We start from the raw sequence: 56,407 nt of genomic DNA, 5'->3' as shown, positions 1-56,407 counted from the left end.
CTGGTGAATGTGCTCAATCCGAAGTTGACCATCTTCTTCTTCGCGTTCCTGCCGCAGTTCGTCAGCACCACCGAGCCGAACGCCATGGCGCGCATGCTGGAACTGAGCGGGGTCTTCATGGCCGTCACCTTCGTGGTGTTCGCCGCCTACGGCGCGTTCGCGGCGGCGGTCCGCACCCACGTCATCGACCGTCCGGCCATCACCATCTGGACGCGCCGCGTATTCGGCGCGTCCTTCCTCGCCCTGGCCGGTCGGCTGGCCGTCACCGATCAGTAGCGATCAGAATTCGACCGGTTGCCAGTCCTGTGCGTCGAAGCGGGCGCGATCGCCGGTGGCCCAGTCCCAGATCAGCTCGGCCACCACGTTCGCGTCCGCGGTATACGTGCCGAAGTGGCGGTCGGGGGAGCCGTCGCGGTATTCGACGGTGTAGCGGCCCGCGTCGTCGCGGTAGGTCTGGATGTAGTGGTGCGGTTCGCGTTCGGCGATCAGATAGGGATTCGGCGCGTCGAGGGCCGGAATCCACAGGTCGAGCAGGGGGCGGGTGAGATACGGGAATTCCCCCGCCCCGCCGTGGGTGACCGCGAGCGGGATGTGCCCGGCCGGATCGATCAGCCAGGCCAGCTGCGGATCGTAGACGGCGTAGCCGCGCGGGGTGGCGAGTTCGAACAGCAGGGCGCGCAGATGTCCGATGGCGTCGTAATCGCTCGAAACATGCAGCACCGCACCGGTATCCATACCGCCCACCGGCGCGTCGGCCAGGAAGGCGTCCTGTTCGGGTAGGGCGTCGTTGCGGCGGTTGAGCTCGGCCGCGACGGCCGCCACCGGCTCCGCCTCGGGCAGGCCCAGCTGGCCGGTCAGATACGCGTCCACCTCGGCGGGTGTCGACGCGACGCCGGAGGGCAGCAGAACCTGGTCGTAACTCACCCGGCCAGGCTACGCGGCCCCGTAACCGTCTCGGTGACCGCGCACCCGCAGCCACCGGCCACGTCGAAGCAGTCGATGACGAAGGTGTGCCGGGCACGGTCGGAATCGAGGCAGTCCGGTTCGGTGCATTCCACCGACCGATCGGTGTGCACGATCAGGGTGCCGTGGCATTGATCGATGAGCATGAGACCTCCTGTGCGAACGTCCCCTTCGGTCATACCACCGCGGGCCGACAGGCTCGAGATCTCCGCCGCGTGTCGCGGTCGTGAAACTTTCCGCGTTCCAGAATGGAATCACACCTGCCGGTTCGCCGAAATCGGTCTGGAGCCGTTGTCCGCTGTCCGGCCGCGATCGTAAGGTCGGGCCGAGGGGTGATCGCGTTGTCCCGTCGGGGCCGAACAGCTTTGGAGGACAGGATGACTGGCGAGTTCTACAGCTGGATTGTCATGCGGACCGACCCGGCCGGATCGGAACGCGTTCTGGAGACGGGCGAGGGGCGATTCGATACCCCCGAACCCCTCACCGGGCGCGTCTGCCAGGACTTCATCCAGGTGGGCACGGCCGTCTTCGACCGGGTGTGCGGGGAGCTGGTCGAGGAACAGCACGCGGCGGTACTGGATGCGCGGATCGAGGGAACCGCGGATCCGGAACCCGAGGCGCTGCGGGCCACGATCGTGGTGCGCGACGAGGCGGGCGTCGAGCGGATGAGTTCGGCGGCCGAACTGCGCTATCGCGAGATCGACCACAAGGAGGTCGAGGAGTATCGAAAAGAGCTGGCGCTCTGGGAGAAACGCGAGAAACAGCGGCGCGAACGCTGTCTGCGCGCCATCGCCGCCGCCGGCCGGGCGATGCCGAAGGAGGGTGAGGAACCGCGACTCGAGGTGGCCGATCCCCGATTGCGCGGGCTGGTGCTCAATCTGCGGGTCGAGGCCGATACCGTCCGCGAGGAGGTCCCCGATCTCGACCACTGCCGCGAACAGCTGATGGTCGCCGAGAACACCGTGGCCGCAGCGCTTTCCGCGGAACGGTCGGCGCGGGCGAAGGGCGACCTGGCCGAGGCCGTACACGCCCGCGCCTACGTCGAACGCTGGACCCCGCGAATCGCCCGCTGGGCCAGCTACATCGAGTTGACCACCGAGGCCTACGCCGATGCCGCCTCGGTCGACGCCCTCGCCGACCGGCTCAGCCTCGTACATCTGTCGGCGGGGGAGAACTAATCGGCCAACTCCACGGCCAGCCGCTCCTTGACGATCGTGAGCACGCGGGCGGCCACCGCGCGGTCCTCGGCGGAGACGGCCTCGTAGGCGCGGGTGACGATTGCCCCGGTTTCGGTGCGGATCCGGCCGACCAGCGTCGCACCCGCCTCGGTGGCCTCGAGACGATCGCCGGGCAGTTCGCGCAGCAGTCCGGCGGTGAGCAGGGCTGTCACGGCGGCGGCGACCGCGGTGGGATCCCACTGCGTCATGGTCGCGACGCGGGCGATGTGGGCCGAGCGTTCGATGGGTCCGGTCAGGGCTTGGTTGAGGGTGATCCACTGCTTCTCGTCGAGTGTGGTGCCGGACAAAGCCCTGGCCAGGACCGCGGTGTGATGCTTTTCGACCTGGCCGATGATCGCGGGGTTGAGGGTGGGGGTGGACATCTGCCGACTCCTTCTGGGTGCGTGGCTTGCCGTTGAATTCTGACACTGAGTTCCATTTGTGCGCAAGTGTCAATTGAGTCTGAGTGTGGATAGGTATCGAGGATCGGATACGATGTCGGTATGCCGATGGATGAGCGCGCGCTGCCCCTGCGAGAGCGCAAGCGGCTGCGCACCCGCCGCGCCCTAGCCGACGCGGCGCTGCGGCTGTTCTCGGAGAAGGGTTACGACGCAACGACATTGGACGAACTGGTGGATGAGGCTGAGGTCTCGCGCAGTACGTTCTTCCGCGCCTTCGCCACCAAGGAGGCCGTGGCGATCGAGGCCGAGACCGAGCTGTGGTCGAAATACCTTGTGGCACTGGGAGATCGGCAGCTGTCCGGATCGGTGCTCGGCGAACTGCGCGATGCCCTCGCCGAAACCGTCGCCGCCTTGGACGCCGACTGGGACCGGCGCTATCTCGCCACTCGGCGGTTGGTGCTGACCGCCCCCGCCCTGCTGGCCCAGGTGGAGTACCACCGCTCCGGCGTTCAGAAGGACATTGTCGCGGCGCTCTCGGACAAGCTCGCACTCGAGGCCGATGATCTGCGGCTGCACATCCTCGCCGAATTGGCGATCACCGCATGGAGTGTCGCGGGTCGCGCGTGGGTGCACGCCGACGGGAAGGGCGGGCGCAAAAATCTGACCACCCGGTTGCGCGCCGCCTTCGCCGCGATCGAACCGAGTCTGTCCCTCGCGGCGGGCTAGGGCTCGGAACGCTTACGGGCGTCATAGGTTTCGCGAGCCGCGGCCACCTCGGTCAGATGCGGGGACCAATCGGCCAGCGCGGCGAACAGCGGTGCGAGACTGCGGCCCAGTTCGCTGATCTCGTAGACGACCCGCGGCGGCACCTCGGCGTAATAGGTGCGGGTGAGCAGGCCGTCACGTTCGAGCTGGCGCAGTCGCTCGGTGAGGACCTTCGGGGTGATCGTCGCGATCCGGCGCTGCAACTCGACGAAGCGCTGCGGGCCGTATTCGTGCAGGGACCACATGATCGGCGTGGTCCAGCGACTGAACACCACATCGACCACGGGCGCGATCGGGCAGGCGGTTTCGGGAGTGGCGTCGGCGGCCGCCCGCCAGTTCGATGTGTCGCTCCTCACAATCCCGATACTTTCCTGTAGGTACCTACTATCTCACCGATAGTAGCGTCTTCCTCATTCGAAATGTCAACTCGGAGAAGGAGAACGACCATGATTGTGGTGACCGGAGCGACGGGCAACGTCGGGCGGGCGCTGGTGCGGGAGCTGGTCGACGCGGGGGAACGGGTGACGGCCGTATCCCGCTCGCTGGGCGCGGGTGATGTTCCGGACGGGGTGACGCGTCACCGAGCCGATCTCGCCCGTCCGGCCGAACTCGCCGCCGCGCTGACGGGGGCGACGGCGCTGTTCCTGCTGACCTCGGGTGAATATCTCGGTGCGGGTGGCGATCTCGCCAAGGTGCTGAAAATGGCTCGGGACAAGGGGATTCGTCGCGTCGTTCTGCTGTCCTCGCAGGGTGTCGGCACGGGGCGGCACCCCGCGGATCTGGAGGAGGCCGTCGCGGCTTCGGGACTGCCCTGGACGCTGTTGCGCCCGGCCGGATTCGCCTCGAACGCACTGCAGTGGGCCGAATCCGTTCGCGCGCAACGATTCATCGCCGCGCCGTTCGCGGATGTCGCGCTGCCCGTTGTCGACCCGGCCGATATCGCCGCCGTCGCGGCGAGGGTGCTGCGCGAGGCGGGACACGCGGGCCGCACCTATGTGCTGACCGGCCCCGAACCGATCTCGCCGCGCGCACAGGCCGAGGCCATCGGGGCCGCGATCGGTGAGCCGGTGCGTTTCGCCGAACTGTCCCGTGCCGAGGCCCGGGCGGCCATGGTTCGCTTCATGCCCGCGCCCGTCGTCGAGCACACCCTCGGCATCCTCGGTGAACCCACGCCCGCCGAACTGCGGGTCGAGCCCGCGGTGGCCGAGGTGCTCGGTCGTCCCGCGCGGAGTTTCGCGGAATGGGCCGAGCGCAATGCGGCGGCGTTCAAGTAACCACCCGGTCGCGGGTGGTATCAACTGGTTGTGTAATCTCTCAAACGTCAGTTGAAATCAGTCGTGAAAGGCGTCATGACCGGGCAGATCGGCGAGACCGACCCGCGAATAACCCTCGGGGTGCTCGCGCAGCTGGTCGAACCGCTCGCGCGGGCCCTGCGCGCCGAGGTCGTGGTCCACGATCTGACGCATCTGCCGGATTCGGTGTATGCCATCGCGGGCGGGCTGACCGGGCGCGGTGTGGGCGCACCCGCGACCGATCTGCTGCTGCGCCATATGAGCGAGGGAGCGAGCGGGAATCTGCTCGACTATCCGACCGAACTGCCGCACAACCGCCGCGGCCGATCCAGCACCATCATCGTCCGATCACCGGACGGGACGCCGGTGGCCGCCCTGTGCCTGAATATCGATGTCACCGATCTCGTCGAGGCGCATCGACTGCTCGGCACGCTGCTGGGCGGCGCGGAGCCGATCGCGAGCCCGCGCGAGACGTTCCCGCGCAGCGTGGGCGAGCTGACCGAACGCATGATCGCCGAGGCCGTCGCCGATACCGGGGTGCCGGTGGATCTGATGAAGAAACAGCACAAGATCCAGGTCGTGGCGCGGCTGCGCGAGCAGGGCGTCTTCGCGGTCAAGGACGCGATCGAGACCGTGGCCGAGGCGATCGGCGTCACCCGATTCACCATCTACAACTACCTCAACGAGCTCGAGGGCGAGGAGAGCGCATGACCGCCGCCGACGCGATCGACACCATGGTCGACATCAATCGGTACGACCCGGACTATCGGCAGTGGCTGGCCCAGGCCATCGCCAAGGTGCGCGCCGACGCGCGGCGCTCCTCGGATACCCATCTGCTGCGCGTGCCGGTGCCGTCGGTCGCGGGGGTGGATCTGTATCTGAAGGACGAATCCACCCATCCCACCGGCTCGTTGAAGCATCGGCTGGCCCGCTCGCTGTTCCTGCACGCGCTGTGCAGCGGCTGGATACGGCCCGATCGCCCGGTGATCGAGGCGTCCAGCGGTTCGACCGCGGTGTCGGAGGCGTACTTCGCGCGGCTGATCGGGGTGCCGTTCATCGCGGTGATGGCCCGCAGCACCAGCCGGGAGAAGGTGCGCCTGATCGAATTCCAGGGCGGCCGATGTCATTTCGTCGACAACGCCATCGAGGTGTACGACGTGGCCGCCCATCTGGCGCGCGAGACCGGCGGGCACTACATGGACCAGTTCACCTTCGCCGAGCGCGCGACGGACTGGCGCGGCAACAACAATATCGCCGAGTCGATCTTCGACCAGCTCGCCGAGGAACCGCATCCGGATCCGGCGTGGATCGTGGCGACCGCGGGCACCGGCGGCACCTCGGCGACCATCGCGCGCTATATCCGCTACACCGGCCGCGCGACCGGCATCTGCGTTGCAGACCCGGACAATTCGGCGTTCTTCCCGAGCTGGCGCGACGGCGATGCCGAGGTCACCACCGAAATCTGTTCGCGTATCGAGGGAATCGGCCGCCAGCGCGTCGAGCCGAGCTTCGTATCCTCGGCCATCGACCGGATGATCCACGTTCCCGACGCGGCGGCCATCGCGGCGGTCCATGTCCTCGAGCGGCTGATCGGCCGAAAAGCGGGCGCCTCCACCGGAACCGGGCTGTGGGCGGCCTTCCACATCATGTCCGAAATGGCGGCCGCGGGCCGCGACGGCAGCGTGGTCGGACTGCTGTGCGATCCGGGTGATCGCTATACCGACAAATACTACTCGGCGGAATGGCTCGCGGCACAGCGCATCGATATCGAGCCCTATGCCGCGCGCCTGCGTGGATTCCTCGAATCGGGGCGGCTCAGCTAGTCAGCAGTCGCACCACCGCGATCGTGCCGACGATCACGATGACGCCGCGTAATGCGTTGGGAGGCAGGCGTCGTCCCACGGTCGCGCCGAGCTGGCCGCCGATGATCGAGCCGACCGCGATCAGTCCGGCCGCCTGCCACGACACATGGGCGACGCAGATGAAGATCGCCGCCGAGACCGTATTGGCCAGCAGCGCAAGGTAATTCTTCACGCCGTTGAGCCGCTGCAGATCCTCGTGCACGAACACCCCGAGCAGGCCCATCAGCAGAACGCCCTGCGCCGCACCGAAATACCCGCCGTAGACGCCGGTGCCGAGGACGGCCAGCCACAGCAGCAGACCGCCGTGTGCGGGTGCGTCGCCGCCGTTCTGTTCGCGCCGCTGCCTGACCCAGCGCGACAACCGCGGCTGTACGACCACGAGTACCAGCGCCGCGATGATCAGCACCGGCACGATCGCCTTGAACGCACCGGGCGGCAGCGTCAGCAGCAGGATCGCGCCCGTGACGGCGCCGATGAGGGTGGCACTGCCCAGTCGCAGCAGTCGGGCCCGCTGGCCCGCGAGTTCGCGCCGATATCCCCACACGCCGCTCACACCGCCGGGTACCAATCCGATCGTGTTCGAGACATTGGCGGTCACGGGCGGATAACCGAGTGCCAGTAGTACCGGGAAGGTGATCAGCGTTCCCGAGCCGACGATCGTGTTGATGGCGCCGGCGGCAATGCCCGCACCGAAGACCGCCAGCTGTTCTATCCAGGTCACGACCAGACCGTATAGGTGGGACGAATGGGTGTCGTGTCCACCTGTCTTTCCAGGCTCGGTCTCGGGGCTGTAAACTCTGATCATCATGCAGCGGGCACTCCTCCTCGGCCGCCGCGACGGGGTCTGATACGGACCGGCTCCCGTCGCGGGGTTCAGCTGTGCCGGTCGATCCACCTTCGGGAAATCCACCCCAGCCCACATCACGGAGAACATCGCATGTCACCCGCTGACGCCTTCGTATCCGCCGCGCGCACGATCACCGCGCCCTCCAAGCCGGCGCCCGCCGACCAGCCCGCGTGGAACCAGCAGAAGAACTCGTCGATGCCGACCTTCCGGTACCGGCCGTTCGCGGAAGAGGTCGAGCCGATCGACCTGCCCGACCGCACCTGGCCGAACAAGGTCATCGACCGGGCCCCGGCGTGGTGCGCGGTCGACCTGCGCGACGGCAATCAGGCCCTGATCGATCCGATGAGCCCCGCCCGCAAGCGCCGCATGTTCGATCTGCTGGTGCGGATGGGCTACAAGGAGATCGAGGTCGGCTTCCCCTCGGCCAGCCAGACCGATTTCGACTTCGTCCGCGAGATCATCGAGGACGGCGCGATTCCGGACGATGTCACCATCCAGGTGCTGACCCAGTGCCGTCCCGAGCTGATCGAGCGCACCTTCCTGGCCTGTCAGGGCGCGCCGAATGTGATCGTCCACTTCTACAATTCGACCTCGATCCTGCAGCGGCGCGTGGTCTTCCGCGCCGACCGCGACGCGGTGAAGAAGATCGCCACCGATGCCGCGCGGCTGTGCCTGGAGGTCGAGCAGCGCTATCCCGACACCCACTGGCGCTACGAGTACAGCCCGGAGTCCTATACCGGCACCGAGCTGGACTACGCCCGTGAGGTGTGCGACGCGGTCAGCGAGATCATCGCGCCGACCCCGGACCGGCCGCTGATCATCAATCTGCCCGCCACGGTCGAGATGGCCACGCCCAATGTCTACGCCGATTCGATCGAATGGATGAGTCGCAATCTGGCGCGGCGCGATTCGATCGTGCTGTCGCTGCATCCGCACAACGACCGCGGCACCGCGGTGGCCGCCGCGGAGCTGGGCTATCAGGCCGGGGCCGATCGCATCGAGGGCTGCCTGTTCGGCAACGGCGAGCGCACCGGCAATGTCTGCCTGGTGACGCTGGGGATGAATCTGTTCTCCCGCGGCGTCGATCCGCAGATCGACTTCTCCGATATCGACGAGATCCGCCGGACCGTGGAGTACTGCAACCAGCTGCCGGTGCACGAGCGGCATCCCTACGGCGGCGATCTGGTCTACACCGCGTTCTCGGGCAGCCATCAGGACGCCATCAACAAGGGTCTGGACGCGATGAAAGCCGCTGCGGACGCCACGGATTCGGATGTCGACGACATCACCTGGGAGGTGCCGTACCTGCCGATCGATCCGAAGGATGTGGGCCGCACCTACGAGGCGGTCATCCGGGTGAATTCGCAGTCGGGCAAGGGCGGCGTCGCCTACATCATGAAGACCGATCACGGGCTGGCGCTGCCGCGGCGGCTGCAGATCGAGTTCTCCCAGGCGGTGCAGCGCATCACCGACGGCGAGGGCGGCGAGGTCACGCCGAAGGCGATGTGGGACGTATTCGCCGAGGAGTACCTGAATCCGATCGACCCGCTGGAGCGCATTCGCCAGAAGGTCACCGCGGCCGAAACCGACGGCGGCACCGACCATATCGACGTGGTGGTGAAAGTCGACGGAATCGAGCAGGAGATCTCCGGCGAGGGCAACGGCCCGCTCGCGGCCTTCGTGGACGCGCTGTCGACCATCGGCACCGACGTCCGCGTCCTGGACTACTCCGAGCACGCCATGTCCTCCGGCGACGACGCCCAGGCCGCGGCCTACGTCGAATGCGCCATCGGCGACAAGGTGACCTGGGGCGTCGGCATAGCGACCTCCATCACCACCGCTTCTCTGCGCGCGGTCGTCTCGGCGGTGAACCGAGCCCACCGCGCCCGCTGACCGCCCAGCCGGGCTCCCGGCCCCCGCTGTCGAGCCCGGCCCACGCCCAACCCTCGAGCCGGGCTCCGTATCTCTGCTGCGGAGCCCGTTTCTCCCCTCGGCAGTGGAGCCCAGCTCCTCGGTCTTTGCTGTCGGGCGCAGCTCCTCGGTCGCCGTTGGCGGGTCGGGCTTCTCGGTCCCCTGCTGTCGGGTCGGGCTTCTCGGTTCCTGCTGTCGGGTCGGGCTTCTCGGTTCCTGCTGTCGAGTCGGGCCCTCGGTCCCCGCTTCCGAGCGCTGTTCCTCGTATGTCCTCGCCGTCGAGCGCGGCTGCTCATATTTCCCTGTCGTCGGCCGCCGGGCCGGCGGCAGGGCACGGGGAGATCACTTGTGGATCACATGTGGATAAGTGTGTGGTGCAAGGGGGATGGACCTCGTCGGCGAGGACACGGGTAATCGGACAGCGTGCTAGCTTGGAGCTGCATTAGCGCCGAGCTCTCTGCTCGAACCTCGAGCAGATGGGGGAAACGTGACGACTGACGACAACTCGACCCAACCACCCTGGTTGCAGAACAACCACGGGGTGGACGTGGCCGCCGAGAAGGACGACTCGACCTCGAAGCCGGCGCATGACGATTCGGCCGACGACGCCGCGGCGAAGGCCGCCGACGACGCCGCCGATCGGGAGGCTCCCGAGGAGGGTGAACCGGCCGCGTCCGGAATCTTCCCGCCCGTGCCGGATTCCTTCGAGCAGACGAACTTCCAGCCGGGGCCGCAGTTCGGGCAGGAACAGTTCGACCCGTTCGCGCCGCCGCAGCCAGGCTTCGCGCCCGGTCCGTTCGCCGGACCCGGGGGCCCGAATCCGGGCTTCCCGCCGACCGGCAACTTCCCGACTCCGGACCAGCCGGGACCGTACGGTCCGCCCGGCGGCCCGATGGGTTTCGCCGGTCCCGGCGACCCGAACGGTTTCGCGCCCGGGCCGGGTGACCCCAACGCCTACGCGCCCGGTGGTCCGGGCGATCCGCGCGGTTACGGCCAGGGTGACCCCGGCTTCGCGCCCGGTGGCCCGGGTGACCCGAACGGTTTCGCGCCCGGTGGCCCCGGTGACCCGAACGCGTTCCCCGGTGATCCCAACGGTTTCGCGCCCGGCCCAGGCGATCCCAATGCCTTCCCCCCGCCGGGCTACGGCGAGATGCGGCAGGAGACGCCCTACGGCGAGATCCGGCAGGAGATCGGTCCGGACGGCATGGTCCGCAGGGTCTTTCCCGAGGACGGTGGCCAGCCCGCGCCGCCGCCCGGTCCGGAGCAGCAGTCCGGCGGCGAGCAGTACAGCTGGGCCCCGCCGCCGCTGCCGCCCACGCCGCAGCCGCAGCAGATGTACTCCCAGCCCCCGCTGCCGCCGGGCCCGAACGGTCCGACCGGCCCGAGCTGGCATCAGCCCGGACCGCAGGGCGCGCCGAATCAGCCTCCGCCGCCGCAGTATTCGGGCTTCCAGCCGCAGCATGTCGCACAGCCGGGCCAGCCCGCGCATTCGGTCAACGATCTGAACCTGCTCAAGCGGGCCCGCAAGGCGCCGCGCAGCGGATGGCGTCGGGCCGTGCACAAGGTGACCGGCGGTGCGATCAATCCCGGCGAATCGTCCGCGGATGTCGTCCACCGCGAACTGGTCGAGCGGGTGAATCAGCCCGTGCGCGGCGACTACCGGATCGCGATCCTGTCGCTCAAGGGCGGCGTCGGAAAGACCACGACCACAGTCGGTCTGGGCTCGACGTTCGCCTCGCTGCGCGGCGACCGCGTGATCGCCATCGACGCCAACCCCGACCTCGGGACGCTGGCGCACCGGGTGCCGCGCCAGACCCGATCGACGGTGCGAAATCTGCTGGAGGATCAGCACATCAGCCGCTACTCGGACGTGCGGGCGCATACCTCGCAGTCGCCGAGCCGACTGGAAGTGCTTGCCAGCGAACAGGATCCGGCCGTATCGGAGGCGTTCAGCGAGGAGGACTACCGCCGCGCGATCGCCATCCTGCAGCAGTTCTACAACATCATCCTGACCGACTGCGGTACCGGACTGATGCATTCGGCCATGAAGGGCGTGCTGGATATGGCCAGCTCGCTCATCCTGGTGACCTCACCGGCCATCGATGGCGCGCGCAGCGCCTCGGCCACGCTGGACTGGCTCGAGCATCACAACTACAGCAAGCTCGTCGAGCGAACCGTGGTGGTGGTCAACGCCTCTCGGCGCGGCGCGTCCACGGTCGACCTGGATCAGCTGCGCAAGCTGTTCCTCGACCGCACCCGCGCCGTCCAGGTCGTCCCCTTCGACGACCACCTCGCCGAGGGCGCGGAGATCGATCTGGACCTGGTGGGCAAGCCCACCCGCAACGCCCTGTTGGAACTGGCCGCGATGGTCGCCGACGATTTCGGCTACCACGTCCCGCAGCCCCCGTTCCCCAGCCCGCAGAACCGTTATCCGGGCGGCCATCAAGGTGGCCAGTACCCGGGTAATCCGTACTGAGGTCCGGCGAAAAGCACGCCGGGACAACGCAGAACGAGCATGTGACGTTCTTCTGGTCCCGGCGTGCCATGTCCCTTTCCCTGCACGCCCCTTGTCCCGGCACGGCTTTCTTCCTTGTCCGGGCATGCTTTCGCCCTCGGTCCGGTATGGCTTTCCTCCTTATCCCGGCATGCTTTTTGCCGGGACCTTCCCGGCCGCCGACTCGAACGCGCGTAGTACCGCCGAGATGGCCGGGCGGGTCGCTGCGTGGGGGCGGGAGGCCAGTTCGTAGAGGCGGGCCGCGCGCACGCCCGCCAGGCGCAGGACGACCAGGTCGGGGTGGCGGACCGAGTAGCGGGGCATGAGGGCCACGCCGTAGCCCGAGGCGACCAGCTCCTCGATGACATTGAAATCGTTGAGGCGCTGGGCTATTCGGGGCTGGACCCCGGTGACCGTGGCGATCGAGCGCAGCACGTCGTCGACGGGGAAGCCGCCGCGGACGCTGAGCCAGGTCTCGTCGGCGAGTTCGCCGGGGACGACCGCGCCCTGGCGGGCCAGCCGGTGGTCGGGGGAGACCACGACGTCGATCGGTTCGCGCATGAGGATGCGCGAGGTCACCCGCGGGCCGGTCAGCGCGGGCGCCCGCTCGTCGCGATGGGTCAGTACGACGTCGTAGTCGGCGAGCAGCCGCGGCACCTCGGTCGGTGGCACATCCTCGTCGCGGGCCACCATCTCCACACCGCTGCCCGCCAATTCGGCCAGTACGTGCGCCAGCAGCAGCGCGGCCCCGGACGGGAACAGCGCCACCCGCACCTGCCCGCGCGGCGAACCGCGATACAGCGCCATCTCCCCGACCGCCCGATCCATCGCGGCCAGCACCTCGTCGGCCCGCACCACCAGCGCGCGCCCGGCATCGGTGAGCCGCACCCGCCGCCCGTCGGGTTCGAGCAGCGCCACCCCGGCCTCGCGGGCCAGCACCTTGAGTTGCTGGGAAACCGCCGAGGGGGTCATCGACAGCGCCTCGGCCACCGCCGCGACGGTCTTGCGATCGGCCAGTTCGCGCAGCACCCGCAGACGTTCCACGGCCATGAACCCGCCACCGCCGCTTTGCGTTTCGTGCCCGTCCTCGCGCATGCTCGTATCGACTCCCCTGCTCCGCTGTCCGTCCGGTCCGATGATTCGCGGCGTCGTTGCAGCAGATCTCTTCAGTTCTACTACATTATTGATCCATATTTATTCAATAGTGCTAATTAGTTGCGGACATCATCATTGGTCTCGTGAGTTACCGTGATCGTCTGCTCGGACTGGCCGTCGTCGTGCTGTGGGGACTGAACTTCCTCGCGCTGCACGTGGGCTTGGAGCACTTCCCGCCCTTCTTCTTCGCGGGGCTGCGGTTCGCGGTGCTCGCGATTCCGGTGGTCCTGCTGGTGCCGCGGCCGCAGGTGCCGCTGCGCTGGCTGCTGCTGTACGGCGCGGGCTTCGGGATCGCGCAGTTCGCCTTCCTGTTCACCGCCATGCGGGCGGGTATGCCGACCGGGCTGGCCTCGCTGGTGCTGCAGAGTTCGGCGCCGTTCACGGTGGTCCTGGGTGCGGTGCTGCTGCGCGAAAGGTTGCGTCCGACACAGTTTCTGGGGCTGGGCGTCGCGGTGCTCGGCATGGTGGTGATCGGCTGGGATCGGGCCCAGCACGCCACCGTGGTGCCGGTGCTGCTGACGCTGGCGGCCGGATTCGGCTGGGCCTTCGGCAATATCGGCTCGCGGCTGGCCGCGGCGGGCACTGCCGGACAGCGGGTGGATCCGCTGCATTTGACGCTGTGGATGGCCGTGGTGCCGCCGGTACCGATGTTCGCGCTGTCGGCGCTCGTGGAGGGGCCGGACACCGGCTGGCGCGCGTTGATCGAGTCGTTCACGCCCGGTGGCTGGCCCGCCCTGGCCGCCCTCGGCTACACCGCGGTGCTGGCCACGCTGGTGGGCTCGGGTTTGTGGACCTATCTGATGAGCCGCTATCCGGCCGGTGCGGTCGCGCCGCTGTCGCTGCTGGTTCCGATCGTGGGCATCGGCGCGGCCTGGGCCTTCCTGCACGAGCGGCCGACCCCGCTGTCGCTGGTGGGCGCGGCCGTCGTAATCGCCGGTGCGTTCGCGGCGACCTCCGCGCGGCGACCGAGTCCGGTGGTCGACGCGAATGCTGTCGTGGTGAGCGCGGCGGAGCCTGCACTCAGCAAATAGCCGCGACAACGAGCGCGCGGGCCGGATTTTCACACCCGACCCGCGCGCGTCCGGGATTCACCGCCTACAGTTAGCCGCGGCGTGGAGGTCCCGAAAGATGGCAGATCAGCAATCGGTCGTTTCGCGGAGAACGGTACTTCGCGGAGCGGTGGCGGCAGGCGTGATGACCGCGGGTGCGTGGACGCTGCGCCCGGTGCGCGCGGCGGCCGATCCGCCTCGGCGCGTGGCGATCTTCGGCGGCGGGGTGGCGGGCCTCACAGCCGCCCATGAGCTGGCCGAACGCGGTTTCGACATCACCGTCTACGAGCGGCGCGCGCTCGGCGGCAAGGCCCGCAGCATTCCGGTCCCGGGATCGGGTCGCGACGGGCGCCCGGACCTACCGGGTGAGCACGGTTTCCGCTTCTTTCCGGGTTTCTACAAACACCTCCCGGATACCATGCGGCGAATTCCCTTCCAGGGCAATGCGAACGGCGTCTGGGACAATCTCGTACCGGCGGTTGAGGCGCGTTTCTCACGGGCCGGAAACGACGACATTCTGTTGCCCATGGGCCGCGCGGGCAAGCAGTGGTCGAATCCGGACGATTTCCGCCAGACCGTGGGTTCGGTGATCGCCACCTCGGCCAAGATGCCGATGAACGAGGCCCTGTACTTCGCCAATCGACTGCTGGTGTTCAACACCAGTTGTGACGCACGGCGTTTCGGCGAATGGGAGAATCTGGCCTGGCGCGATTTCGTCGGGGCCCGGGGCCGGTCGGGGGAGTTCCGGATCCTGATGTCGCGCACGCTGACCACATTGCTGGTCGCGGCCAAGGACGATCACGCCAGCACCCGCACCATCGGCAATATGGGCGAGCAGTTCCTCGGCAATCCACTGGAGATCGATAACGACGGCCCGCTGGACCGGCTGCTGAACGGGCCGACCACCGAGGCGTGGCTGGATCCGTGGGTGAATCGGTTGCGGCAGTTGGGCGTTCGTTTCGAGAACGCCGAATTGCAGGGACTGGATGTGAGCGGGCGTCGGATCTCCGGCGCGCGGATCTCGGGCGGTGACGGCGGCGCCCGAGCGGTGGACGCGGACTACTTCCTGCTGGCCGTGCCGATGGAGGTCGCGCGCGGCCTGTGGACGCCGGAAATCCTCGACGCGCGGCCGGAACTGGCGGCAATGGATCGGCTGGTGACCAACTGGATGACCGGAATCCAGTTCTACCTGCGCAGACCGAGCGCCATCGCGCGCGGCCACACCGCCTACGTCGATGCGCCGTGGTCGCTGACCTCCATCGCGCAGAACCAGTTCTGGTCGCGCACAAAGCTTTCCGGCTTCGGCGACGGTTCGGTGCAGGACTGCCTGTCGGTGGACGTCTCGGATTGGAACACCCCGGGCATCCTGTACGGCAAACCCGCCAAGGAGTGCACCCACGACGAGATCGCGCGGGAGGTGTGGGCGCAGCTGCAGGCCCATCTCGACGGTCCGGCCGCGCTGCACGACGAGGATCTGCACTCCTGGTTCCTGGATTCGGGCATCGGCTGGGACGCGGCGGGGCGGCGCAATACCAATGCCGATCCGCTGCTGATCAATACCGCCGGATCCTGGGCGGCCCGGCCCAAGGCGCACGGCGCGCTCGAAAACATGTTCCTCGCGGGCGATTACGTGCAGACGAATGTGGACCTGGCCACCATGGAGGGCGCCTGCGAATCCGCGCGCACAGCGGTCAACGCGCTGCTGGACGTGGCGGGATCGAATGCCGAACGCTGCCGCCTGTTCTCCCTGTACCGCGCGCCCCAGCTGGAGCCGATGCGGCAGCTGGACGCGAACCGGTTCGCGGCCGGACAGCCGAACATGTTCGACGGTCCGGTCTAGAAATACCTGGCCGGACGGGACAGTTCGCGGTTCGATCGAGGTATGAACGAGATCACCACCGCGGCTCAATTGCGCGAACTGCTCGGCGAAGTCGGCGAGCGGGCCGCCAACAAGGAACGCGTCGTGCTGCACCCGCGCGACCGCGAATGGATCGCGACCTCACCGTTCGTGGTGCTGGCCACCAGCGATGCCGAGGGCAATTGCGATGCCTCGCCCAAGGGCGATCCGGCGGGCTTCGTGCGGGTGCTCGACGATCGGACCATCGCCATCCCGGAGCGTCCGGGTAACCGCCGCGCCGACGGCTATCTCAACATCCTGTCCAATCCCCATGTCGGCGTGATCTTCCTCATTCCGGGGCGCAACGAGACCCTGCGGGTCAACGGCCGGGCCCGCCTGGTTCGGGACGCGCCGTATTTCGACGACATGATCGTCAAGGGCCACCGGCCGATTCTGGCCGTCGAGGTGGCTGTCGAGCAGATCTTCTTCCACTGCGCCAAGGCTTTTCTGCGCAGCAGCCTGTGGCGGCCCGAGGGCTGGCCGCAGGACGATCTGCCGCCGGTGGCGCAGTTGACCAAGGAGGTGCACGCGAATATCACCGAGACGGTGGAACAGCTCGAGGCGCACTACGCGCCGGAGAACTACGTCAAATCCCTCTATTGAACCGCAGCACATAAACTCGCCGTCGTGGCAGACATCTCGGTGCGTGGGCGGCTGGCGCTGCGGGCGGCGGCGGCCGCGTCGTGGGCGTCGCAGAAGGCGGGGCGCGGTAAGGGGTCGATGATCGGGGGATTGATCGCGCTGCGCATCGATCCGACGGTCATGACCCAGCTCGGGCGCGGCCGTCGGACCGTGCTGGTGACCGGAACCAACGGCAAATCCACCACCACCCGCATGACGACCGCGGCGCTGAGCACGCTCGGCCCGGTGGCCACCCAGGCCGACGGCGCGAATATGGACGCGGGTATCGTCGCCGCGCTGAGCGCGCACCGGTCCGCGTCGCTGGCCGCGATCGAGGTCGACGAACTACATCTGCCGCATGTGACCGACGCGCTGAATCCGGCCGCGGTGGTTCTGCTGAATCTGAGCCGCGATCAGCTCGACCGGGTCGGCGAGATCAATATGATCGAGCGCAAACTGCGCGCCGGTATGGCCCGGCATCCCGATACCGTTCTCATCGCCAACTGCGACGACGTCCTGATCACCTCGATCGCCTACGACCATCCCAATGTGGTCTGGGTCGCGGCCGGCAGCGGCTGGGCGGTGGATGCCACCAGCTGTCCGCGCAGCGGTGAGCCGATCGTCTGGGAGGGTACGCACTGGCGCAGCACGGGTGCGGATTTCCACCGCCCCGAACCGGACTGGTGGGTCGACGAGGAATTCCTCTACGGGCCCGACGGGGTGAAACTGCCGCTGCACCTTGCCCTTCCGGGGCGTGCCAATCGCGGTAACGCGGCGCAGGCGGTCGCGGCGGCGGTCGCGCTCGGGGCCACGCCGGAGAGTGCCGCCGAAGGCGCGGCCACCGTGAACGAGATCGCCGGGCGCTATCGCACCGTGCGGGTCGGCGAGCACACCGCGCGTCTGCTGCTGGCCAAGAATCCGGCGGGCTGGCAGGAGGCGCTGTCGATGATCGACCCGGCCGCAACGGGTTTGGTGATCGCCGTGAACGGCCAGGTGCCCGACGGCGAGGATCTGTCGTGGCTGTGGGACGTGCGCTTCGAACATTTCGAGGGCACCCAGGTGGTCGCCGCGGGGGAGCGGGCCACCGATCTCGCGGTGCGGCTGACCTATGCCGGGGTCGAGCACACCACCGTCGCGAATCCCCTGCGCGCCATCGCCTCCTGCCCGCCCGGCCGGGTCGAGGTCCTGGCCAACTACACCGCGTTCCGCGACCTCAATCGCGATCTGGAGGCAAACCGATGACGGATTCGACCGTGCGGATCGGACTGGTCCTGCCGGATGTCATGGGCACCTACGGCGACGGCGGCAATGCGGTTGTGCTGCGGCAGCGGCTGCGCATGCGCGGCTACGCTGCCGAGATCGTCGAAATCAGCCTGAACGATCCGGTGCCCGACTCACTGGACATCTACACCCTCGGCGGCGCGGAGGATTCCGCGCAGCGCCTGGCCACCCGGCATCTGCAGCGGTATCCGGGCCTGCAGCAGGCCGCCGCGAAAGGCGTGCCGGTACTGGCGATCTGCGCGGCCATCCAGGTACTCGGCAACTGGTACGAGACCTCCTCCGGCGAACGAGTCGACGGCGTGGGCCTGTTCGACGTCACCACCTCCCCGCAGGCCAAGCGCGCGATCGGCGAGGTTGCCACAACCCCCCTGCTCCCCGGCCTCACCGAGCCGCTCACCGGCTTCGAAAACCACCGCGGCGGAACGAAACTCGGCGGCGACGCCAAACCCCTGGCGCGAGTCACCCGAGGCGTCGGCAACGGCGTCGGCGACGCCCTCGAGGGCGTGATCCAGGGCTCGGTGATCGGCACCTACATGCACGGCCCGGCCCTGGCCCGCAACCCCGAACTGGCCGACCATCTCTTGCGCCGCGCCCTCGGCGTGGACGAGCTGGAGCCCCTGCTCCTACCAGAGGTCGACCAACTCCGCAGGGAACGTTTGCGGGCCTGACGGTAGCGATCTCGCCTTATAGCGAAAAGCTATTCGTGAGATGCTTAAGTCCTGGTCATTCTGTTGAGGCACCCGGTGTCGGCCCGGTAATCTCGCGCGCGGTCATGCGTGGATGAGGGAGGTGGCCGGGTGCGCAGACGCGCCTTTCTGAAGGCTGCCGGAGCGGCGGCGCTGTTGGGCGCGGCGGGCACCGGGTATCGGGCAGGGTCCGCCGTGGCCGAACCGGTGTGGAACGAGCTGTTCAAGCAGTGGGTGCCGGAGATCTTTGCGCCGCTGCCGGATCCGCCCGAACATACCGAGGCCATTGTCATCGGGTCGGGATTCGGGGCCGCGGTGACCGCGCTGCGGCTGGCCGAGGCGGGTGTGTCGAATACCGTGCTCGAGCGCGGGTCGCGCTGGCCCAACGATCCGTGGCGGGAGATCTTCACCGGTGACGTCCTGCCCGACGGGCGCGGGTTCTGGCATCGGACCAGCTTCACCGGAATCACCAAGGTCGCCATGCACTTCGCCGATTTCGGCGGCGTACTCGACGTGACCGAGCTGCCGGGTATCGATGTCTGGCACGCGGCGGCCGTGGGCGGCGGTTCGGTGGTGTTCACGGGTGTGATGGTCGCGCCGACGCGCCGATTCTTCGACGAGGTCTTCCGCGGCACAGTCGAATTCGACGAGCTGGACCGCGTCTACTTCCCGCGGGTGCGGCAGATGCTGCGGCTGAGCACGATGCCGGGAGATATATACGCCTCCTCGCCGTTCACACACTCGCGCATGTGGGACGAGCAGGTGCGCAAGGCGGGTTACGAACCGCAGCCCAGCGATTCGATCTTCAATTGGGATGTGCTGCGCGCGGAACTGGCCGGTGCGTCCAAAGCCTCGGCCACCACCGGATTCAGCAATCTGGGCAACTCCAACGGCGCGAAGTTCGATCTGAACCAGAACTATCTGAAGTACGCCCAGGACACCGGCCGCTCGGCGGTGTTCCCGGGCCATCGCGTCGACACGATCGCCCAGGACGCCAACGGCCGCTACGTGGTCGGCGTGACCAAACTCGATCCCACCGGAGCGGTTCTGGCGACCCGAACCCTCACCTGCGACAAGCTGTTCCTCGGCGCCGGTTCGGTCGGCACCTCCGAACTGCTGGTGCGCGCGCAGGCCACCGGCGCGCTGCCGCATCTGAACGAATATGTCGGCGACGGCTGGGGCACCAACGGCGATGTGGTGCTCGGCCGCGGCGAGAGCCGATTGGTCGGCCTCGGCCAGGGCGTGGCCAGCGCCAGCCGCATCCACGACGAATCCGGTATGCCGCTGACGCTCGAGAGCTGGTACCTGCCGGGTATGCCGACCGAGACCGGCGGGGTCGGCTCGCTCGGTCTGGCGCTCGATCCGACCCGGGCCCGCTTCACCTACGACCGGGCCCGCAATGCCGCGACGCTGAACTGGCCGCGCAGGGCGCAGGAGGATGTGCTCGCCGCCTGCCGCGCGGTCGATCACCGCATCGCCGAACGGGCCGGCGCCCTACTGGATTACAGCGCGCTGGGCTACGACGCCAACGCGCTGTTCACCGCGCATCCGCTGGGCGGTGCGGTGATCGGGCGGGCCACCGACAACTATGGGCGCGTGGTCGGCCATCCGGGTCTGTACGTCGTCGACGGCGCGGGGATTCCGGGCAGCACCGGCACGGTCAATCCATCGCTCACCATCGCCGCGCTCGCCGAGCGAAATATCGAGGCGATCATCCGCGCGGGACGCTGACGGCGAATTCCGATTACCCTCGGCGTGATCGTTCGAGGGTGAAAGGGATGTCGTGGCCCAGTACCGCAGCGTGGCGGCGCAGGACGTCGAGGAGTACCCGCGCAAGCCGCCGGCCTTGTGGACCGAATTCGTGATGCTCGCGCTGGCCGTTGCCTCGGTGGCGCTGCTGGTGTGGATCACCTTCTTCCGGGTCTCCCCGGCCACCGAGCGCGGCATCGTCATCGCGGACTATTCGATCTGCGCGATCTTCGCCGCCGAATTCCTGTGGCGCTGGCGACGGGCGGACTGGTCGTGGATGTTTCCGTTCGTCTACTGGTACGAGGTGCTGGGCATGGTCCCGGTCACCAGCCCGTTCTTCCGCGGGTTCCGATTGCTGCGGATCGTGGTGATCGCGGTGCGACTGGCCCGTGCGGCCGATCGCGCCTTCGGCGACCGGGTGACCGCGGCGCTGGTGAACCGATTCGTGGGCACGGTCGTGGAGGCGGTGAAGCGGCCGGTGACCATCGCGGTGATGGACGAGGTCGCGCAGGTGATGCGCACCGGCCACTACACCCGCAATATCGCCGCGGCGCTCGAGGAGAACCGCGACGAACTCGACGCCATGATCGTCGAATTGATCAAGAACGATCCGCAGATCGGCCGCGTGCGCTATCTACCGTTCCATGAGGACGTCATCCGCGGCATCGCCAACACCAGCTTCCGCATCCTGTTCCAGGCCCTGTCCGATCCGCGCATCGACGAACTCATCGGAGATGTGCTGCGGGAGAATGTGAATCAGATGCGGATCGCGGTGCGCGAGGGCACAGTGGTCCCGGAGACCGTGGACCACAAGAATATTTCCTAGGTATTCCCGGCATGCTCTGCCCCGTGGCGGATCTCCTCACGCGGTTGGGCATACCGGATCACCTCCCACACGATCAGCACCGCCAGCAGGCCGCACAGCAGCCCCAGCGAGGCCATGGCGGGCAGATGCGAGGCCACCGGAATCAACGCGATCAGGACCACGGCCGTGAGCACCCGCGGCCACAGCACCACTCCCGTTGCGTAGTGCCGGAATCCGACCAGCGCGAGCAGATACATCACCGGGCCGCCGTACAGCGCGTACAGCGGAATCCCGTGCAGCGCGTCGCTCAGGGTGTGACCGGCCGCGCCGCCCAGATAATTCTCCACCTTCTTGAGCCCGAGCGACAGCGCGATGATGCCGACGACCATCGGGAAATGCCAGAATGTATAGCAGTTTCGCGCGATCTGAATACGCCGTGCGCCGTGCGCCTGCTCCATGGCCCGCTCCACCACGGCCGCGCCCACATCGAAGTACGCCCACCACAGCAGTCCGGAAACCGCCAGCGCCAGCAGCGATCCCACGGTGATCGGCCAGGAGATCGGCAATCCCGCCACGCCGACGCCGATCGAGACGATGGATTCGCCCAGCGCCACGATCACGATCAGACCGTGCCGTTCGGCGAAGTGGCGCACCGAGTTCAGCCGCCACTCGTTACCCGCGAACAGCGTCCAGGTCATATCTCCCGCGATGGCGGCGACCCACAGTAGGATTTGCGTGGTGCCATGGCTCATCGCCGCGACGATCAACAGCAGCGTGCCGATGGTGATCGAGCCGAATGACCATCGCGTGACCTGCCTCCGCAGTTGCTCGTCTTCGGCACTGGCACACCAGAACACGTACACGTGCACCAGGCGGATCACCAGATATCCGATCGCGAACACCAGCGGCCCGTACCAGCCGCCGGGCAAGTCGTGAAAAGCTTCCGGAATCGCGAGCGCCATGATCAGCGCCCCGCCCATGGCCGCGAACATCGCCACCCGGGCGATACCCTCGTCGGCCTTGATTACATTGCCCAGCCAGGCATAGGCGATCCACAGCCACCACATGACCCCCAGCACGAGCAGTGCCCGCAGCATATTCACCGCGGTGGTCTCGTGCGCGGCCAAATCGGTGACCTGAGTGAAGGCGAATACCAACACCAGGTCGAAGAACAGTTCGAGCTGGGTCACCGAGGCGTTCTCGGAAACAGCCTGTAGTCGTGAACGTCTGCCACCCGTCATGGGGACATCGTGGCAGGGCTTCAGCTCACTTCGTAGTTTTCGAAGCGGAATTTCTCGATGAATTCGATCAAGTTCTGGACGGCTTCGTCATTGACCCGGTTCAGGGTTCGCTTCATCAGCAGCCCCGGAACCGGGATCGGTAAGTACACCTCGGTGTGATACCAGACCTCGGTGCCCTCCGCGATCTCCTCGATCTCGAACCAGCCCTTACCGCCGCCGCCGGCGCCGCTCTCGACGACCTCCCAGGCGATTCGATCGGGGCCGCAGTCGTATTCGAGCACCTGGCGGTCGGAGTTGTTCATCGGGGTCACCGTGGCGTATACACGCTTGGGGCGGCCGTAGTCGTCTCGGGTCGCAACGCGCACATCTTTGTGCCACGGTGACCATTCCGGGGTCCGGTCCACCGCGAGCAACGCTTCCATGACCTGCTCGGGATGGACCTCGACAACGAATCGATGGTCGGTCTTCGTGCGCATGTCTCGTCCTCCACCCCCCGGTTTGGTACGCCCGATTGTCTCCAGGGTCACAGCGCACGTCAACTGTGTGGCCTCTTTCACACGTGTCGTTCGGCCGTCCAGTTCCTGCGAGTTGTGCAGGCTGCCCGGCCTGTTCGGCTCCCGGCTGTGCGTATCCGGTATCGCCTCAGTGCGGGCGGACGACGCAGTCCGGACCCGGGAAGACGAGGCTTTCGCGCCCGTCACCGAACCGGACGAGGTAGGGCGGGGACCCGTCCGCGCCCCGGACCTCGATAATCTCGCCGGTCTGTTCCGGCATCCCTACCGCTCGACCGTGGACCAGGATTCGATCTCCGACATTCGCGCGCATGGTCGAATTATCATCCGGAAGTGACTTGTCTCACAAGGTCGTTCGTTTCGTATCACCCGCGGAGGAACGACAGCCGAACCTTGCGTTCCGGGTTGTCCACATTGAGGTCCACCATCGCCACCGATTGCCAGGTGCCCAGGGCCATCTCGCCGTCGAGCACCGGCACCGTCGCATAGGGGGCGATGAGGGCGGGCATGACATGGCTGCGTCCGTGCCCGCGCGAACCGTGCGCGTGTTTCCAGCGATCGTCGGCGGGCAGTAGATCGCCCAGGGCGGCCAGCAGATCGTCGTCACTGCTCGCGCCGAGTTCGATCAGGGCCACGCCCGCCGTCGCATGCGGTACGAAGATGTGCAGCAGCCCGTCGCGTCCGGCCGCGACCTCGTTCAGGAATTCGGCGCATCGACCGGTGATGTCGTGCACGACCTCGCTGCGCCCGGTCTTCACCTCGACAACCGTGCTCTCCATGACCCGTCCTTCCGATTCAATCCGCCGCGCGTATCGCGGCGGCCACTCGCTGGGATGTCTCGTGCAGGCGATCGAAAACATCGAGCAGTAGTTCCAGCTGTTCGGTGGTGTAGCCGGTCATGAGCTTGCCGAATTCGCGGGCCAGTGGTTCGTAATGCCGCGCGATCTCGGGCAGCCGATCCTCCGCGGCGGTGATGATCACCCGGCGGCGGTCGAGACTGTCGTGCTCGCGTCGAACGAATTTCGCGGCCAGCAGCCGGTCGATCATCCGCGTCACCGCGCCGGTGGTCAGGCCCGTGCGGGCGGCGAGTTCGCCCGCCGTGGCCGGACCGCTCAGACGCAGCAGATTCAAACAGCGCAGGTCGGTCACGTGCAGGCCCACCCTGTCGGCGATTGCCTGATGCAACATCACCGCGTCGGTCGCATTGCGCTGCGCGGCCAGGGTCAGTCGCTCGCCCAGCTCCGCCTTCCTCGTCACCTTGACAGCATAACCTTGTCCGAGCAGTATCTTACTCAATCAACTATTTCTTCGATCAGTTGATGCACTGCTCAGGGAACTGGAGTTCGCCATGACCACCCAGCAACTCGCCGACGAGGCGGCCATCCGCGCGCTGTTCGACGGACTGAATCAGGCGTGGGCCGACGGCGATGCGCACGCCTTCGCGTCCTACTTCTCCGACGACGCCGACTATGTGACCTTCTTCGGTCCGCACTACCGCGGCCGCGCCGATATCGAGGCGATGCACCGGCCGGTGTTCGAGAAGTGGCAGAAGGGCTCGCATCTCGACGGCGAGATCACCTCGCTGCGTTTTCTCACCCCGGATGTCGCGCTGGTTCACGGCAAGGGTGCGGTGGTGAAGGGGCGTAAGCGGCGCAATCGCTTCAACACCAAGGTCAATCTGTTCGTGGCCGTGCGTCATGACGACCGGTGGCGCTTCGCGGCCTTCCACAACACCAAGCGGAACTGGTTGCTGACGGCGGTGACCACCCGCCGGGATCCCAAACCTTTCGATAGCGAGGATCACAGTCGGAGGTAGGCGGATAATCCGTGGACATCGATCGGTACGCTTGGGTGCTGGTAACAGCAAGCTAGTCGATCTTTTGGAGGACCCTGTCGTGGCTCTCGTCGTTCAGAAGTACGGAGGATCCTCGCTCGAATCCGCCGAGCGTATCCGTCGCGTCGCTGAACGGATCGTGGAGACGAAGAAGCAGGGGCACGAAGTGGTCGTCGTGTGCTCGGCAATGGGCGATACGACCGACGAACTGCTGGATCTGGCCCAGCAGGTGGCCCCCGCTCCGCCCGCACGCGAGCTGGACATGCTCCTCACCGCGGGCGAGCGCATCTCGAATGCGCTGGTCGCCATGGCCATTCATTCCCTGGGCGCGGAGGCGCGCTCGTTCACCGGCTCGCAGGCCGGCGTGATCACCACCGAGGCGCACGGTAACGCCCGCATCATCGACGTGACGCCCTCGCGCGTCCGCCAGGCCCTCGACGAGGGTGTGATCGTGCTGGTCGCCGGTTTCCAGGGCGTCTCGCAGGACAGCAAGAACGTGACCACGCTGGGCCGCGGCGGCTCCGACACCACCGCGGTCGCGTTGGCCGCCGCGCTCGAGGCCGACGTCTGCGAGATCTACACCGATGTGGACGGCGTGTTCACCGCCGACCCGCGGATCGTCCCGGATGCGCAGAAGCTCGACCAGGTCTCCTTCGAGGAGATGCTCGAGATGGCGGCCTGCGGATCGAAAGTGCTCATGCTGCGCTGCGTCGAGTACGCGCGCCGATACAACGTGCCCGTCCATGTGCGCTCCTCGTACGGGGACCGCAACGGCACCTACGTCTATGGATCGATGGAGGACATCCCCTTGGAGAAAGCAATCCTCACCGGCGTCGCGCACGACCGCAGCGAGGCCAAGGTGACCGTGGTGGGCCTGCCGGATACGCCGGGCTACGCGGCCAAGGTGTTCCGGGCCATCGCCGATGCCGAGATCAATATCGACATGGTGCTGCAGAACATCTCCAAGGTGGAGACCGGCAAGACCGACATCACCTTCACCCTGCCCAAGACCGACGGTCCCAAGGCGGTGGAGTTCCTGACCAAGCGTCAGGACGAGATCGGCTTCTCGCAGGTGCTGTTCGACGACCACATCGGCAAGGTGTCGCTGGTGGGCGCGGGTATGAAGAGTCATCCCGGCGTCACCGCGACCTTCTGTGAGGCGCTGGCCAAGGCGAGTATCAACATCGACCTGATCTCTACCTCCGAGATCCGGATCTCGGTGCTGGTCAAGGACACCGAACTGGACGAGGCGGTGCAGGTGCTGCACAAGGCCTTCGACCTGGGCGGCGACGAGGTGGCGGTTGTGCACGCCGGATCGGGGATCTGAGTCGTGGGCGTACGTGTAGGAGTCGTGGGCGCGACCGGACAGGTCGGCGCCGTCATGCGGAAACTGCTGGAGGAGCGCAACTTCCCGGCCGACGAGGTGCGGTTCTTCGCCTCCTCGCGGTCCGCGGGGAAGACGCTGCCGTGGCGCGGCGGCGAGGTTGTGGTGGAGGATGCCGAGACCGCCGATCCGAGCGGATTGGATATCGCGCTGTTCTCCGCCGGGGCCACCATGTCGCGCGTGCAGGCGCCGCGCTTCGCGGCCGCGGGCGTGACCGTGATCGACAACTCCTCGGCGTTCCGCAAGGACCCCGAGGTGCCGCTGGTCGTCTCCGAGGTGAATCCGGAGCAGACCCGCAATCTGGTCAAGGGCATCATCGCCAACCCCAACTGCACGACCATGGCCGCCATGCCGGTGCTCAAGCCACTGCACGACGAGGCCGGGCTGCGCCGGTTGATCGTGTCCAGCTACCAGGCGGTCTCGGGCAGCGGCCTGGCCGGTGTCGAGGAGCTGGCCGGTCAGATCCGCGCGGTGGCCCCCGATATGGAGAAGTTGACCCACGACGGATCCGCGGCCGCGTTCCCCGCCCCCAACAAGTACGTCGCGCCGATCGCCTTCAATGTGCTGCCGCTGGCCGGTTCGCTGGTCGACGACGGCTCCGGCGAGACCGACGAGGATCAGAAGCTGCGCAACGAGAGTCGCAAGATCCTCGGCCTGCCGGAGCTGCTGGTGAGCGGCACCTGCGTGCGCGTGCCGGTCTTCACCGGTCACTCGCTGTCGGTGAACGCCGAATTCGACCGGCCGCTGTCGGTCGAGCGGGCGCGGCAGCTGCTCGCGGACGCTCCCGGCGTGAAGCTGAGCGATGTCCCCACCCCCCTGGCCGCCGCGGGTATCGACGAATCGCTCGTCGGCCGCATCCGCCAGGATCCGGGCGTTCCCGAGGGACGTGGTCTGGCGCTGTTCATCTCGGGTGACAACCTGCGAAAGGGCGCGGCGCTCAATACGATTCAGATCGCCGAGGTCCTGCTGCGGGGCTGAGGTAGTACGACCGCTCGAGAGGCCGTCCGATCCCGTTGGATCGGACGGCCTCTCGCGTCAGCGAGGGCGTAGGCCGTCGAACACTATGGTGAAGCTGCGGCGGCGTTGCTCGTCGGTGGTGGTGGGGGTGTGGGTGGCCAGGAAGGTGCCCTTGAGCGCACGCATCAGATCGTCGAGGTCGATATCGGCGCGGACCGCTCCGGCCTGCTGGGCGCGATGCAGCAGGGCCGCGACCGAACCGTGCATTTCCGTTAGGGGAGTGGACAATTCGATCGGATGCTCGTTGCCGATGGCCTCGGCGAGATCGCGTTTGACCGCACCCTCCTCGACCATGTGATCGAGGAAGGCGAAGAAGGCCGCGCCCGGGTCCGCGGCGGCGGTCAGCTCACGGGCGCGTGCGGTCATACGCTCGATATTGTCCACGATGGCGGCGTGGAACAGCGCCTCCTTGGTGGGAAAATGCCGATACACCGTACCCGGGCCGACGCCCGCGCGCCGCGCGATCTCGTCGAGGGGAACCGAAATACCTTCGGCGGCAAAGGCTTCCCGGGCCGCCATGAGGACACGCTCGCGATTGCGGCGGGCATCGGCGCGCAGGGGACGTCCTTCGGTCACGGCGCGAGTCTACCGAGCCGGGGCATTGACAAGCGGGGCGACCGTTCCGAATGATAAGCGGGGTATTGGTTCCGTTTATCGAAAGCGAGATCGTCATGACCGACACTCCCGTACGAACCCCGCGTGAGCTGGTCGAAGAGATGTTCAACGGATTGGCCGCACGCGACAGCGACGCCTTCGCCTCGTGGCTGGCGCCGGATGCGGTCTTCGAAATGCCCTTCACCCTCGAGGGGACCCCCGAGCGGGTCGAGGGCCGCGAGGCCATTCGGGACCACCTGGCGCAGCGCCGGGCGGCGACGACCGGAATCGAGGTGCACGGCATACATCCCCAGGTGTACGAGACCGCCGATCCGGAACTGCTGTTCGTCGAGAACGAGGTCGATATGACCCTGCCGGGTGAGCCCCGTGCACGAATTCGCACCTCCGTCAACGTGGTTCGCGTGCGCGACGGCAAGGTGGTGCTGTTCCGCGACTATATGAACGCCGCCGTGCTGGCCCGCCTCGTGCGCTGATTCAGCGAATGCCGGGCGTTCGCGGATCGGTGCCCAGACACACCACGATATAGCAGCCCGGCGGCGTGTCGGTGAACGGCGCCGCGAGCGGAGTCTTCAAGCAGGACAGCACATTACAGCCCGGATACGCGGCCGGCCCGAGGCCGAAGATGGCCTCGATGATCTCGGGATCGATATAGTCGCGCGGATCGATCTCGATCGGCTGTTCGGAATAGGGACCCGGATCGGAGACCGGTGGCTGCCGCATGGCGGCCACCAACCGTCGGAAGAACTCCCAGGACAGCTCGTCGGTGGTCTGCAGCAGTCCGCGCAGCCCCTTCACCGAGTGGTTGCCGAACGCGCCGGTCCACACCACCTCGAGATCCCATTCGGGAATGACGAAGACGTTCTGCAGGCCGAGCCCGGACATCAGATACGAATCGCGCGGCAGGAAGGCGGGCATCTCCACACAACCCGCCCCGACCCAGAACAAATACCCGTAGCAGGGATTGGTCGCCGAGGGACGGCTGGCCATTCGCAGATAGTCGCTCGACACGACCTGCTGTTCGCCCCAGCGGCCGTCGTCGCCGAGCAGTAGGGCCAGTCGAGACAGATCGTTGGGCGGAATCATGAGATGGGCGTAGCCATAGGTATGCCCGGATCGGTCGCGGGCCCAGTAGTAATCGCCTTTCTCGATACCCAGCGGATCGAACAGCTCCCGCTGGGCGAAGCGCTGGAACGGCTCGCCGACCGCCAGCTCCACGACATAGGTCAGCAGATCGACATTGCGCTGGCTGTAGGTGAATTCGGTGCCGGGCGGCGTATCGAAGGGCACCCCGAGCGCCTGCACCGCGCTGTTCGGATCGATCGGGACGATCGCGGTCAGACCCTCGGTCACCGCACCGACCCGCAATCCGGAGGATTCGGTGAGCAGATTCTCCACGGTGATGGCTCGGTGGCGGGCGTCGCCGAGGCCCGGTGGCAGATAGCGGTCGATGGGCGCGGACAGGTCGAGTAGGCCACGGTCCCAGGCGATTCCGGCGACCAGTGAGACGACGCTTTTGGTCACGCTCCAGACGTTCCACGCGATATTGCCGGATCTGGCATTGGTCGGCCCCTCGCCGACCAGGCAGTTGTGCCGGAACACCCGCACATTGAACCGATTGCGCTGCGCGGCGAAGTCGAGGGCCGCGGCCAGCCGATCGGCGTCGAAGCCGACCGCTTCTGGGGCCGCGCGCTCGAGCTCGCGCTCGGCGGTGACCGCGCACCGCGTCGGCTCGGTCGTGCGCGCGTGCGCGGGTTCGGCCGCGACCCCGCACGCCACCAAGGCGACGACGGACATGCCGGAGACCCACCCGAGGATGCGGCGCATGAGAGCAGGCTAACCCGGCCCGACCGGGAAACTCCCCAACACGCCAGGCCCCCAACGAAATGCGCGAACGCCGCCAGGTCGAACCTGGCGGCGTCGATCCGGGCGCGGAGGCAATGGGGCTCCGCCGCCCGGGGGCCGCCGACGCCCAACAAGCGCCTCTCGGCGAGTGGTCGCTCGAAGCGACAAAGGGTGAGGCCCGGGGCTGTCCCGACGTCGGCAGTCCGGTTCAACAGGGCGGGGTGGGGATCTATTCCACGGGTCTTTTCTTGACTTATTCCAAAAAAGGGGCAAACTGGGGTTCATGCACACCGACGCCTTCGACCCGCGGCAGCGACTGCGCGCGGCCGGACTGCGGGTCACCGCCCCGCGGGTGGCAGTGCTGGATGTGGTTGCGGCCCAACCGCATTCGGATGCCGACCGGGTGGCCGCCGCGGTGCGGGGCAGACTGGGCTCGGTATCCACCCAGGCCGTGTACGACGTACTGCGGGCCTGTGTGAACGCCGGACTGCTGCGCCGGATCGAACCGGCCGGTTCCGCCGCGCTGTACGAGGCGCGGACCGGTGACAACCATCACCACCTGGTGTGCAGGAACTGCGGCACGGTCGTGGACGTGGACTGTGCCGTGGGACATGCTCCCTGTCTCGATCCGTCGGACGCGCACGGTTTCGCGATCGACGAGGCCGAGGTCGTCTATTGGGGCATGTGCCCGGATTGCCTCGGTAGCAGCGCCATTCCGTCCACCTGACCGGACGGACCATCTCATCTCGACCCGGGGGCAGCCCATACCCCGGGGGAAGTCGTCGACCCTCGAGGAGGCCATTCATGACCAAGCCGACCACCACCAACACCGGTACGCCGGTCGCCAGCGACAACGAGTCGCTGACCGCGGGCACCGAGGGCCCGATCCTGCTGCACGACCACTACCTGATCGAGAAGCTCGCCCAGTTCAACCGGGAGCGCGTGCCGGAGCGGATCGTGCATGCCAAGGGTGCGGGCGCGTACGGCGAACTCGTCGTGACCAACGACGTCAGCCGCTTCACCAAGGCCAAGCTGTTCCAGCCGGGTGCGCGGACCGAATCGCTGGTGCGCTTCTCCACGGTCGCCGGCGAGCAGGGTAGCCCCGACACCTGGCGCGATCCGCGCGGCTTCGCGGTGAAGTTCTACACCGAGGACGGCAACTACGACCTCGTCGGCAACAACACCCCGGTATTCTTCATCAAGGATCCGATCAAATTCCCCGACTTCATCCGCTCGCAGAAGCGTCTGCCGGGCAACGGACTTCGCGATCACAATATGCAGTGGGACTTCTGGACGCTGCGCCCCGAGTCCGCGCATCAGGTGACCTGGCTCATGGGCGATCGGGGCATCCCGAAGACCTACCGGCATATGAACGGCTACGGCTCGCACACCTATCAGTGGATCAACGCCGCCGGTGAGCGCTTCTGGGTGAAGTACCACTTCCGCACCGATCAGGGCCAGCAGTTCCTGACCCAGGCCGAGGCCGACCGGATCGCGGGCGAGGACGCCGATTTCCACCGCCGCGATCTGTGGGATGCCATCGAGCGCGGCGACCACCCGAGCTGGACCGTCCACGTCCAGGTCATGCCGGTGGACGAGGCCGCGAGCTACCGATTCAACCCGTTCGACCTGACCAAGGTGTGGTCCAAGAAGGATTACCCGCTGATCGAGGTCGGCCGCTGGACCCTGAACCGCAATCCGCGCAACTACTTCGTCGAGATCGAACAGGCCGCGTTCGAACCGTCGAATGTGGTTCCGGGCATCGGCTTCTCGCCGGACAAGATGCTGCTGGGTCGTGTATTCGCCTACGCCGACGCGCATCGCTACCGCATCGGCGCCAACTACGCCCAGCTGCCCCCGAACCGCCCACGCGCCGCGGAGGTGAACACCTATTCCAAGGAGGGCGCGATGCGATACGAGTTCAACGCGCCCGAGGTTCCCGTCTACGCCCCCAACTCCTACGGCGGCCCGCACGCCGATCCGTCCCAGGCCCCCGACGAGGCCACCTGGAACAACTTCGAACCGGAGATGGTGCGCGCGGGCTACATCCAGCACCGCGAGGACAGCGACTGGGCCCAGCCCGGCACGCTCGTGCGCGATGTCCTCAACGACGAGCAGCGTGAGCGTCTGGTGAACAACGTCGTCGGCCACGTGCTGGGCGGCGTGCGGGAACCGGTGCTCAGCCGTGTCTTCGAATACTGGAAGAACGTTGACCAGGAGATCGGCAAGCGCATCGAGGAGGGCGTCCGCGCCGGACTCGACGGTGGCAAGTAGGCCGCAATGACGAAGGCCCGCACCGGATTCCGGTGCGGGCCTCATTGGTTTCGCCGGATCAGTCGGCGCGGCGGTGGGCCGCCAGGCCGTCGAGGATCAGGGCGAGTTCGAATTCGAAGTCGGCGTCGCGGTCGCGGACCGCGGTTCCGGCGTCGTGTGCGGCGTAGCGCTTGTGGGTGCGCGGGTAGGGGCTCGAGGCCGAGCGGCCCGCGGACATCAGGCGCTGCATCCACTCCTGTTCGTCGAGGCCGCTGCGCGCGATGGTGGTGATCATGGCGGCCTCGGTGGAGGTGGAGCCGATGATGAAGCCGAGGATCGTATCGGTGGCGCGATCGGCGAGTTCCTCGTCGAATCCGGAGGTCTCGAGAATGGTCAGCAGACCCTCCGACAGGCGCATCATATTCGGGCCGAGATAGCTCAGCCCGGCGGTGCTCAGCACGCCGGTGATCCAGGTGTGCCGCAGCAGTCCGGCCCGGATGTCCAGGCCCAGGCGCAACAGGGCCGAACGCCAATCCGGCGCGGGGGCGTCGGAAATGGTGATCTCGCCGAGCACCTCATCGATGATCAGCTCGAGCAGTTCGTCCTTGTTGGCGACATGGGTGTAGAGCGAGGTCGCCCCGGCATTGAGCTTGGTGCCGAGTCGGCGCATGCTCAGCGCCTCGAAACCCTCCGAGTCCAGCAGGTCGATCGCCTCGGCGACGATCTGCTCCCGGCTCAGCGCCGGGGTATCGCGCCGGGGGCGTTGCGGTCGGGTCCAGACCGACGGAATCTCCTGCGCCTTCGCGACCATCGCGGTCACTCCTCTCCTGTCCAGGCCAGCATAATGGCCGTCGCACACTGTTCGCCCGCGCGAACGATGTGCGGGCCGGAGAGGTATTCGTCGCTGTCAGAGCATGCCCCACCAGTACAGCAGGCAGGCCAATACGAAGACGACCACGGTTTCCATCGTCGCTCCCAATCTCCTTGGCGCACTTGTCACCATCATTCCTCGAGATGACCGGTCACGCCGGAGAGCATGATCACAACGTGGCAACGGGCGATGGATCGGACGCGCCCGCCACCCCTCGTAGACGGGCATCGTCCGGATAGGAACAGGATGCCCGTTCGGACTTGCCGAGGGCTTAAGGAGCGCTTGCAGTCATTCGACGATGACGACAACGAGATGCCGCGGGCCCTGGCCGGCGGGCACCGGGACGAGTTCGTCGTCGGGTGCGGCGGCCGGTCCGCGGAACCAGGTGATGGGTCGCCGGGAGTCGAGCTTGTCCAGGACGTCGGGCAGGGCCGGTTCGATCTGCGCGGCGCGGACCACGCAGATATGGCAGCCGGGGGCCAGCATCGACGCCCGGCCCTGACCCGGACCGCCGTCCAGCACCACGGTCGCCGGTTCGACGACCGCGCCCGCGCAGCCGGTCACCACGGCATCGGGCGTCTCGGCGGCGGCCAGGAGATGGTCGGACACGATGCGATGTCCGTCGGATTCGGCCCAGGCGCTGAGCCATTCCGATCGCAGGCCCTCGGGCACGGCGACCGAGCCGACGTCGTGGGTGGTCAGCGCCTCGGTGACGGCGTCGGGGATCGTCTCCTCCGAGACCCGGACAACCTGGGCGCCGTCGTTCTTGATCCGCTCGGCGAACATCTCGACCAGTTCGGCGCGCTCGGCCGGGTCCAGTTCGGTGGCGGCTCGGCGATGCCGGCCGATCGTGACGGTGCGCTCGTCGTCGGGAAGGGCCTTGAGGGCATCGCGTACCCGCCTCAGCATCTCCTCGCGCCCCACGAAAACCTCCAGATCGAGCCTGATCGGCACGGTCCATTCGGTGCCGACCACCGAACCAGAGTAACGGGAGGAACCGGACGGGCGGGTCAGCGGCCCGCGGTGCGGATATTGCGCAGGAATTCGGCGTTGGTCTGGGTGCCGCGCAATCCGGTCAGCAATAGTTCGACGGCCTGGCGCGGTTCGCGCCCGGCCAGTGTGCGGCGCATGGATTCGACGGCGGCCAGTTCCGCGGGGTCCAGCAGCAACTCGTCGCGCCGGGTGCTGGAACGGTTGATGTCCACGGCCGGGAAGATGCGGCTGTCGGCGATCTGGCGATCGAGTTTGAGTTCGGCGTTGCCGGTGCCCTTGTACTCCTCGAAGATCACCGAATCGGCGACAGAACCGGTTTCGACCAGGACGGTGGCGACGATGGTGAGCGATCCGCCGCCCTCGATATTGCGGGCCGCGCCGAGGAACTTCTTCGGCGGGGCCAGCGCGGCGGCGTCCACGCCGCCGGACAGAATGCGACCCGAGGCCGGGGCGGCCAGGTTGTAGGCGCGGGCCAGGCGGGTCAGCGAATCGAGCAATACCACCACGTCGCGGCCCATTTCGACCAGGCGCTTGGCATGTTCGATGGCCAGTTCGGCGACCGCGACGTGTTCGCGCGGCGGGCGGTCGAAGGTGGCGGCGGCGATATCGGCCGGGACGGCGCGGGCGAGGTCGGTGACCTCCTCGGGGCGTTCGCCGACCAGGACCAGCATGAGCTGACATTCCGGGTGGTTCTTGGCGATGCCGTGCGCGATCGACTGCAGCACAGAGGTTTTGCCCGCCTTGGGCGGTGCGACGATCAGCGCGCGTTGACCCTTGCCTAGCGGCATCGCCAGATCGGTGATGCGCGTGGTCATTTCGTGCTGTTCGGTTTCCAATCGCAGTCGATCGTTCGGATAGATCGGGACGAGATCGGCGAAATGCGGTCGCTTACGGGCCTGTTCGGGCGGCAGGCCGTTGACGGTGTCGATCCGGACCAGCGGGGCGAACTTCACGCCCTCCCGTTTGGCTCCGGCCGCGCCGGTCACGGCATCGCCTGGGCGCAGGCCGTATTCGCGCACCAGGCGCGGCGGCACATGCGCGTCGCGCGGTCCGGGCAGATAGCCGTCGGTCCGCAGCGTCGCGTGGTTGTCGGAGATCTCGAGTATGCCGGTGACGGCCGTCTCCGCACCGGCCTTGCCTTGAATTGTCTTGTCTTGCATGATGTTTCCCCCTCCGGGAAAAGTTGTGGGTACGGCGAACGGCCGTGACCGCGGCATACGCGCCGCGAATGGGGATCCGGTCGAACCGGCAACGCACTGCTGCTACCCGAACACCGGGATGAAGACCTCGTGGGCGGGACCTGGTCCACCTGCGTCCACAAGTCGAAGAACGCTGCCAACGTTAGCGTCATACCCGTCAACATGCAATCCCCCGCATTTGTTCCCGGCGAAGGGCGTGCCGGGAACAAATGCGGGGGAAATAAGAGGGGGCGTGCCGGGACGTCCTCCCATCGGGGGCGGGACTACCCGGTCGTGATCAGCTCGGCCGCCTTCTCGCCGATCATGTAGCAGGGCGCGTTGGTATTGCCGCCGGTGATGCTCGGCATGATCGAGGCGTCGGCTACGCGGAGGTTTTCGATGCCGCGGACGCGGAGTTGCGGGTCGACGACGGCTCGTTCGTCGACGCCCATGCGGCACGTGCCGACCGGGTGGTATACCGAGTGGACGCGGTTGGGCAGTTCGCGGCGCAGGGCGGTTTCGTCGCGCAGGGCGGGACCGGGGGTGAATTCCTCGGTGACGTCGCCCGCGACCGAGGAGTGCGACATGATCTCGCGGATCATGCGGATGCCCTCGACGAGGAATTCGGTATCGGCCGGATCGGACAGGTAGCCCGGATCGATCAGCGGGGAATCGTACGGATCGGCCGAGGCCAAGCGCAGTTCACCGCGGCTCTTGGGATAGATGAGCGTCGGGAAGATGGTGAAACCGGCCCGTCGGTCCACGAGATGCAGTTTGTCCTCGTCCTGGTTGGGCACCGGATAGTTCCACGGCAGGGTGTGGATCTGCATATCCGGAATATCCTGCGCGAACGAGGTTTTCACGAAGCCGACGGCCTCGAAGACGGTGCGCCCGAACCACGAGCTGCCCGGCCGAGCCAGCTCGCGTACGAGCCCGGCCGCGAAATGCGAAGGGATACCGCGATGTACGGCCTTCTTCGACAGGAAGGTCATCGGCACGAACAGGTGGTCGTGCAGGTTCTGCCCCACCGGCAGATCGGTCTGGACATCGATCCCGAGCTCGCGCAGCTGACTCGCCGGACCCACACCCGACAGCATCAGCAACTGCGCCGAACCGATCACACCGGCCGACACCACGACCTCCTTGGCCGCGCGGATGATTCGCCGCCCGGACTTCTCGATCACCTCGACCCCGGTCGCGCGCCCGTTGTCGATCACCACCCGCGCGGCGTGCGCGCCGGTCAGCACCTTCAGCCCGGAATCGGGCCGATTGGTAATGAAACCGCGAGACGAGCTGTAGCGCAGACCGTCCCGCACGCTCTGCTGGAAAATGCTGATGCCCTCCTGGGATTCGCCGTTGTAGTCGGCGATCTTGGGCACCCCCAGACTTGCCGCGGCGGCCTCCATGAACTCCTGGGCGATCGGCGTGAGCTCGCGCTGGCGGGTGACCTCGATCGGTCCGCCGGCGCCGCGCAAGTCGCTGGCCCCGCCCTCCCAGTTCTCCAGTCGCTTGTAGGCGGGCAGGATGTCCTCATAGCCCCAGCCCGTGCAGCCCTCGGCGGCCCAGGAGTCGAAATTGGCCCGGTTGCCGCGCACGAAAAGCATGCCGTTGACCGAGGACGAGCCGCCGAGCACCTTGCCGCGGGTCATCGGAATCAGCCGATTGTTGGCATGTTTCTGCGGTGTGGAGAACTGCTTCCAGGTCACGCGCTTCTTCAGCTGCGGGACCGTATGCACCATCGTGATCATGCCGGGCACGGTCACCAGTCGAGTGTCGTCCTTGCGCCCCGCCTCGATCAGAATGACGCTCGCGCCGTGTTCGACGAGCCGTCCCGCGACGGTGGCACCGGCGCTGCCCGCGCCCACGACGATGTAATCGGCCTCGCTGGTGTCCGCGATGCGGTCGGTCATATTCGCTTACCTCATCTTCGAAGTGGTCCCGGACACACTGTAGAACAAGTTCTAATCTGGGTGAAGATGTGAACGCCGCTTCTTGTTCGACATGGCGCTCCGAGCTGCGAGACCATCAGTAGAACCCGTTACAGTTCGGTCGTAGTTCGTCGTTTCGCACAACCGATCCGACGCGCCGGGTCGTCCTATGATCGGCCCGTGAGCATTCGCGACATTCCCGTACGGACCCTCTCCGACGAATCGACCACCCTCGGCGATCTGGCCGGGGACAAGGCGGTGCTGGTGGTCAACGTGGCCTCCAAGTGCGGCCTGACCCCGCAGTACACCGGCCTGGTGGAACTGCAGCGGACCTACGGACCGCGCGGCTTCAGCGTGGTCGGCGTGCCCTGCAATCAGTTCATGGGCCAGGAACCCGGCACGGCCGAGGAGATCCAGCAGTTCTGCTCGACCACCTATGGCGTGGACTTTCCGCTGCTGGAGAAGGTCGAGGTGAACGGCGACGGCCGTCACCCGCTGTACCAGGAGCTGGTGCAGACCGCCGACGCCGAGGGCGAGGCGGGCGATATCCAGTGGAACTTCGAGAAGTTCCTCGTCGACCGGGACGGCAAGGTGGTCGGCCGATTCCGCCCGCGCACCGAACCGAGCGATCCGGCCGTGGTGTCGGCCATCGAATCGGTGCTGTAGTCACCGAGATCTCTTGCGATAGCGGACCGCGCACGGCTGCCGCAGCTGCACCACCATCTTGGAGTGGTCGTTGCGGTAGCTGTCCGCGGGCTGGGCCATCTCGAATTCCCAGTCCCGCAACAGAATCGAGAAGATGGCTTTGAGCTGCATGAGCGCGAAGGCCGCGCCGACGCAGCGATGGCGGCCCGCGCCGAACGGGATCCAGGTCCAGCGATTGAGCAGATCCTGCTGATTCGGATCCAGATAGCGCGTGGGGTCGAACCGATCCGGATCCGGGAAGTCGGCGGCTATGCGATTGGATACCGCGGGAGTGGCCGCCACGAGATCGCCCGAGTCGATGCGATTTCCGCACACCTCGTAATCGCCGCGGGCCACCCGCATCAGGATGATCAGCGGCGGATGCAGTCGCAACGCCTCCTTGATCACCGCCTCCAGTCGCGGAATCTGCCGCAGCGCATGGAAACTCACGTCCTGCCCGTCGGCGTAGAGCTCCTCCAGCTCGGCGGCCACGCCCGCGAGCGTCTCGGGGTGGCGCAGTAATTCGATGACCGTCCACGCCGCGGTGCCCGAGGTGGTGTGGTGTCCGGCGAACATCATCGAGATGAAGATGCCGGTGATCTCGCTCGCCGAGAAACGCGGGACGCCGCGCTCGTCGCGGATGGACACCAGGACGTCGAGCATGTCCCGATCCGCCTTGCCCGCAGGAGGATTCGCGATGCGCCGATCCATGATCTCCTGCACCAGCCGCACCAGCTCCGCGCGGGCCTCGTCGCGGCGGCGGAAGCTCTCGATCGGCGCGTAGGGGTCGACGTAACACAGTGCGTCGGTACCGCGTTCGAGTTCGTGGTACAGCCGCGCGAAGCGCTCGTCGAGTTCCTCGCGGAATTTCACACCGATCAGACAGGCCGAGGAGGTGTAGATGGTCAGTTCGGCGAAGAACTCCAGCAGATCGATCTCACCCGCGTCGCCCCAGCGGTCGAGCATCCGATCCACCTCGCGCGCAATGGTTTCCGCGTGCCCCCGCATACGATCGCCGCGCAGCGCCTGATTGTGCAGCATCTCCTTGCGCCGCTCGGGGCTGGCATCGAACACCACGCCCTCACCGAAGATCGGTTTCATGAACGGATAGGCCGCGCTCTGATCCAACTCCTCGTCGGTGGCGCGGAAGAAGAATTCGTTGGCCTCGGCCCCGGTCAGCAGGATCACGTCGCGGTCGGCGAGCCGGAACGCGCCGACATCACCGCATTCGGCGCGGACCCGGCGCATGAGGGCAATGGGATCGGTGCGGAACTCCTGCAGGTGACCGAGTTCTGCCTCGCCGCCGGAGACCTGTCGCGGCCTGACCAGTGCCATCGGAAATCCTTCCGCAGTACCGTGTCCGAGCTAGCTGGACACATGTCTGGACGGTACTACCGAAATAAGTTCGAAGCAAGGGAGAAGAATCAATCCCGCAAAACTTGTAACGCCGACTTTTCGAGGCGATCCGCGATTTCGGCATAGGACGCATAGCCGACGCCCGCGCGTACCAGCGCGCCCGCGTAGAGCAATTCCAGTGTTTCCACGATCTCGAGATCGGCATCGGGCCCGAGCGCCTCGATCAAACGGCGGCGAATCTCCGCGCCGATGCGGGTGCGCAGATGGGCGACATCGGGATCGGTGCCCAGTAGTGCGCTGGTCACCGCCCCGGCGAGGGCCGATTCGTCGGCGACCAGCATGGCGATCTGACGCAGTACGGCCAGCACTCGCACGGTCGGATCGGCGGATTCGGTCGCGGGCGGGGTGGTCGCGGCCAGCCGTCGCCAGAAGACCTCGGCGACCAGGTGTTCCTTCGAAGAGAAATAGGTGTAGGCGGTGGCCGTGCCGACGCCCGCCGCCGCGGCGACCATGCGCACGGTCAATCCCGCGAAACCCTCGCGCGCCAGCACCTCCAGCGCGGCCCGGGTGAGGCGGTCGACGGTGTCGGCCTGCTTCTCGGTGAGGCGGCGACGCGTGGCCTCCAAATTCACCGCCGCGGGTTCGCTGGAAATGGGATCGGACACGTGTCTGGATGCTACTATCTCATGGCCTCGAAGGCAATGGGAAAGGTTATTGATTGTGACTCGCGCCGATTCGATCATTTCCGAGGATACGGCCAGATTGTTCGGGATCGCCGAGCGCGCTACCGGCTTCATGCCGCCGGACGAGGGACGAGCGCTGTACGAGGCGGCGCTGCGCTACGGCGGCCGGGGAACAATTCTGGAAATCGGTACCTATTGTGGAAAGTCGGCGATCTATCTGGGCGCGGCCGCGCGGCAGTCCGGGGCCACGGTCTACACCGTCGACCATCACCGCGGTTCCGAGGAACATCAACCGGGGTGGGAGTATCACGACACCACCCTGGTCGACCCCGAAACCGGGGTGTTCGACACCGTGGCCGCCTTCCGTCGCTCGATCGTCCGAGCCGGGCTCACCGATACCGTCGTCGGAATCGTCGGGGCCTCTACTCAATTCGCCCGCGTCTGGCGCACTCCGATCCAGCTGCTGTTCATCGACGGCGGCCACACCGAGGAGGCGGCCCAGCGCGATTACGACAACTGGGCGCACTGGGTGGCCGCCGGGGGAGCGCTGGCGATTCACGATGTTTTCCCCGATCCTCGCGACGGCGGGCGCGCGCCCTACAACATCTATCGGAAGGCGCTGGACAGCAACAACTTCCGCGAGGTGTCGGTCGTTGGTTCGCTGCGCGTACTGGAACGCCCGGCTGGATGCGGCGGCGTCACGCCGTAACGCAGTCGCACAGCAGGTCGGTGGCGATGACGGCCGTCGCGGCCTGATCCCGGAAGATCCCGTTACCGCCGGAGGTCCGTGACAGCGCGTCGGCGGCGAGGATCATGGCCGCGCCGGTCCAGGTGGTGCGCTCCTCGGGCCAGCGTTTACCGTCGGCGAAAACCAGTCCGGTCCAATAGGAGCCGTCGTCCTCGCGCAGATGCTGCATGGCCGCCAGCAGCCGCCGCGCCCGCCCGGAATCACCCGCGGCGTCCAGCGTCAGCGCCAGTTCGCAGGTCTCCGCCCCGGTCACCCACGGCCGGTCGTCGACGCAGCGGATACCGATCTCGCCGACCACGAAATCGCGCCAGCGGGAGGCTATTCGGCGTTCGGCGTCGCGGCCGCGATACGCCCCGCACAGCACCGGGTAGTACCAGTCCATGGAGTAGCGGTCCTTGGCCGCGAACGCCTCGGGATGATGACGGACGGCATGTCCCAGGCGCAGCGCGGCGACCTCCCATTCCGGTTGCGGCTCACCGAGCCACTCCGCGAGCGCCAGCGCGCACCGAATGCTGTGGAACATACTCGAACATCCGGTGAGCAGGGCCTCTGGTAGCACGCCGGAAGCGGTTCGCAACCAGTGGATTTCACCGCCTCGCCCCTGTAGCGACACCACATAGTCGATCGCGGCCCGCACGCTCGGCCACAGCTCGGCCGCGAACGACCGATCCCCGGTACAGCACACGTAATGCCAGACTCCGGTCGCGAGGTAGGCGCAGAAATTTGTATCCGCGTCGGTGTTCTCGACGGCGCCGGCGCGAAACTGCAGGGGCCAGGATCCGTCCGCGCGCTGGGTGCGGGCCGACCACTCATAGGCCGCTCGCGCCTCGGTCAGCAAACCGGTGGCGGTGAGCGCCATCGCCGATTCCACATGATCCCAGGGATCGGTGTGCCCGCCGATGAACCACGGAATCGCGCCGTCGGATTCCTGTGCGGCCGCGATGGATTCCGCCGTGCGCAGACACTGTTTGCCGGTGACGATGCCCGGAAGGGACGGCAGGTCAGATCGCCGCACCGCGCACCGCCGGTTTGGTGAAATACAGCGCGACGCTCTTGCCGATGACGGGATTGAGCGCCGATTCGGCGAGCCGGGTGATCCGCGGGGCCGACATCATGTCCCACACCAGCATCCGGTGGTAACCGCGCACCGCGACATGTTCGGAATCGTCCACGCCCACCAGGCATTTCAACCACCAGTACGGCGAATGCAGGGCGTGGGCGTGCGCGCTGTGCACGAAACGCAGCCTTCGCGCGGTGATCTTGGCGCGCAATTCGTCGGCGCGGTAGATGCGCACATGCCCGCCCTCGTTGGCGTGATACGCGTCCGACAGCGCCCAGCAGATCCGCTCGGGCAGCCAGCGCGGCACCGTGACCACCAGGGCCCCACCGGGTTTGAGTACCCGGACCAGTTCGGCGATGGCTCGCTCGTCGTCGGGTATGTGCTCGAGGATCTCCGAGGCGATGACCACGTCGAATTCCCCGGCGTCGAACGGCAGGGCCAGCGCATCGCCCTGGACCGTCTCGGCCCGGGCGTGCCCGGGAGCCTCGCCGGTTTCGGCCATCGCGCCGAACATGACCTTCACATCGGCCAGATCGGCGGCGTTCTGATCGAAGGCGACGATATCCGCGCCGCGCCGATAGGCCTCGAAACTGTGGCGGCCCTGTCCGCAGCCCACATCGATGACGCGGGTACCGGGCCGGATGCCCAGCCGGTCGAAATCGACGGTCAGCATGCGTTCGCCTCCTCGTTGTGTCGTCCCGAAGTGCGGGCGGCGGCCCGCTCGTAGACCGAAACCGTCTGCGCCGCAACGGCGGGCCAGCTGTAGACCGCGACCGCGCGATCGCGACCGGCCGCGCCGAGCGCGTGCCGTCGCCGCGGCGCGTCCAGCAGACCGCCGATGGCCGCGGTCAATTCGCCGATATCGCCGGGTTCGACCAGTTCGGCGCAGTCGCCGACCACCTCCGGCAGCGCCCCGGCCCGGCTCGCGACCAGCGGCGTACCGCTGGCCAGCGCCTCCACGGCCGGTAGCGAAAAGCCCTCGTACATCGAGGGAATACAGGCCAGGTCCGCCGAGGCCAGCAGTTCGGCCAGCTCGAGATCCGCCAGCCCGCCCGCGACGGTGACGATATCGGACAGGCCGAGTTCGGCGATCAGCTTCTCCGTCGGCCCGTTCGGCTCCAACCGCGCGACCAGCCGCAACTCGACCTCGTGCGTGGTGCGCAGCCGCGCCAGGGCCCGCAGCAGATGTCCGATGCCCTTGAGTGGTTTGTCGGCACTGGCCACGGCCACGATGCGGCCGGGCACGCGTCCTCCGCGCGGCCGGAACAATTCGGTGTCCACACCCAGCGGCACCACGCGCAGCTGTTCGGCGGCCACGCCGAAATCGGCGGCGATATCGGCGGCCGAGGAGGAGGACACGGTGATCAGATCGGGGATGCGCCGCGCCACCTTGCGCTGCATGCCCAGAAATCCGTACCAGCGGTGCACGAACGGTTTACGACGCCACGGCGCGGCCGCCAGATCGAGCGCGCGGTCGCGAGTGATCGGATGATGGATCGTCGCGACCAGCGGCAGTCGCGCCGCGATATCGAGCAGACCGTAGCCGAGGCACTGATTGTCGTGCACCACATCGAATTCGGCGGTGCGGGAACGCAACAGCCGCGCGGCGCGCAGGCTGAAGGTGCGCGGTTCGGGGAATCCGGCCGTCCACATGGTGCCGAGCTCGAGCAGATCGATCCGGTCGCGGATCTCGCTCGGGCGCGGTGTGCGGAACGGATCGTCGTCGCGGTACAGGTCCAGACTCGGCACCTCGGTCAGCCGCACGCGAGGGTCGAGCAGCTCCGGATACGGTTGGCCGGACAGCACTTCCACCTCGTGACCGAGTTCGACCAATCCGCGACTGAGGTGACGGACGTAGACCCCCTGTCCGCCACAGTGGGTTTTGCTGCGGTAGGACAGCAGGGCGATGCGCACGTCGCGATCTCACTCTCCGCCGGTCAGGCCCAGTTTGGCCGCGAGCCGGTCCAGATAGGCCAGCACCTCGGGCTCGGACTTGTCCGGCAGGCCGTAGAGCGCGTCGGTGACACCGGCGGCCTCCCATTCGGCCAGTCGCGCGGCATCGGGTTTACCGTCCAGCGCGACCACCCGCGGTGCGCCGGTACGACCCTCGGCACGCCAGATCTCGGCGAGCAGTCCGAGGCGCTTCAACAACAGATCGTTCTCGTAGGGCGTGGTGATCCAGCCGTCGGTATGCCGGGCGATCCAGCGGAAACCCTGTTCGGTTCCGGCGGTTCCGATGAGCACGGGCACCTCGGCCTGCACCGGTTTCGGCCACGCCCAGCTCGGTCCGAAGTTCACGAACTGACCGGCGTAGCTGGCCTCCTCCAGGGTCCACAGCGCGCGCATGGCCTCGAGGTATTCGCGCAGCGCGGTGCGCCGCTTGCCGCCCGGGATGCCGTGATCGGCGAGTTCGTCGGTGTTCCAACCGAATCCGGCCCCGATGGTGACCCGGCCGCCCGACAGATGGTCCAGGGTGGCGATCGTCTTGGCGAGGGTGATCGGATCGTGTTCGGTGGGAAGGGCTACCGCCGTAGCCAATTCGATGCGTTCGGTCACTGCCGCGGCGGTCGAGAGCGCCACCCACGGATCGAGGGTGCGCATATAGCGGTCGTCGGGCAGGCTGGCATCACCGGTCACCGGATGGGCCGCTTCCCGTTTCACCGGGATGTGGGTGTGCTCGGGCACGTAGAACGAGGCGAAGCCGCGCTCCTCGGCGGCCCGGGCGGCCGCGGCGGGGGTGATGCCGCGGTCGCTGGTGAACAGGACGATGCCGAATCGCATGGGCCCGTATTCCCTTCAATCCTGTCGGGCCGCGGCGACACCCGCGCGGCGTCCGTAGAAACTGCCGTCACCGAGGGACGCGCCGCTGGCGTAACCGCCGGCGCAGATGCCGGAGGTGCAGCGGCCCGCGGCGTAGAGGCCGGGAATCGGCTCGCCGGATACGTGCAGCACTCGCGAATCGAGATCGGTCTTCAGGCCGCCGAGGGTGAAACCGCCGGTGTGGTTGCACAGATCGAACGCGGCCAGCGGGGTGCCGATCGGCTTGACCCATTCCGGCTTCTTGCCCAGCAGCGGGTCCACGCCCTCGGCCGCATGCCGGTTGTAGAGCTCGACCGTGCTCACCAATGTGCCCGCTGGCAAACCGATTTCGTCCTCCACCTCGGCGACGGTCTCGCCGACCGAGGCGGGCGGTTGCTGGCGGAAGAAGTGCACGGTGCTGGTGGTGGCGTTGGCGGCCTCGAGGGCCTGCTCATCGATGATGAGATACGCCTTGTTGTCCTGATCGTTGAGCGTGGCCTGTCCGATCCGGCCGCCGTAGGTGTCCTCGGGGATGTAGCGCTGCCCGAGACCGTTGACCAGGATGCCGCGCGCGACCATCTGCGGATCGGCGAAGAACGCGACCTCGGCGGCGTCCATATGCGCCAGCTGCGCGCCCAGGGCCTGCGCGACCCGGATCCCGATGCCGTCGTGCTCCTCGATCGAGGCCACCGGGCGGTTGATCAGACGCGGGGCGTAGGTCTCGACCATCTGCTGGTTGTAGGCGAAGCTGCCGGTGGCCAGCACGACGCCGCGGCGGGCGCGGATATGCACCGGTTTGCCGTAGCGCTTCGCGGCGACGCCGACGACGCGATCGGTGTCGTCGACGATCAGGCGTTGGATGCGAATGTCGTATTCGGCTCGCACACCGAGGGATTCGGCGGTATCGGTGAGCGGCTTCATCAGCATGTAGCCGCCGCCCTTCTCACCGGTGACCTTGTTCTGCATCTGCGGCAGATGTCCGCGCGGGGCCGGGGTGGCGATGGTGTTGAGCGGTGCGGAGTTCTCGCCGCCGGAATACATCAGGCCCTGATCGGCGGGCGGCTCCCAGCCCGGCTCGCCCCAGAACTCCTCCTTGAACGGCACGCCCTGGGCCACCAGCCAGTGATAGTGCTCGACACTGCCCTGGCAGTAGTCGTGGATCTTGGCCCGATCCGCGCCCGGGCCGAGCGCGGCGAGCAGGAACTTCTCCATATTCTCGGGGGTGTCCTCGAAGCCGAGCGCCTTCTGCAGCGGGGTGCCGCCGCCGAGATAGATGAATCCGCCCGACATCGCGGCCGCGCCGCCCCACCCGCCGGTGCGCTCGAGGACCAGTACCTCGGCGCCGGCGCGGGCCGCCTCGATGGCCGCCGCGGCGCCCGCGACGCCGTATCCGGCGATCACCACGTCGGCCTCGAAATCCCAGCCGGTGACGGCGTCCGCCCGAAGCGGACGCACCGTGGTGGTTTCGGTCATGATCCGTTGCTCCTCTTCTTGGCCTGTGCCACAACCTTTCCCACCACGCCGTCGAATTTCGTGCCGGCGGGCCAGCCGATGTAGTGGCACAGGAACAGCGCGATCTCGCGCAGTTGGTCCTCGGTCAGTTCCTCGTTGTGCAGGGCCGCGCCGATCTGGATCTCGGCGATGTCGAACAATCCCTGCGCGGACAACGCGCCGAGCAGCAGCAGGCGGCGGTCGCGAATGGACAGGCCGGGCCGCGACCAGATGTCGGCGAACAGGTGGTCGGCGGTGACGGCGAAATGCTCGCCCGGACCGTCGCTGAACTCCCAGCCGTAGACCTCGCTCATCTTGGCCAGGCCGCGCCGTCTGCGTTCGGTGGTCATGGTCGCTCCTTCGCGATCGCGCCCGCCCCGACACCGAGGCCCGCGCCGAGTCCGCCGAGAGCCATTCGGGCCAGAGGCAATTCGAGTCCGAGCCGCTCGCCGAGCGCGAGGGCCAGCGACAGATCCTTCTCACCGAGATCGCGGACATGGGACAGGATCGGCAGCCAGAAATCGCCGGACTCGATCGGTGCGGTGGTGTCGCGCAGCATGATCGCGCCCGGGCCGCCGGTGATCGCGTCGGAATGGCGAACCACCTTGCCCAGCACGGTGATATCCAGTCCGGAGGCCTCGGCCAGGCGCTGCGCCTCGGCGGCCGCGGTGAAGCTGACGAAATGCAATAGATTGCGGGCCAGCTTCATTCGAGTACCATCGCCGACCGTACCGGCATGCACGATGAGATCGGCGAAGTGCCCGAACGGTTCGCGCACCCGCTCGAAGGCTGTCGCGCTGCCGCCGACCATCACCGCCAGTGCGCCGCGCTGTGCGGCGGGCGCGCCGCCGCTGATCGGGGCATCGACGAATTCCACGCCCGCCGAGGCGCATTCGGCGGCCACCGCCACGGCCGTCTCGTCGCTGATGGTCGAATGCACCGCGACGACCGTACCCGGCTTCGCCGCCGACAGGATCTCCCCGACCACCGCCCGCACCTGCGCGTCGTCGACGACGGCCACGGAGACGACGCTCGCGCGCTCGGCGACCCGGGCGGCCGAATCCACCGATTCGGCCCCGGCCGCGACGAACGGACCGAGCACCTCCGGTCGGGTATCACACACCACCAGCCCGCCGGGCCAGGTGAGCAATCGCTCGGCCATGGGCGCGCCCATACTGCCCAGTCCGATGAATCCGACTGTCCCGGCACTCATGAGCGGAAGATCTGTCCGCCGTCGACATTGAGAATATGCCCGGTCACCCAACTCGCCTCGTCGGAGAGCAGATACAGGCACGCGCCGACCAGATCGCCGGGAGTTCCCATGCGTTTCAAAGGAAGTCGTGCGACCATATCCTCGACGATGCCGCCGGGAGTGACGGTTTTGGTGGCCTCGGTATCGATCGGCCCGGGGGCGATGGCGTTGACGCGGATGCCCGAACCGCCGAGTTCGTGGGCCAACTGCTGGGTGAGGCCGTTGATTCCGGCCTTGGCCAGGCCGTAGAACCCCGAGTACAGCCAGGCCGCGGTGGAGGACTGATTGACGATCGAGCCGCCGCCCTTGGTCATGGTCGGCCAGACCGCGCGGGTCATATTGAGCGCGCCGTCGAGATTGACGCTCATGAACTTCTTGTAGTAGTCCCACGGCACGGTCAGCAGCAGATCGAGTTTCATCTCGCCGTAGATGGCGGCGTTGTTGACCAGATGATCGATCCCGCCGAATTGCTCGACGGTGAATTCGACCAGGGCCGTGGCGGATTCGGGGTCGGCCACGTCGACCCGATGGAAGGCGGCGGTTCCGCCGTCCGCGGCGATCTGTTTCGCGACCTGTTCGCCCTTGTCCGAATTCAGGTCGGCGACTACGACTTTCGCCCCCTCGGCCGCCAACGCCCGGGCATAGGCCGCGCCGATCCCCTGGGCGGCGCCGGTGACGATCGCCGATCGTCCGGTGAAGCGTGCCATGGCGGAACTCCTATTCGGCCGTCGCGATCAGCTTGGTTTCGGTGTATTCCTCGAATCCGGCCACGCCGAGCTCGCGCCCGACCCCGGACTGCTTGTAGCCGCCGAACGGCGCGTCGGCCGCGTACCAGATGCCGCCGTTGACGCTGAGCGTGCCGGTGCGCACCCCGCGCGCCACCCGCCGGATGCGCTCGGGATCGGTACCCCACACCGCGCCGGACAGACCGTAGGGCGAATCATTGGCCAGCCGCACGGCCTCGGCGTCGCCGTCGTAGGGGATCACCACCAGCACCGGGCCGAAGATCTCCTCGCGGGCCACGGTCGAGGTGTTGGGCAGATCGGCGATCAGCGTCGGCTCGACATAGAAGCCGCCCGCACGCCGCGGCCGACCGCCGCCGACGACGATCCGGCCGCCCTCGGCGCGCGCGATATCGAGATAGCGCTCGATCCGCGCGCGCTGACGCTCGGAAATGACCGGGCCGCAGATGGTTCCGGATTTGTTCGGATCGCCGGGCACGATGCCCGCCATGGTCCCCGCGGCGGCGGTGACGGCCTGTTCGTAGGCGGCGTGCGGAACCAGCAGCCGGGTCGTGAGCGCGCAGCCCTGCCCGGCGTGGACGCAGACCGAGAACGCGGCGTAGCGGGCCGCGGCGACGATATCGGCATCGTCGAGCACGATGAACGCCGACTTGCCGCCGAGTTCGAGGAAAACCTTCTTCAAAGATGCCGCGGCCCCGGCCATTACGTTGCGCCCGGTGGCGGTGGATCCGGTGAACGAGATCATGTCCACCCGCGGATCGGTCACCAGTTGGCTGCCCAACCCGTGATCGTCGGAGGTCACGATATTCACCACGCCCGCCGGAATATCGGTCTCCTCGGCGATGACCTTGCCCACCAGGGCCGCGCACCACGGGGTGTCGGGCGCGGGTTTGAGCACGACCGTATTGCCCGCGGCCAGGGCGGGGCCGAGTTTGGCGAAGTTGATCTGATGCGGGAAGTTCCACGGGGTGATGGCCCCGACCACGCCGATCGGCTCCCGGCGCAGGATGCGGCCGGATTTGATGCCCATGGGCGTCGCGGTGCCGAGATCGGTTTCCCAGCGGTAGGTTTCGGCCAGATCGGCGAAGTAGCCGAGATCGCCGATCGGCGCCTCCAGCTGAGGTCCGCTGGTGAGCATGCGGGGCGCGCCCGCCTCGGCGATGGTGATCTCGCGCAGCTCCTCGAGGTGCCCGCGCAGCGCGTCGCGCAACTGCCGCAGGCAATTCGCGCGGACGGTCGGTTCGGCGGCCCATCCGGTCTCGTCGAAGGCGGTGCGCGCGGCGGCGACGGCCGCGTCCATATCCGCGGCATCGGCATTGGCGGCCGAGCCGAGCGCCTCGCCGGTCGCCGGATTCATCGTGGTGAAGACGCCCGCGCCGCCCGGCGTCAGTTTCCCGCCGATCAACAGCGGTGAGCCCGCGGTCGTGACGAGCCTGCTCATCGGTAGCTCCCATGCTGTCCGGACACGTGTACGGACTATATGTAGAGCCCGGGTAAAGGCGCAATAACTTGTTTCAATTTTTGCCTTGAATCCTCGTTCTTTCGGGGATTTTGCCCGAAGGGCTATCGGGGCTGGGGCGGTGGTGGTACCGTCCAGACACATGTCCAGCTCGGTGTCTTCCGGAACGGAATCCGGCAGGCTGAACTCGTTCTCATTCGACCCGTACGATTACGGCTTCCACGACGACCCGTATCCCGTCTACGAGCGGCTGCGCGCCGAGGCTCCGCTGTACCACAATCCGGAGCTGGGATTCTGGGCGCTGTCGCGGCATACCGATGTGACGGCCGGGTTCCGAGACAGTGCCCGGCTGTCCAGTGCGAACGGGGTTTCGCTGGATCCCGCAGCCTGGGGGCCGCGCGCGCACCGAACCATGTCCTTCCTGGCCATGGACGATCCGCGGCATCTGCGGTTGCGGCAGTTGGTGTTTCGGGGGTTCACGCCGCGACGGGTCACCGAGATGTCCGATCGCATAGCGGCATCGACCCGCCAGTATCTGGAACCCGCACTGGCCCAGGGGAGATTCGATTGGATCGAGGAGCTGGCCGGGCGGCTGCCGATGGATGTCATCTCCGAGCTGATGGGCGTGCCCGAGGCGGACCGGGCCGAGATCAGGCGGTTGGCCGATCTGGTCGTACACCGCGAGGACGGCGTCCTCGATGTGCCGGTCGCCGCGATGGACGCCTCGCTGCGACTGATCGGCTACTACGCGGATATGATCGCCCAGCGCCGTCGCGCTCGCACCGCCGATCTCACCTCCGCGCTGCTGGACGCGGAATCCGACGGCGACCGGCTGTCCGACGACGAGATCCTCGGCTTCCTGTTCCTCATGGTGATCGCGGGCAATGAGACCACCACGAAACTGCTTGGCAATGCCCTGTATTGGGCCGCGATCAATCCCGCGCAGTACGCGAAGGCGGCCGCCGACCCCGATCTGATCGCCGACTGGGTCGAGGAGACGCTGCGCTACGACACCTCGACCCAGATCCTGGCCCGCACCGCCGCGGTGGACATCGAGCTGCACGGCGGCACGATTCCGGCGGGGGACAAGGTGCTGCTGCTGGTCGGCTCGGCCAATCGCGACGAGGCGGTATTCGCCCGACCGCAGATCTACGACATCGAGCGCACCGACAAGGGCGGACTGGTGAGTTTCGGTCGCGGTGTGCACTTCTGCCTGGGCGCGCATCTGGCCCGGCTGGAGGCGTCGATCGCCCTGCGGGAGTTCACCTCTCGCGTGCGGTCCTATGAGGTCGACACCGACGGTATCGAGCGCGTGCACTCCACCAATGTGCGCGGCTTCGCCCGGCTGCCCATTGCGGTGGAGGTGCGTTGATGTCGAAATTCCCCGCGCATCCCGATCGCAGGCCCGCTCTGATCGCCGGGGCGTCCTCCGGTATCGGCGCGGCCACGGCACAGGCGCTCGCGGCGGCCGGACATCCCGTGGCGCTGGGCGCGCGCCGGGTGGGGATCTGCGAGTCGCTGGCGGAGAAGATCCGGGCCGACGGGGGCGAGGCATTCGCGGGGCGGCTGGATGTGGGCGACAGCGCGTCGGTCGAGGAATTCGTGACCGCCGCCGAATCCGCGCTCGGGCCGCTGGAAATCGTCGTATCCGGTGCGGGCGACCTGGAATTCGGCACGGTCTGGGAGATGGATCCGGGCCGATTCCTGAACCAGATCGACGTGCATCTGCTGGGTGCGCAGCGGCTCGCGCACCGGATCCTGCCGTCGATGATCGAGCGCCGCCGCGGTGATTTCGTGGTGATCGGCTCGGACTGCGCCGACCGCCCGCGGCCCGGTACGGGCGCCTACAACGCCGCCAAGATCGGCGTGGAAGCTCTGGCCCGGCAGTTGCGAATGGAGTTGGAGGGCACCGGCGTTCGCGCCTCGGTGGTACGCCCCGGGCAGACGCTGACCGGAATGGGTATGACCGCCACGCCGGAGGTGATCGGTCCGCTGCTCGACAACTGGGCGCGCTGGGGCTTCGCCCGGCATCCGCATTTCCTGCGCGCCGACGATATCGCCGCCGCGGTGCTCGCGGTGGTGTCGACGCCGCGCGGTGCGCATCTGGTGCTGGTCGAGGTGCAGCCCGAAGCGCCACTGGAAGGGGAATGACAATGCGTGTAGTCGTGGACGAGCAACTGTGTCAGGGACATGCCGTCTGTCAGGACGAGGCACCGGCACTGTTCGAGGTGCCCAGACACGGGACGGTGCGAATTCTGCGCGCCGAACCCGGCGACGATCTGGACGCGGCGCGGGCCGCGATCCGCTACTGCCCCACCCAGGCCCTGTCTCTCGTGGAGGATCAGTCGTGACCGATCGCGACGAACTCGACGAGATGGTGCGGCGCTGGGTCGAGGCGAACAAAACCTGTGAGGCCCAGGGCGATTGGCGTCCGCTGGCCGCGATGTACACCGAGGACGCCACCTACGGCTGGAACTACGGTCCGGCCCAGGAGTTCATGGCCGTGGGGCGCGCGGAGATTCGCGAACTTGCCCTCGGACAGGAGATGTCCGGACTCGAGGGCTGGACCTATCCGTATCAGGAATTCGTCGTCGACGATCGCGCCGGCAGCGTGATCGGCTTCTGGAAACAGATCGGTTCCGCGACCCGCCCCGACGGCCGCCCCTACAGTCCGGCGGGTATCGGCGGCAGCTGGTTCCGCTATGGCGGCGACCTCCAATGGTCCTGGCAGCGCGACTTTTTCGACTTCGGCAATGTATCGGCGCTGTTCGCGGAGATGATCGCCGCCGACGCACTCACCCCGGGTATGCGCAAACGCATCGAGCGGTCCATATCCGGCGAACCGCTGCCGGGCTGGTACCGCCTCGGTGAATCACCCGTTCCGATGTGGTGATCGTCGTGTCCAGTCGCTTCGCCGAGCTGACCCGGGCCGAGCTGGCGGTGCTCGTTCCGGAACTGCTGCTGTGCGGACATCTCATCGATCGCTCCGGAATGGCGCAGTCGATCGCGGCCTTCGGGCGCGAGGGTATGACCGCGATCGCCATCGAGGAGTGGCAGCTGGCCAGCCCGGTGTACACCCGGCGCATGCGCGCGGCCCTGAACATTCCCGGTGACGGCGTGGCGACCATCTTCAAAGGCTTGCAGCTCGATATCGGAGCGCCGCCGCAGTTCATGGATTTCCGCTTCCGCGTGGACGATCACGATCATGGCGAATTCCGGCTCGACCACTGTGGCGCACTGGCCGATGTGGAGCCGATGGGGGAGGACTTCGTGGTGGCGATGTGCCACACCATCGAGGATCCGACCTTCGACGCGACCGCGCTGGCCACCAATCCGCATGCCCGGGTGCGTCCTGTCCATCGCCCGCCCCGCCGCCCCGCCGATCGCACACCCGTCTGCGCGTGGACCGTGGTCATCGATCCCGCACACACGCCGCCGCAACCACCCGAACATGCCGCGCGTATCGCCGAAACCCATGCCGCGCGAATCGAACTCGATCCGATCGATCCGGCGGATGCGGGGCTGTCCGACTATGCCGGGCCGCTGCTGAGCGATCTGTGCTTCGCGGATTTCTCGAAATCTGCGCTCGTGCGCCTCGCCGACGAGGTATGCCTGCAACAGCATCTGCTCACCCTCGGCTTCCTGATCGCTCTCGGCGCGCGGACCGACGCCGGCCGGGCGACCGCGATCGCCCGCAAGCAGTTCATCGGCATCGCGGGGCTGACCGCGCAGCGGGTGCGCGCCGCGTTGCGACTCGGCGACGGGCCGCGGGATCTGGCCCGGGTGCTGCGGTTGCATCCGGCGTGGAATCCCCTGTCGTACAGCGCGATCGATGTCGCGGTGAAGGGGGACGCCGTGGTGTTGCGACTGCCTCGCGACTGTCCCGGGGTGGCCGACGGCGGCTGGCCCGCGCTGATCGATGCCGAGCATCCGGAACCGCTGAACGCCATCGTGCAGGGCGTCGATCCGCACCGTTATGCGCGGGTGCGGGCGGTGGACGAGGGCGGGATCGTCTTCGAAATCCTCAGGGCCCCTGCACCTTTCCCGCAGGCGTCCGAGGTCATCATCACCCGCCTCAGCACCGGCGCGGATTTCGCCTTCGGCGTTCGCCGATCGCTGCCGCTGACCGTCGTGTAGATCCCAGGAGCCGACCATGTCGAACAATTTCGCCGACCTGTTCGAGCACGCCGTCGATGCCATGCCCGAGCGGCTCGCCATTGTCGAGGGCGAGCGAAGGATGACCTTCCGGCAGTTGGATACTCGGGCCGACGCGCTGGCCGGGCATCTGGCCGCGGCCGGATTCGGCGCGGGCTCGCATATCGGTTTTCAGATGCACAACGGCATAGAGACCATGGAAACGCTGATCGCCTGCTTCAAGCTGCGGGCGGTGCCGATCAATGTGAACTATCGCTACGGCGTCGAGGAGTTGCGCTACGTCTACGACAATGCCGATCTCACGGCGGTGATCCATCACCGACGCTACGGTCCCGCGGTGGATCGGGTTCGCGCGGCGGTGCCGTCGGTGCGGTACGCGATGGTGGTCGAGGACGGGACCGATGAACGGTGCGACGGTTCCGTGCCGTATGAGACCGCTGTCGAAAGTGGCTGTGCGCAAAGGTATTCGGGCCAGCGTAGTGCCGACGATCTTTTCATGATGTACACCGGCGGCACCACCGGCCTGCCCAAGGGCGTCATGTGGCGGCAGGAGGATATGTGGCGGGTGCTCGGGGGCGGGATCGACTTCTACACCGGTGAGCCGGTGGCCGATGAGTATCAGCAGTCCCGCATCGGCGCGCAGACCCCGCCGAGTCGCTGGTTCGTCCTGCCGCCGCTCATCCACGCCGCCGCCATGATGCCGACCTTCACCGCGCTCTGGTCGGGCCAAACCGTGCTGTTCGAGCCGAAATTCGAGCCTGCCCGGATCTGGCGGGCCGTGGCGCGGGAGAGGGCGAATATTCTGGTCATCACCGGCGACGCCATGGCCCGGCCGCTGCTGGACGCGTACCGGGAGCGCCCGGCGGACGCGTCGTCGCTGGTGGCCATCGGCTCCGGTGCGGCGCTGCTGTCCCAGTCGGTGAAGAACGAACTGCTGGAACTGTTTCCGGGAGTCGTCCTCACCGATTCGATCGGATCCTCCGAAACCGGTTTCGGCGGCATCGGATTCGCGTCCAAGGATGACGATGTCACGCGGGGGCCGCGGGTCGCGACCGGGCGCGGCGCGGTGGTCGTGGACGACGACGGCCGTCCCGTGGGGCCCGGCGAGCAGGGCTGGATCGCCAAGACCGGATCGGTGCCGCTGGGATACTACAAGGATCAGGCCCGGTCCGATCGGCTGTTTCGTACCGTCGACGGGGTTCGGATGGTGGTGACCGATGATCGGGCGCGGGTGGAGCCGGACGGATCGGTCACGCTGCTGGGCCGAGGCGATATGGTCGTCAATACCGGTGGGGAGAAGGTTTTCACCGAAGAGGTCGAGGCCGTGGTCAAGGCGTACGCGGGGGTGTACGACGCGATCGTGATCGGCGTGGCGCACGAGCGCTGGGGGCAGCAGGTCGCGGCGATCGTCTCCGGAAACGATTCGGGTTCGGTGGATTTCGCCGATCTGGAACGGCATGTGCGCGCGCATCTGGCCGGATACAAACTGCCGCGGCGGATCTGGGTGGCCGAACGGGTCGGGCGGACGCCCAGCGGTAAACCCGACTATCGCTGGGCGCGGGCCTATGTCGCGGACCGCGAGCCCGACCATCGAGTGAGCTGAGCTGGGCGGACGGGGTTCCCGGTGAACGGGACCCGTCCAGAAAATCGTAGGTGAAGAAACGAGAACGTGTTCTACTTGGGAGGTGTCGGCGGTGCATGCTGTGCTCGGGGAAAAGGTTCGGATGCCGGTGGAGATCCGGCGTGCGGATGCCTGTTCGGCGATGTTCGCCGTCGACGCGGCGGCGGCGCGACGGCTGCTGGCGGACAGGGGGTTGGAGCCGGTGCAATTGGCCGGCCGCGCCATATGCTCGATGGCGTTCGTCCGCTATGTCGACGGTGATCTCGGCCCATACCACGAGTTCGCCTTCGCGCTGCTGGCCCGACGTCCCGGCCACGGGGTCGGTGCGTACATCCATTGGCTGCCGGTGAATCAGAGTTTCACCTGTGCGGCCGGTCGGCAGATCTGGGGATTTCCCAAGGAGCTGGCCGATATTCGGATCACCCGGGCGGGCCTCGGGCATCGATGCGAGGTGCGGCTCGAGGATCGGCTGGTGGTTGCCCTGCGGGTCGGGGCCGGCATACCGCTGCCATCCGGACTCGGCGGCGCGTCCGTCGACGCCTATACGAGTCTCGAGGGCGTCCTGCGCCGCACACCCTGGGTGATGAACCCCGGGGCCGTGCGCGGCCGCCCGGGCGGGGCCCGGATCCAACTCGGCGACCATCCGGTGGCCGACGAGATGCGTGCGCTCGGCCTGCCGGGTCGTGCGCTGTTCAGTACTCGAATCGGCCTGCTGCGCATGAGATTCGAGGACGCTCAGGAGGTTTCATGACCAAGACAGCACTGGTGACCGGCGCGGCCAGCGGTATGGGTCGCATCGCCGCGCAGCGGCTGGCCGCCGCGGGCTACCGCGTCGCCGCGGTGGATCTGAACGAGACCGGCTTGGCCGAAACCGCCAGGCGCTCACCGAATATGCGGACCTATGCCTGCGACGTCTCCGATACCGCCGCGGTGCGGGCGGTCGTGGAGAAGGTACGCGGCGAGCTGGGGCCGATCGAGCACCTGGTGCATTCCGCTGGTTACGCGCGCGTGGGATCGGCTCTGTCGCAAGATGTTTCGGAGATGCAGCGGCTGATCAACACCAATTACATCGGTACGGTCAATCTGTGCCAGGCCGTCATACCGGCCATGCGCGATGCCGGATCCGGCACGGTGGTGCTGTTCGCCTCGATGGCGGGCTGGTTCGCCTCGCCCGGCCTGGCCGCCTATGCCGCATCGAAATTCGCGGTGGTCGGCTATGTCGATTCGCTGGCCCAGGAACTCCTCGGCTCCAATGTGCGACTGCTGTGCGTCTGCCCGCCGCATGTGGAAACCCACTTCCTCGACGATATCCGCGCCTCGGATCCGCGCGTGCTGGCCGGGCGCAGCGGCATGTCGCCGGAGAAGGTCATCGATACCGTCGAGAAAACCCTCGCCAAGCGCAAGGTGCCGGTCTACGTCTTCCCCGGCGACGCACACGCCATGGTCCTGGCCCGCCGCTTCGCCCCCAACCTCTTCCGCCGCCTCATCGCCCGCATGGTCAAACCCGAGTTGTGAGGCGATCCCTGTCGTTCCGGCGAAAAGCGTGCCGGAACGACAGGGAAAGGAATGTTGGCCGCCGAGAATGGAATTGTTGGCCGCCGGAAATGGGATGTGGGCCGCCGGGAGCGGGACGGTGGGCCGCCGGGAACAGGACAGTGGGCCGCCGGGAGCGGGACTGCCAGCCGACGGGAGC

The 56,407-nt window shown here is 67.4% G+C and carries 58 protein-coding genes and 1 pseudogene (1 of these 59 cut by a window edge); 31 read left to right on the top strand and 28 right to left on the bottom strand.

The genetic code is table 11. The features are described 5' to 3' along the window. On the top strand, positions 1-276 hold the end of the coding sequence (locus NP4_RS15125) for a LysE family translocator (protein ID WP_067998133.1). The gene continues 342 nt to the left of window position 1, outside the view; the window shows 276 of its 618 coding nt (coding positions 343-618); its start codon lies off the left edge, out of view; the stop codon is at positions 274-276. A gap of 3 nt (positions 277-279) precedes the next feature. Here the strand turns inward: NP4_RS15125 and NP4_RS15120 are convergent, their stop codons facing one another. Both NP4_RS15120 and NP4_RS15115 read right to left on the bottom strand, forming a co-directional pair. Beyond that, positions 280-924, bottom strand: coding sequence for a hypothetical protein (locus NP4_RS15120; protein ID WP_067998131.1), 645 nt, complete (start codon positions 922-924; stop codon positions 280-282). Next, a complete protein-coding gene (locus NP4_RS15115) occupies positions 921-1,109 on the bottom strand; it encodes a hypothetical protein (protein ID WP_067998129.1) in 189 nt (62 codons plus the stop codon). Before NP4_RS15115 ends, NP4_RS15120 begins: the two co-directional genes overlap by 4 nt. Before the next feature lie 231 nt (positions 1,110-1,340). On the opposite strand from NP4_RS15115, the gene NP4_RS15110 reads away from it, so the two are divergent. Then, the gene (locus NP4_RS15110) at positions 1,341-2,141 is read left to right on the top strand and encodes a hypothetical protein (protein ID WP_062512072.1); all 801 of its coding nucleotides are present in this window, start codon (positions 1,341-1,343) and stop codon (positions 2,139-2,141) included. Here the strand turns inward: NP4_RS15110 and NP4_RS15105 are convergent. Beyond that, positions 2,138-2,563, bottom strand: coding sequence for a hypothetical protein (locus tag NP4_RS15105; protein ID WP_067998127.1), 426 nt, complete (start codon positions 2,561-2,563; stop codon positions 2,138-2,140). The genes NP4_RS15110 and NP4_RS15105 overlap by 4 nt on opposite strands. Before the next feature lie 120 nt (positions 2,564-2,683). Between NP4_RS15105 and NP4_RS15100 the strand changes: the two genes are divergently transcribed. Further along, positions 2,684-3,307 carry a TetR/AcrR family transcriptional regulator gene (locus NP4_RS15100; RefSeq protein WP_067998125.1) on the top strand — a complete coding sequence of 208 codons (624 nt, stop codon included), beginning with the start codon at positions 2,684-2,686 and terminating at the stop codon, positions 3,305-3,307. Here NP4_RS15100 and NP4_RS15095 read toward each other — a convergent pair. After that, the gene (locus NP4_RS15095) at positions 3,304-3,702 is read right to left on the bottom strand and encodes a winged helix-turn-helix transcriptional regulator (RefSeq protein WP_067998123.1); all 399 of its coding nucleotides are present in this window, start codon (positions 3,700-3,702) and stop codon (positions 3,304-3,306) included. The two genes, NP4_RS15100 and NP4_RS15095, sit on opposite strands and share 4 nt — an antisense overlap. Positions 3,703-3,792: 90 nt before the next feature. Between NP4_RS15095 and NP4_RS15090 the strand changes: the two genes are divergently transcribed. The 3 genes from NP4_RS15090 to NP4_RS15080 all read left to right on the top strand — a co-directional run bounded on the left by NP4_RS15090 (position 3,793) and on the right by NP4_RS15080 (position 6,461). Next, positions 3,793-4,620 (top strand): NAD(P)H-binding protein, encoded by an 828-nt coding sequence (locus NP4_RS15090; RefSeq protein WP_067998121.1) that lies wholly within the window; start codon positions 3,793-3,795, stop codon positions 4,618-4,620. Positions 4,621-4,695: 75 nt separating this feature from the next. Continuing rightward, complete coding sequence (locus NP4_RS15085; RefSeq protein ID WP_067998119.1) at positions 4,696-5,349, top strand: helix-turn-helix transcriptional regulator; 654 nt, start codon at positions 4,696-4,698, stop codon at positions 5,347-5,349. Further along, positions 5,346-6,461, top strand: a complete 1,116-nt coding sequence (locus NP4_RS15080) for a PLP-dependent cysteine synthase family protein (protein WP_067998117.1) — start codon at positions 5,346-5,348, stop codon at positions 6,459-6,461. Before NP4_RS15085 ends, NP4_RS15080 begins: the two co-directional genes overlap by 4 nt. Here the strand turns inward: NP4_RS15080 and NP4_RS15075 are convergent. Further along, positions 6,454-7,221, bottom strand: a complete 768-nt coding sequence (locus tag NP4_RS15075; protein WP_067998116.1) for a sulfite exporter TauE/SafE family protein — start codon at positions 7,219-7,221, stop codon at positions 6,454-6,456. The two genes, NP4_RS15080 and NP4_RS15075, sit on opposite strands and share 8 nt — an antisense overlap. Before the next feature lie 216 nt (positions 7,222-7,437). Between NP4_RS15075 and leuA the strand changes: the two genes are divergently transcribed. Both leuA and NP4_RS15065 read left to right on the top strand, forming a co-directional pair. Continuing rightward, the gene (gene leuA, locus NP4_RS15070; protein WP_067998108.1) at positions 7,438-9,240 is read left to right on the top strand and encodes a 2-isopropylmalate synthase; all 1,803 of its coding nucleotides are present in this window, start codon (positions 7,438-7,440) and stop codon (positions 9,238-9,240) included. Positions 9,241-10,150: 910 nt separating this feature from the next. Continuing rightward, complete coding sequence (locus NP4_RS15065; RefSeq protein ID WP_082875886.1) at positions 10,151-11,734, top strand: MinD/ParA family ATP-binding protein; 1,584 nt, start codon at positions 10,151-10,153, stop codon at positions 11,732-11,734. 159 nt (positions 11,735-11,893) lie between these two features. Here the strand turns inward: NP4_RS15065 and NP4_RS15060 are convergent, their stop codons facing one another. Then, entirely contained in the window at positions 11,894-12,802 is a 909-nt protein-coding gene (locus NP4_RS15060; RefSeq protein ID WP_067998187.1) for a LysR family transcriptional regulator, read from the bottom strand. A gap of 188 nt (positions 12,803-12,990) precedes the next feature. Between NP4_RS15060 and NP4_RS15055 the strand changes: the two genes are divergently transcribed. The 7 genes from NP4_RS15055 (at position 12,991) to NP4_RS15025 (ending at position 21,016) form a co-directional block, all read left to right on the top strand. Continuing rightward, positions 12,991-13,938: an EamA family transporter gene (locus NP4_RS15055; protein ID WP_067998107.1), complete on the top strand. Its 948-nt coding sequence runs from the start codon at positions 12,991-12,993 to the stop codon at positions 13,936-13,938. Between the two features lie 163 nt (positions 13,939-14,101). After that, positions 14,102-15,796, top strand: a complete 1,695-nt coding sequence (locus NP4_RS15050) for a hydroxysqualene dehydroxylase (protein ID WP_245997875.1) — start codon at positions 14,102-14,104, stop codon at positions 15,794-15,796. A 42-nt stretch (positions 15,797-15,838) separates the two neighbouring features. Further along, positions 15,839-16,456 carry a pyridoxamine 5'-phosphate oxidase family protein gene (locus tag NP4_RS15045; RefSeq protein WP_067998103.1) on the top strand — a complete coding sequence of 206 codons (618 nt, stop codon included), beginning with the start codon at positions 15,839-15,841 and terminating at the stop codon, positions 16,454-16,456. Positions 16,457-16,480: 24 nt separating this feature from the next. Further along, positions 16,481-17,716: a Mur ligase family protein gene (locus NP4_RS15040; RefSeq protein ID WP_067998100.1), complete on the top strand. Its 1,236-nt coding sequence runs from the start codon at positions 16,481-16,483 to the stop codon at positions 17,714-17,716. Then, positions 17,713-18,423, top strand: a complete 711-nt coding sequence (locus NP4_RS15035) for a type 1 glutamine amidotransferase (RefSeq protein ID WP_067998098.1) — start codon at positions 17,713-17,715, stop codon at positions 18,421-18,423. Before NP4_RS15040 ends, NP4_RS15035 begins: the two co-directional genes overlap by 4 nt. A 129-nt stretch (positions 18,424-18,552) precedes the next feature. Then, complete coding sequence (locus tag NP4_RS15030) at positions 18,553-20,172, top strand: GMC oxidoreductase (RefSeq protein WP_067998096.1); 1,620 nt, start codon at positions 18,553-18,555, stop codon at positions 20,170-20,172. 52 nt (positions 20,173-20,224) lie between these two features. Further along, positions 20,225-21,016, top strand: a complete 792-nt coding sequence (locus NP4_RS15025; protein ID WP_067998094.1) for a hypothetical protein — start codon at positions 20,225-20,227, stop codon at positions 21,014-21,016. On the opposite strand, the gene NP4_RS15020 is transcribed toward NP4_RS15025, so the two are convergent. From NP4_RS15020 to NP4_RS15000, 5 genes are all read right to left on the bottom strand, one after another. Further along, positions 21,013-22,236, bottom strand: coding sequence for a low temperature requirement protein A (locus NP4_RS15020; RefSeq protein WP_067998092.1), 1,224 nt, complete (start codon positions 22,234-22,236; stop codon positions 21,013-21,015). The two genes, NP4_RS15025 and NP4_RS15020, sit on opposite strands and share 4 nt — an antisense overlap. Positions 22,237-22,256: 20 nt before the next feature. Next, positions 22,257-22,712, bottom strand: coding sequence for an SRPBCC family protein (locus NP4_RS15015; RefSeq protein WP_067998091.1), 456 nt, complete (start codon positions 22,710-22,712; stop codon positions 22,257-22,259). 166 nt (positions 22,713-22,878) lie between these two features. Beyond that, positions 22,879-23,061, bottom strand: a complete 183-nt coding sequence (locus NP4_RS39905; RefSeq protein WP_082875877.1) for a DUF1918 domain-containing protein — start codon at positions 23,059-23,061, stop codon at positions 22,879-22,881. A gap of 52 nt (positions 23,062-23,113) precedes the next feature. Beyond that, positions 23,114-23,527: a secondary thiamine-phosphate synthase enzyme YjbQ gene (locus tag NP4_RS15005; RefSeq protein ID WP_067998087.1), complete on the bottom strand. Its 414-nt coding sequence runs from the start codon at positions 23,525-23,527 to the stop codon at positions 23,114-23,116. A 16-nt stretch (positions 23,528-23,543) separates the two neighbouring features. Continuing rightward, positions 23,544-24,005, bottom strand: coding sequence for a MarR family winged helix-turn-helix transcriptional regulator (locus tag NP4_RS15000; RefSeq protein WP_067998085.1), 462 nt, complete (start codon positions 24,003-24,005; stop codon positions 23,544-23,546). A gap of 91 nt (positions 24,006-24,096) precedes the next feature. Here NP4_RS15000 and NP4_RS14995 point away from each other — a divergent pair, with 91 nt between their 5' ends. The 3 genes from NP4_RS14995 (at position 24,097) to NP4_RS14985 (ending at position 26,944) form a co-directional block, all read left to right on the top strand. Beyond that, complete coding sequence (locus NP4_RS14995) at positions 24,097-24,564, top strand: SgcJ/EcaC family oxidoreductase (RefSeq protein WP_067998084.1); 468 nt, start codon at positions 24,097-24,099, stop codon at positions 24,562-24,564. Positions 24,565-24,643: 79 nt separating this feature from the next. Continuing rightward, the gene (locus NP4_RS14990) at positions 24,644-25,909 is read left to right on the top strand and encodes an aspartate kinase (RefSeq protein WP_067998082.1); all 1,266 of its coding nucleotides are present in this window, start codon (positions 24,644-24,646) and stop codon (positions 25,907-25,909) included. A gap of 3 nt (positions 25,910-25,912) precedes the next feature. Continuing rightward, positions 25,913-26,944 carry an aspartate-semialdehyde dehydrogenase gene (locus tag NP4_RS14985; protein WP_067998080.1) on the top strand — a complete coding sequence of 344 codons (1,032 nt, stop codon included), beginning with the start codon at positions 25,913-25,915 and terminating at the stop codon, positions 26,942-26,944. Positions 26,945-27,001: 57 nt separating this feature from the next. Here the strand turns inward: NP4_RS14985 and NP4_RS14980 are convergent, their stop codons facing one another. Continuing rightward, the gene (locus NP4_RS14980; RefSeq protein WP_067998078.1) at positions 27,002-27,559 is read right to left on the bottom strand and encodes a TetR/AcrR family transcriptional regulator; all 558 of its coding nucleotides are present in this window, start codon (positions 27,557-27,559) and stop codon (positions 27,002-27,004) included. Positions 27,560-27,654: 95 nt separating this feature from the next. On the opposite strand from NP4_RS14980, the gene NP4_RS14975 reads away from it, so the two are divergent. Beyond that, the gene (locus tag NP4_RS14975) at positions 27,655-28,071 is read left to right on the top strand and encodes a nuclear transport factor 2 family protein (protein WP_067998076.1); all 417 of its coding nucleotides are present in this window, start codon (positions 27,655-27,657) and stop codon (positions 28,069-28,071) included. Between the two features lies 1 nt (position 28,072). On the opposite strand, the gene NP4_RS14970 is transcribed toward NP4_RS14975, so the two are convergent. Next, entirely contained in the window at positions 28,073-29,422 is a 1,350-nt protein-coding gene (locus NP4_RS14970; RefSeq protein ID WP_067998074.1) for a serine hydrolase domain-containing protein, read from the bottom strand. Positions 29,423-29,723: 301 nt separating this feature from the next. On the opposite strand from NP4_RS14970, the gene NP4_RS14965 reads away from it, so the two are divergent. Then, complete coding sequence (locus tag NP4_RS14965) at positions 29,724-30,167, top strand: Fur family transcriptional regulator (RefSeq protein ID WP_067998072.1); 444 nt, start codon at positions 29,724-29,726, stop codon at positions 30,165-30,167. Positions 30,168-30,244: 77 nt separating this feature from the next. Beyond that, positions 30,245-31,714: a catalase gene (locus NP4_RS14960; RefSeq protein ID WP_067998070.1), complete on the top strand. Its 1,470-nt coding sequence runs from the start codon at positions 30,245-30,247 to the stop codon at positions 31,712-31,714. Between the two features lie 58 nt (positions 31,715-31,772). Here the strand turns inward: NP4_RS14960 and NP4_RS14955 are convergent, their stop codons facing one another. The 4 genes and pseudogenes from NP4_RS14955 to NP4_RS14940 form a co-directional block, all read right to left on the bottom strand. Then, positions 31,773-32,504: a TetR/AcrR family transcriptional regulator gene (locus NP4_RS14955; RefSeq protein ID WP_067998186.1), complete on the bottom strand. Its 732-nt coding sequence runs from the start codon at positions 32,502-32,504 to the stop codon at positions 31,773-31,775. A 348-nt stretch (positions 32,505-32,852) separates the two neighbouring features. Further along, the gene (locus NP4_RS14950) at positions 32,853-33,539 is read right to left on the bottom strand and encodes a LutC/YkgG family protein (RefSeq protein ID WP_082875875.1); all 687 of its coding nucleotides are present in this window, start codon (positions 33,537-33,539) and stop codon (positions 32,853-32,855) included. A gap of 35 nt (positions 33,540-33,574) precedes the next feature. Then, positions 33,575-34,732 (bottom strand): annotated as a pseudogene (locus NP4_RS14945) (transcription termination factor Rho, short form); the annotation flags it as partial. A 287-nt stretch (positions 34,733-35,019) separates the two neighbouring features. Then, complete coding sequence (locus NP4_RS14940; RefSeq protein ID WP_067998066.1) at positions 35,020-36,645, bottom strand: GMC family oxidoreductase; 1,626 nt, start codon at positions 36,643-36,645, stop codon at positions 35,020-35,022. Positions 36,646-36,843: 198 nt separating this feature from the next. Here NP4_RS14940 and NP4_RS14935 point away from each other — a divergent pair, with 198 nt between their 5' ends. Next, positions 36,844-37,329 (top strand): glutathione peroxidase, encoded by a 486-nt coding sequence (locus NP4_RS14935; RefSeq protein WP_067998064.1) that lies wholly within the window; start codon positions 36,844-36,846, stop codon positions 37,327-37,329. Here the strand turns inward: NP4_RS14935 and cyp51 are convergent, their stop codons facing one another. After that, positions 37,330-38,682, bottom strand: a complete 1,353-nt coding sequence (gene cyp51, locus NP4_RS14930; RefSeq protein WP_067998060.1) for a lanosterol 14-alpha demethylase — start codon at positions 38,680-38,682, stop codon at positions 37,330-37,332. A gap of 89 nt (positions 38,683-38,771) precedes the next feature. After that, positions 38,772-39,335, bottom strand: coding sequence for a TetR/AcrR family transcriptional regulator (locus tag NP4_RS14925; RefSeq protein WP_067998182.1), 564 nt, complete (start codon positions 39,333-39,335; stop codon positions 38,772-38,774). Positions 39,336-39,423: 88 nt separating this feature from the next. On the opposite strand from NP4_RS14925, the gene NP4_RS14920 reads away from it, so the two are divergent. Beyond that, positions 39,424-40,095 carry a class I SAM-dependent methyltransferase gene (locus NP4_RS14920; protein ID WP_245997852.1) on the top strand — a complete coding sequence of 224 codons (672 nt, stop codon included), beginning with the start codon at positions 39,424-39,426 and terminating at the stop codon, positions 40,093-40,095. Here the strand turns inward: NP4_RS14920 and NP4_RS14915 are convergent. The 9 genes from NP4_RS14915 to NP4_RS14875 are packed head-to-tail and all read right to left on the bottom strand — an operon-like array spanning position 40,085 to position 48,920. Next, positions 40,085-41,149: a glucosidase family protein gene (locus NP4_RS14915; protein ID WP_067998058.1), complete on the bottom strand. Its 1,065-nt coding sequence runs from the start codon at positions 41,147-41,149 to the stop codon at positions 40,085-40,087. The two genes, NP4_RS14920 and NP4_RS14915, sit on opposite strands and share 11 nt — an antisense overlap. After that, a complete protein-coding gene (locus NP4_RS14910; protein ID WP_067998052.1) occupies positions 41,136-41,867 on the bottom strand; it encodes a class I SAM-dependent methyltransferase in 732 nt (243 codons plus the stop codon). The genes NP4_RS14915 and NP4_RS14910 overlap by 14 nt, the downstream gene beginning before the upstream one ends. Beyond that, positions 41,861-43,108 carry a glycosyltransferase family 4 protein gene (locus NP4_RS14905; protein ID WP_067998050.1) on the bottom strand — a complete coding sequence of 416 codons (1,248 nt, stop codon included), beginning with the start codon at positions 43,106-43,108 and terminating at the stop codon, positions 41,861-41,863. Before NP4_RS14905 ends, NP4_RS14910 begins: the two co-directional genes overlap by 7 nt. Positions 43,109-43,117: 9 nt before the next feature. Beyond that, complete coding sequence (locus tag NP4_RS14900) at positions 43,118-43,975, bottom strand: LLM class F420-dependent oxidoreductase (protein WP_067998048.1); 858 nt, start codon at positions 43,973-43,975, stop codon at positions 43,118-43,120. Between the two features lie 15 nt (positions 43,976-43,990). Then, on the bottom strand, positions 43,991-45,466 hold the full coding sequence (locus tag NP4_RS14895) for an FAD-dependent oxidoreductase (protein ID WP_067998045.1): 1,476 nt from the start codon (positions 45,464-45,466) through the stop codon (positions 43,991-43,993). Then, complete coding sequence (locus NP4_RS14890) at positions 45,463-45,834, bottom strand: carboxymuconolactone decarboxylase family protein (protein ID WP_067998040.1); 372 nt, start codon at positions 45,832-45,834, stop codon at positions 45,463-45,465. Before NP4_RS14890 ends, NP4_RS14895 begins: the two co-directional genes overlap by 4 nt. Continuing rightward, on the bottom strand, positions 45,831-46,697 hold the full coding sequence (locus tag NP4_RS14885; RefSeq protein ID WP_067998037.1) for an NAD(P)-dependent oxidoreductase: 867 nt from the start codon (positions 46,695-46,697) through the stop codon (positions 45,831-45,833). The genes NP4_RS14890 and NP4_RS14885 overlap by 4 nt, the downstream gene beginning before the upstream one ends. Beyond that, complete coding sequence (locus NP4_RS14880) at positions 46,694-47,443, bottom strand: SDR family oxidoreductase (RefSeq protein ID WP_067998034.1); 750 nt, start codon at positions 47,441-47,443, stop codon at positions 46,694-46,696. Before NP4_RS14880 ends, NP4_RS14885 begins: the two co-directional genes overlap by 4 nt. 10 nt (positions 47,444-47,453) lie before the next feature. Beyond that, positions 47,454-48,920, bottom strand: coding sequence for an aldehyde dehydrogenase (locus tag NP4_RS14875; protein ID WP_067998031.1), 1,467 nt, complete (start codon positions 48,918-48,920; stop codon positions 47,454-47,456). A gap of 160 nt (positions 48,921-49,080) precedes the next feature. Here NP4_RS14875 and NP4_RS14870 point away from each other — a divergent pair, with 160 nt between their 5' ends. The 8 genes from NP4_RS14870 to NP4_RS14835 all read left to right on the top strand — a co-directional run bounded on the left by NP4_RS14870 (position 49,081) and on the right by NP4_RS14835 (position 56,229). Further along, a complete protein-coding gene (locus tag NP4_RS14870; protein ID WP_067998028.1) occupies positions 49,081-50,310 on the top strand; it encodes a cytochrome P450 in 1,230 nt (409 codons plus the stop codon). Then, a complete protein-coding gene (locus NP4_RS14865; protein ID WP_067998026.1) occupies positions 50,310-51,089 on the top strand; it encodes an SDR family oxidoreductase in 780 nt (259 codons plus the stop codon). Before NP4_RS14870 ends, NP4_RS14865 begins: the two co-directional genes overlap by 1 nt. Before the next feature lie 2 nt (positions 51,090-51,091). After that, on the top strand, positions 51,092-51,289 hold the full coding sequence (locus tag NP4_RS14860; protein WP_067998023.1) for a ferredoxin: 198 nt from the start codon (positions 51,092-51,094) through the stop codon (positions 51,287-51,289). 23 nt (positions 51,290-51,312) lie between these two features. Then, positions 51,313-51,831, top strand: coding sequence for a Cif family virulence factor (locus NP4_RS14855; RefSeq protein WP_067998179.1), 519 nt, complete (start codon positions 51,313-51,315; stop codon positions 51,829-51,831). Beyond that, positions 51,831-53,075, top strand: coding sequence for a hypothetical protein (locus tag NP4_RS14850; RefSeq protein ID WP_174556133.1), 1,245 nt, complete (start codon positions 51,831-51,833; stop codon positions 53,073-53,075). Before NP4_RS14855 ends, NP4_RS14850 begins: the two co-directional genes overlap by 1 nt. A gap of 16 nt (positions 53,076-53,091) precedes the next feature. Then, a complete protein-coding gene (locus tag NP4_RS14845; protein WP_067998018.1) occupies positions 53,092-54,696 on the top strand; it encodes an acyl-CoA synthetase in 1,605 nt (534 codons plus the stop codon). A 91-nt stretch (positions 54,697-54,787) separates the two neighbouring features. Then, positions 54,788-55,465, top strand: a complete 678-nt coding sequence (locus NP4_RS14840; protein WP_373863837.1) for an acetoacetate decarboxylase family protein — start codon at positions 54,788-54,790, stop codon at positions 55,463-55,465. Further along, on the top strand, positions 55,462-56,229 hold the full coding sequence (locus NP4_RS14835; protein ID WP_067998015.1) for an SDR family NAD(P)-dependent oxidoreductase: 768 nt from the start codon (positions 55,462-55,464) through the stop codon (positions 56,227-56,229). Before NP4_RS14840 ends, NP4_RS14835 begins: the two co-directional genes overlap by 4 nt. Positions 56,230-56,407 lie beyond the last annotated feature (178 nt).

Origin of the sequence: Nocardia pseudobrasiliensis NBRC 108224, assembly GCF_001613105.1 — a bacterium.
In the GTDB taxonomy this organism is placed as follows: domain Bacteria; phylum Actinomycetota; class Actinomycetes; order Mycobacteriales; family Mycobacteriaceae; genus Nocardia; species Nocardia pseudobrasiliensis.
Note: the sequence above shows the minus strand (reverse complement) of the source record. Positions and strands in the feature narration are given on the sequence as shown.

Coding starts and splice junctions, on each gene's coding strand:
- NP4_RS15115 (WP_067998129.1), bottom strand. CDS start 1,109: ATGCTCATCGATCAATGCCACGGCACCCTGATCGTGCACACCGATCGG.
- NP4_RS15110 (WP_062512072.1), top strand. CDS start 1,341: ATGACTGGCGAGTTCTACAGCTGGATTGTCATGCGGACCGACCCGGCC.
- NP4_RS15105 (WP_067998127.1), bottom strand. CDS start 2,563: ATGTCCACCCCCACCCTCAACCCCGCGATCATCGGCCAGGTCGAAAAG.
- NP4_RS15100 (WP_067998125.1), top strand. CDS start 2,684: ATGCCGATGGATGAGCGCGCGCTGCCCCTGCGAGAGCGCAAGCGGCTG.
- NP4_RS15090 (WP_067998121.1), top strand. CDS start 3,793: ATGATTGTGGTGACCGGAGCGACGGGCAACGTCGGGCGGGCGCTGGTG.
- NP4_RS15085 (WP_067998119.1), top strand. CDS start 4,696: ATGACCGGGCAGATCGGCGAGACCGACCCGCGAATAACCCTCGGGGTG.
- NP4_RS15080 (WP_067998117.1), top strand. CDS start 5,346: ATGACCGCCGCCGACGCGATCGACACCATGGTCGACATCAATCGGTAC.
- leuA (WP_067998108.1), top strand. CDS start 7,438: ATGTCACCCGCTGACGCCTTCGTATCCGCCGCGCGCACGATCACCGCG.
- NP4_RS15065 (WP_082875886.1), top strand. CDS start 10,151: ATGGGTTTCGCCGGTCCCGGCGACCCGAACGGTTTCGCGCCCGGGCCG.
- NP4_RS15060 (WP_067998187.1), bottom strand. CDS start 12,802: ATGGCCGTGGAACGTCTGCGGGTGCTGCGCGAACTGGCCGATCGCAAG.
- NP4_RS15050 (WP_245997875.1), top strand. CDS start 14,102: ATGACCGCGGGTGCGTGGACGCTGCGCCCGGTGCGCGCGGCGGCCGAT.
- NP4_RS15045 (WP_067998103.1), top strand. CDS start 15,839: ATGAACGAGATCACCACCGCGGCTCAATTGCGCGAACTGCTCGGCGAA.
- NP4_RS15035 (WP_067998098.1), top strand. CDS start 17,713: ATGACGGATTCGACCGTGCGGATCGGACTGGTCCTGCCGGATGTCATG.
- NP4_RS15020 (WP_067998092.1), bottom strand. CDS start 22,236: ATGACGGGTGGCAGACGTTCACGACTACAGGCTGTTTCCGAGAACGCC.
- NP4_RS15015 (WP_067998091.1), bottom strand. CDS start 22,712: ATGCGCACGAAGACCGACCATCGATTCGTTGTCGAGGTCCATCCCGAG.
- NP4_RS39905 (WP_082875877.1), bottom strand. CDS start 23,061: ATGCGCGCGAATGTCGGAGATCGAATCCTGGTCCACGGTCGAGCGGTA.
- NP4_RS15005 (WP_067998087.1), bottom strand. CDS start 23,527: ATGGAGAGCACGGTTGTCGAGGTGAAGACCGGGCGCAGCGAGGTCGTG.
- NP4_RS14995 (WP_067998084.1), top strand. CDS start 24,097: ATGACCACCCAGCAACTCGCCGACGAGGCGGCCATCCGCGCGCTGTTC.
- NP4_RS14975 (WP_067998076.1), top strand. CDS start 27,655: ATGACCGACACTCCCGTACGAACCCCGCGTGAGCTGGTCGAAGAGATG.
- NP4_RS14970 (WP_067998074.1), bottom strand. CDS start 29,422: ATGCGCCGCATCCTCGGGTGGGTCTCCGGCATGTCCGTCGTCGCCTTG.
- NP4_RS14965 (WP_067998072.1), top strand. CDS start 29,724: ATGCACACCGACGCCTTCGACCCGCGGCAGCGACTGCGCGCGGCCGGA.
- NP4_RS14960 (WP_067998070.1), top strand. CDS start 30,245: ATGACCAAGCCGACCACCACCAACACCGGTACGCCGGTCGCCAGCGAC.
- NP4_RS14955 (WP_067998186.1), bottom strand. CDS start 32,504: ATGGTCGCGAAGGCGCAGGAGATTCCGTCGGTCTGGACCCGACCGCAA.
- NP4_RS14940 (WP_067998066.1), bottom strand. CDS start 36,645: ATGACCGACCGCATCGCGGACACCAGCGAGGCCGATTACATCGTCGTG.
- cyp51 (WP_067998060.1), bottom strand. CDS start 38,682: ATGGCACTGGTCAGGCCGCGACAGGTCTCCGGCGGCGAGGCAGAACTC.
- NP4_RS14910 (WP_067998052.1), bottom strand. CDS start 41,867: ATGCTGACCGTCGATTTCGACCGGCTGGGCATCCGGCCCGGTACCCGC.
- NP4_RS14900 (WP_067998048.1), bottom strand. CDS start 43,975: ATGCGATTCGGCATCGTCCTGTTCACCAGCGACCGCGGCATCACCCCC.
- NP4_RS14895 (WP_067998045.1), bottom strand. CDS start 45,466: ATGACCGAAACCACCACGGTGCGTCCGCTTCGGGCGGACGCCGTCACC.
- NP4_RS14890 (WP_067998040.1), bottom strand. CDS start 45,834: ATGACCACCGAACGCAGACGGCGCGGCCTGGCCAAGATGAGCGAGGTC.
- NP4_RS14885 (WP_067998037.1), bottom strand. CDS start 46,697: ATGAGTGCCGGGACAGTCGGATTCATCGGACTGGGCAGTATGGGCGCG.
- NP4_RS14880 (WP_067998034.1), bottom strand. CDS start 47,443: ATGGCACGCTTCACCGGACGATCGGCGATCGTCACCGGCGCCGCCCAG.
- NP4_RS14875 (WP_067998031.1), bottom strand. CDS start 48,920: ATGAGCAGGCTCGTCACGACCGCGGGCTCACCGCTGTTGATCGGCGGG.
- NP4_RS14870 (WP_067998028.1), top strand. CDS start 49,081: ATGTCCAGCTCGGTGTCTTCCGGAACGGAATCCGGCAGGCTGAACTCG.
- NP4_RS14865 (WP_067998026.1), top strand. CDS start 50,310: ATGTCGAAATTCCCCGCGCATCCCGATCGCAGGCCCGCTCTGATCGCC.
- NP4_RS14860 (WP_067998023.1), top strand. CDS start 51,092: ATGCGTGTAGTCGTGGACGAGCAACTGTGTCAGGGACATGCCGTCTGT.
- NP4_RS14855 (WP_067998179.1), top strand. CDS start 51,313: ATGGTGCGGCGCTGGGTCGAGGCGAACAAAACCTGTGAGGCCCAGGGC.
- NP4_RS14845 (WP_067998018.1), top strand. CDS start 53,092: ATGTCGAACAATTTCGCCGACCTGTTCGAGCACGCCGTCGATGCCATG.
- NP4_RS14835 (WP_067998015.1), top strand. CDS start 55,462: ATGACCAAGACAGCACTGGTGACCGGCGCGGCCAGCGGTATGGGTCGC.